The sequence below is a fragment of the Streptomyces sp. NPDC002133 genome (assembly GCF_040296405.1).
GTDB lineage: Bacteria > Actinomycetota > Actinomycetes > Streptomycetales > Streptomycetaceae > Streptomyces.
The window spans coordinates 1-56870 of sequence record NZ_JBEOXF010000020.1 but is presented as its reverse complement, the minus strand read 5'-3'; the positions used below and the strand labels follow the sequence as shown (position 1 = coordinate 56870).

Here is a 56870-nt window from a genome sequence, read left to right as displayed (position 1 = left end):
GATGCCCACGCAGGCGTCCAGCTGGTTCACCGACTTTTCCGCGGCCCTCGCGCAGAACGGCCTGCCGCAGGTCTTCAGCCCGTTCGCCAACGAGCCCATCACCGAGGTCCGCGCCCCCGACCCGGCGCTCGTCAACAGCCCGGTCACGGCCCGCGTCCAGCGCTCCATCGTCAAGGTCGTCGGCACGGCCCCGAGCTGCAACAAGGTCCTCGAAGGCACCGGCTTCGTCTTCGCCGAGCGCCGCGTCATGACCAACGCGCACGTCGTCGGCGGAGTCGATGAGCCGACCGTCCAGATAGGCGGTGAGGGTCGGCGGTACGACGCGACGGTCGTCCTCTACGACTGGCAGCGTGACATCGCGGTCCTGGACGTCCCGGACCTCGACGCGCCGCCACTGCGCTTCACCGACGGCGACGCCCGCACGGGCGACAGCGCGATCGTCGCGGGCTTCCCGGAGAACGGCTCGTACGACGTACGCTCCGCACGCGTCCGCGGCCGTATCGACGCCAACGGCCCCGACATCTACCGCCGCGGCGAGGTGCGCCGCGATGTCTACTCGCTGTTCGCGACGGTCCGCCAGGGCAACTCGGGCGGACCGCTGCTCACCCCTGACGGCGATGTGTACGGAGTGATCTTCGCCCGTTCGCTCGACGACGCCAACACCGGCTATGCGCTGACGGCCGATGAGATCCGCGACGACATCACGTTCGGCGCCACCGCCAACCAGCAGGTCGACAGCCAGGGCTGCGCGTTGTGACGCGGTAGGTACGCCGTGAGGCGGCGGGTGTGCCGCCTCCGTCGAGGCCCGTCAGCCGCGCGTATGGCGCAGCCGGGCCGAGACCCAGCGCGCCCTGCGGCGGAGGATACGGGGAATGCCGAGCCGGGGATCGTGGCCCTGTGCCTGCGGGCCGCCCCTCTCGTGGCTGATCGGCGCGGAGGCCGAGCGGGAGTTGCGTGCTGTGTCACCGTAGTCGTGCGTCCAGCCCATACCCCGACGTGTGCCCGTGCCCCAAGGTCGGTAACCGCATCGAGGCCCGCCAATTGGCCTATGCGTCGGGCAATGCCCGTTCGCAGAACGGACGTTCTGCGCCTTCCCGGGGTAACGCCCCGGCCCCGGCAGGCCGGGCGGACCGGGGTCAGCGGTCCGGTTCGGGGTCCTTGAGCCGGTTGACGAGTTCCGTGGAGAACGCCACCGGATCCTCCTCATGGGGGTTGTGTTTTCCGGGGGCGGCCCCCGGACCCCAGGCAGTCGGTTCGGGGTTCGGGTGGCGTGGGGTCGGCCGGCGGTCCGGGGTCAGCGGTCCGGTTCGGGGTCCTTGAGCCAGTTGACGAGTTCCGTGGAGAACGCCACCGGATCCTCCTCATGGGGGAAGTGGCCGAGTCCGTCGAAGAGGCGCCAGCGGTACGGCGCTTCGACGTATTCGCCCGAGCCCGCCGCGCTGCGCGTGCGCATCGCCGGGTCGAGCGAGCCGTGCAGATGCAGCGTCGGCACCCGCACCGGGCGTTTCATACGGCGGTTGAACTGGATGCCGTCCGGGCGGGCCATCGACCGCACCATCCACCGGTACGGCTCGATCGAGCAGTGCGCGGTCGACGGAATGCACATCGCGCGCCGATACACCTCGACCGCGTCGTCCTCGGGCGGCCGCGGACCGGACCAGTCCCGGATGAGCCTGCCCACCAGCGCCGCGTCGCCCGCGACGAGCTGACGCTCCGGCAGCCATGGTCGCTGGAAGCTCCAGATGTACGAACCGGCGCGGCTCTGCGCGTAGTCACTGAGCATCGAAGAGCGCCATCGGCGCGGATGCGGCATCGAGGAGACGGCGAGTCGGCGCACCAGCTTGGGCCGCATCACGGCCGCCGTCCACGCGAGGTACCCGCCCAGGTCATGGCCGACGAGCGCCGCGTCCGGCTCGCCGAGCGACCGGACGACGCCGGTGATGTCGAGCGCGAGGTTCGCGGGGTCGTAACCCCGGGGCGTACGGTCGCTGCCGCCCACACCCCGCAGATCCATCGCCACAGCCCGGAACCCTGCGTCGGCCAGCGCGGTCAGCTGATGCCGCCACGTCCACCAGAACTGTGGAAAGCCATGCAGCAGCAACACCAGCGGCCCGTCGCCGAGCTCTGCGATATGGAAGCGCGCACCATTGGCCGCCACGTCGCGGTGGGTCCAGGGACCATCAATGCGTACGGGGCTGCCATTACCGGCGCCGATGCCATGGCCGTTTCCGCTGGCGCCGGGGCGCGAATCAGGGGCCGTCATACAGACGAGCGTGCCACAGCTGTGGACGAGTCCTGGCCCTGACGGGGATGCGGCTTGACGTTCTGCAGCACGGCCGCGGTCTGCTTCGCCGACGCGATGGACTTCTCCGGCGGCTTGACCTTCTTGAACTTGGCGGCGGAGAGCAGCGCCGCGAGCCCCGCCAGCAGCAGGAACGCCACGCCGACGATCAGGAACGACCAAGCGAGCCCGAGCCCCAGGTTGTGGATCCCGTACGCCGCGGCGAAGCTCAGCACCGGCAGCGAGAACAGCGCGAGGACACCCGCGACCCCGCCGGCCACGCCGCCCGTCACACCACGCTTGACGTCCTGCCGGATCTCGGCCTTGGCCAGCGCAATCTCGTCGTGCACCAGGGCGGACATCTCCGCGGTCGCCGACGCGACCAGCTGGCCGATGCTCCGGTCGGGGCCGGCCAGCCGGACCGGTCCGACCGTGTCGCCTACGGCTTCGACGGCACCGGTGGCGTACGCCGGGCTCTTGCCGGGGTCGCTCATCGCTGACTCCCTCATCTCTGCTTCGGATCAGAAGTCAGATCATGCCGGACTGTCGCCGTCGCTGCGCGACGCACCCGCGAGTTCCGCCTTGCGTCGGTGCTCCGCGGCCTTCGCCTCGTAGATCGCGGCCATCCGAAGGTGGTATTCCGGTTTGTCCTGCTCGTAGATGTCGGGGATGCCGTCGAGGTCCTCGTCGCGCTCCTCCTCCTCGCACAGCGCCTGGTACTTGCGTACGCGCAGCTTGAGCAGCACACAGGCGAACACGGCGGCGATGAGCGAGCCCATCAGGACTGCGGCCTTGACCTCGTCCATCAGGGCGACGTCCCCGGCGAAGGCCAGCTCGCCGATGAGGAGGGAGACGGTGAAGCCGATCCCCGCGAGTGAGGCGACGGCGAACACGTCCGGCCAGGCCAGTTCGTCGTTGAGCTCGGCTCTGGTGAACCGCGCGGCGAGCCAGGTTCCGCCGAATATGCCGATCGTCTTTCCCACGACCAGACCGAGGACGACGCCCAGGGGCTCGGGCCTGCTGAACACGTCGTGCAGCAAGTCGCCGGAGACGCTCACCCCGGCGGAGAGGAGCGCGAACAGCGGCACGGCGAGCCCGGCCGAGATGGGCCGTACGAGGTGCTCGATGTGCTCACCGGGGGAGTGCTCCTCGCCCTTCTCGTGGTGGCAGCGCAGCATCAGGCCCATCGCGACACCGGCGATGGTGGCGTGGACGCCGCTGTTGTACATCAGGCCCCAGATGACGAGGGCCAGCGGGATGTAGACGTACCAGCCTCGGACGCTCTTGCGCAGCAGCAGCCAGAAGACGCCGAGGCCGACGACCGCCCCGCCGAGCGCGGCGAAGTTCAGGTCATCGGTGAAGAAGATGGCGATGATCAGGATCGCGAAGAGGTCGTCGACGACGGCCAGGGTGAGCAAGAAGGCCCGTAGCGCGGACGGCAGCGAGGTGCCGATCACTGCGAGGACGGCGAGCGCGAAGGCGATGTCGGTGGCGGTGGGCACCGCCCAGCCGCCCAGGGAGCCGCCGCCCGTGACGTTGACCAGGGTGTACACGAGCGCGGGGACGGCCATGCCGCAGATCGCGGCGATGACGGGGAGTGCCGCGGCCTTGGGGTCGCGCAGCTCGCCGGCGACCAGCTCACGCTTGAGCTCGATACCCGCGACGAAGAAGAAGATGGCGAGCAGCCCGTCGGCGGCCCAGTGCTGGAGGGAGAGGTCGAGGCCGAGCGCGGCCGGGCCTATGTGGAAGTCGCTCACGGCGTCGTAGCCGGCGCTCAGCGGTGTGTTCGCCCAGATGAGGGCCGTGACCGCGGCGGCCAGCAGCAGAACACCACCGACGGTCTCGGTGCGCAGCGCGTCCGCGACGAAGGTGCGCTCGGGGAGCGACAGGCGTCCGAGGAACTTGCGGGTCGGGGGAGTGGGCGCGGCCACGGCAGGGACCTCCGGTCGTGTGGGCAAGGCGAAGCGCATTGCCGACCAGACTTCCCGGCACACCTGAGATTTCTTGTCACGCTCTTGATGTGTTCCTTAGCTTACCTAAGAGCGCGAGATGCACCGGGATCCTTACTTTAAGTGCAAACGCGACAAGCAGGGCACCTCGGCGCTGCGCCGTGGATGCCCTGCTTGTCGTCGTGGCCGCAGAGGCCGGTCAGTCCTCCGAGGCCGCGGTCGGCAGCTTGGACTGGATGAGGTCCATCACCGAGGAGTCGGTGAGGGTGGTGACATCGCCGAGCTGACGGTTCTCCGCGACATCACGCAGCAGCCGGCGCATGATCTTGCCGGAACGCGTCTTCGGCAGCTCGGCCACCGGCAGGATCCGCTTGGGCTTGGCGATCGGGCCGAGCGTGGCGGCGACGTGATTGCGCAGATCCGCGACGAGTCCCTCGTCCTCCGTCGCCGTGCCGCGCAGGATCACGAACGCCACGATCGCCTGGCCTGTCGTCTCGTCCGCCGCGCCGACCACAGCCGCCTCGGCGACCTTCGGGTGGGAGACGAGCGCGGACTCGACCTCGGTCGTCGAGATGTTGTGCCCGGATACGAGCATGACGTCGTCGACGCGGCCCAGGAGCCAGATGTCGCCGTCGTCGTCCCTCTTGGCTCCGTCGCCCGCGAAGTACTTCCCCTCGAAGCGGGACCAGTAGGTGTCGATGAACCGCTGGTCGTCGCCCCAGATGGTGCGCAGCATCGACGGCCACGGCTCGGTCAGCACCAGATAGCCGCCGCCGCCGTTGGGGACCTCGTTCGCCTCGTCGTCGACGACGGTCGCGGAGATGCCGGGCAGCGGGCGCTGGGCGGAGCCCGGCTTGGTCTCGGTGACGCCCGGCAGCGGAGAGATCATCATCGCGCCGGTCTCGGTCTGCCACCAGGTGTCGACGATCGGGGTCCTCCCGGCGCCGATGTGCTCCCGGTACCAGATCCAGGCCTCGGGGTTGATCGGCTCACCGACCGAGCCGAGGATGCGCAGGCTGGAGAGGTCGAACTTGGCGGGGATGTCGTCTCCCCACTTCATGAACGTACGGATCGCCGTCGGCGCGGTGTAGAGGATCGTGACACCGTACTTCTGCACGATCTCCCAGAACCGGCCCTGGTGCGGGGTGTCGGGCGTGCCCTCGTACATCACCTGCGTCGCGCCGTTGGCCAGCGGGCCGTACGTGATGTACGAGTGGCCGGTCACCCAGCCGATGTCGGCGGTGCACCAGTAGACATCGGTCTCGGGCTTGAGGTCGAAGACGGCGTGGTGGGTGTAGGCCGCCTGGGTGAGGTAGCCGCCCGAGGTGTGCAGGATGCCCTTCGGCTTACCCGTCGTGCCCGACGTGTACAGGATGAAGAGCGGGTGCTCCGCGTCGAACGCCTCGGGCGTGTGCTCGGCCGACTGGCGCGAGACGATGTCGTCCCACCACACGTCCCGGCCCTCGGTCCATGCCACGTCCTGGCCGGTGCGGCGCACGACGAGCACGTGCGACACACGGTCCACGCGGCTGAGGGCCTCGTCGACCGCGGGCTTGAGCGCGGAGGGCTTGCCGCGTCGGTAGCCGCCGTCGGCGGTGATGACGAGCTTGGCGTCGGCGTCCTCGATGCGGGTGGCGATGGCGTCCGCGGAGAAGCCGCCGAAGACCACCGAGTGCGCGGCGCCGATGCGGGCGCAGGCGAGCATCGAGATCACGGCCTCGGGGATCATGGGCAGATACACGGCCACCCGGTCGCCCTTGGCGACGCCCAGCTCGGTCAGGGCGTTGGCCGCCTTGGAGACCTCGTCCTTGAGCTCGGCGTAGGTGAGGGCCCGGTGGTCGCCCGGCTCGCCCTCGAAGTGGATGGCGACGCGGTCGCCGTGGCCCGCTTCGACATGGCGGTCCACGCAGTTGTACGCCACGTTGATCCTGCCGTCGGCGAACCACTTGGCGAACGGCGGGTTCGACCAGTCGAGGGTCTCGGTCGGCTCGGTGGCCCAGGTGAGGCGCCGGGCCTGCTCGGCCCAGAAGCCAAGCCTGTCCGCCTCGGCCTGCTCGTACGCCTCGGCCGTGACGTTGGCGTTCGCGGCCAGCTCGGCCGGCGGCGCGAACCGCCGCTCTTCCTTGAGCAGGTTGGCCAGGCTTTCGTTGCTCACGACATCTCCCTTTCCCAGGGCGTCCTATGTGCCTATGTGTCCCAGGCCATAGCTCACCAGCCGGATGGCCGGGTGACAAGAGCCTTCCGGGAATTGGTTTAGACCTGTGCGGAGCGGGTGGCCCCTCGTCCCCGGGCGGTGGGGAGGAGGGGCCATACGTTCTCACGTATCCCGCGCCTGAACGGTTCATGACGCGCAGTGTGCCCGGCCGGGCACACTGCGCGCCGGGGTGGGCGCCCAACCTGGTGCCAGGACGGGTGGCTCGGAGCCGGGACGGGTGGCCCGGCGCGCGGAGCGGAGGGCTGCGGTGCCCGGTCAGGCGGGCGTGTCCTCCAGCGCCGGCGGTACGTCGGTGACCCGGTCGAAGACCTCGTCGATACGGTCCGTCTCCTCGCCGCCCGCCAGCAGATATGCCTGAGCCTCGCCGACGTGGAAGTACATCCCGTGCAGCTGCAGAGTGCCCTCGGCGAGCCGCCGCGCCACCGCCTTGTGCGCGCGCAGATGTTCCAACTGCTGGACCACATTCGTGAGGCACAGCTGCTCCACCGCATCGGCGGGCAGCCTTCCGGAGATCCGGGCCAAGGAGTGGTGCCGCGACGTCATCCGCTTCAGGCTGGGCCGGCCGTGGCGCAACCAGCGCCACAGCGGGGTCTGCGCGTCCGCGCCGTCCGGCTGGCCGGTCATCAGGGCCTGCATCGCCCCGCAGCCCGAGTGGCCGCATACGGTGATCGAATCCACCTGCAGGACGTCCACGGCGTACTGGATCGCGGCCGCGACCGAGTCGTCCCCGCTCTCCTCGCCGGGCAGTGGCACCAGATTGCCCACATTCCGCACGGTGAACAGATCTCCAGGACCGCTCGCCGTGATCATGCTCGTGACGAGGCGGGAGTCGGCACAGGTGAGGAAAAGCTGGGACGGGCGCTGGCCCTCGCGCGCCAGCCGCGCGAGCTCCTCCCGCACCAGCGGGGCCGTGTTGCGCTGGAAGGAACTGAGCCCGCTGGCCAGTTGGTGCTTGGGCGGCACCGGCCACCGTTCGGGCGCGGCCGCAGGGTGCTCTCCACAGTGGTGGTTCCGCCAGGGCGTCCAGGGCCGGCAGCAGGCATGCGACTCGGAGGCGGGCTCGGCGATCCGGCCTCCGGAGCGACCGGTGAACGCGACCGTCCCGCCATGCGCTTCATGGGCCGCCTGCCAGTCGTGCAGCGCCTCGAAGGCCGCGTGGTCCATGAAGGATCCGTCCAGCTCGACGACGGCGTCGGCGTCATGGGGCACTTTGCCCAGCACGCGGCTCAGCCGTGGCACGGCCAGAAACGTCAACTGGCCCCGCACCCTGACCCGGTGGATCCCTTTCTGCTCCTGCACGGTGATCCGGGTCCTGGTCAGCCGGTGCAGCGCGACCGCGACCGCCACCGCGATCCCGATGGCCACGCCCTCCAGCACTCCGGTGAACACGACGGCGGTCATGGTCGCCGCGTACACCAGCATTTCGCGGTTCCGCCGCACGCTGCGCAGATGCGTGATGTTGACCATCTGGATGCCGACGACCATCACCAGCGCCGCCAGGGTGGCCAGCGGGATCAGATCGAGGGCGGGGACCAGCAGCAGTGCCGCGACCGCGATCCACAGTCCGTGCAGCATCGTCGAGTTTCGGCTCACGGCGCCCGCCGCCACATTGGCGGAGCTGCGCACGGCAACACCGGTGACCGGCAGCCCGCCGAGCGCGCCCGACACGACGTTCGCCGCACCCTGGCCGGTCAGCTCTCGGTCGAGGTCGGCGCGCGGGGTGCGGACCGCGGGCTTCTTACGGCCCGAGATCAGCTTGTCGACGGCGACCGCGGACAAGAGGGACTCGACGCTGCCGACCAGCGTGATGGTGAGGACGGCAGCGGCGATACCCAGCGCCGGCCCTTCGGGCAGCTCGGGCAGGGCGTGGCTGCTCCAGGACGGAAGATCGACGCGAGGCAGCCTGAGCCCGGTGGCCACGGCCAGGGCGGTCGCGACGCCGACAGCCGCGAGCGCGGCCGGGACCTTCCGTACGGCCCGGCCGGTGCGCCCCGGGATACGTGGCCAGGCGAGCAGCACGGCGACGGTCAGGATGCTGACCGAGAGCGCGGCGGGATGGAGAACGGCCAACTGGCCGGGCAGGCCGAGGGCGTTGTCGACCGCGGAGCTCTGCGGGGTGCCGCCGAGGACGATGTGGAGTTGCGCGAGGGCGATCGTGACACCGATGCCGGCCAGCATGCCGTGCACGATCGCCGGACTGACCGCCAGGGCGGAGCGGGCCACCCGCAGCGCGGACAGCGCGAGCTGAGTGAGGCCGGCGAGGACGGTGATGGCGCACGTGGTGCGCCAGCCGTACTGCTGGATCAGGTCGGCCGTGACCACGGTGAGTCCGGCCGCGGGCCCACTGACCTGCAGCGGGGCCCCACCGAGCCGCCCGGCGACGACACCGCCGACGGCGGCCGCCACGAGGCCCGCCTGGAGGGGCGCGCCAGTGGCGAGCGCGATGCCGAGAGAGAGCGGCAGCGCGATCAGGAAGACACTGATCGAGGCGGACAGATCGGCGCCTGAGATCCGGAAACCCTTGCCGGGGCGCCTGGGGCGCCCGGAGTCGCGGGACCCGCGACCGGATCCGACGGGCCGGGGGCGGCCGGGCCGGCGATCCTCGGGACCGTGATCCTCGGACTGGTGGTCCTCAGGCCGTCGGTCCTCGGGCGGTTGGTCCTCGGGTGTCTGCCCGGTGTGCCCGGGTGTCTGGGGTGCCGTCCCGGGCGGACTGTGCGGGCGCTGGAGGTGGGTCGTGCCGATGTGGGCGGTGGTGGCCGAGGTGGGGGTGGCCGGCAGGGTGGCCGAACCGCGATCTTCGGGCTCGTCGCGGTTGTGGCCGTTCATACGAAAGGGGACGCAGGCGGACATGGTTCCCGTCTCCTCCGGGGCAGCGCGGTCGCGGAATGTGGGGGTCGCGGCCGTGGGTCACGGCGTACAGCGGCGGGATGGTCGAACCCGGAGCCTCGACCCGCCGCGCCTGGCTCGGCGGCGGCGCAATCTCAACTCTCGGTAAATGGATCGTAATGCAGAGTAAAGACTGCGGCATGATTTTCGGGGCAAATAGGGCAGCTGTTCACCCGTTTCGGTGATTAATCACTTCACCTCGGCTTGTCGCGATCCCTCCCCCTCGAACGGGTGCGAATTTGACGAACGCAGTCATATCCGCGGATAAGCAGACAATCGCTGCAAATGAGGGAAGAGGGTGGACGAATGCTGCCCGCCACGAGGAAGTTCGCTCTCGGCGTCGCCGCGGTGCTGGCCGTCGGCATCGCCAGTTGCTCCGGTGCCGACGGGTTCGGCCTGCCCGGGACGAAGGACGGAGCCGCCGCCCCCGTCAGGGTGATCCGCCTCATCGGCGACGGCTCGACCGCCTACACGGGAGCCCAGCCCGGAGTGCCCAGGCCGAAGCGTCTGGAGCCGGGGCAGAAACCACCGCAGTTCGTGGTGTTCTCCTGGGACGGCGCCAGTGAGGACAGCCAGGAGCTCTTCTCCCGTTTCCGTGCGGTGGGCAGGAAGTACGACGCGACGATGACCTACTTCCTCAGCGGTGTGTATCTGCTGCCCGAGGAGAAGGCCACGAAGTACGACCCGCCCCAGCACCCGCGAGGCCGCTCCGACATCGGCTTCAACAACACCCGGGGAATCAGGGACACCGTGCGAGAGCTGCGCGGTGCCTGGCTCGAGGGCAACGAGATCGGCACCCACTTCAACGGTCACTTCTGCGGCCCGGAGGCTGGCGTCGGCACCTGGTCGGTGGAGGAGTGGGAGAGCGAGATCAGCCAGGCCAAGTCCTTTGTGAAGCACTGGAAGACGAACGCCGGACTGAGGAAGGAAGAACCGCTGCCCTTCGACTACGAGAAGGAGCTCATCGGCGCCCGCACCCCCTGCCTGGAGGGGCGCGAGAACTTCATGAAGGCCGCGAGCGGGCTGGGCTTCCGCTACGACACCAGCGGCGTCGGCGACCAGGTCTGGCCCAGGAAGGAGCGTGGCCTCTGGGACCTTCCACTCCAGAGGATCCCCGTCCCGGGCCGCGCCTTCGAAGCGCTCGCCATGGACTACAACTTCATGGTCAATCAGTCGGGGACGAGCAAGGACGCGCCCCATATGCACAGGTACTGGGGGGACCAGATGCGCGACGGTCTGATCCAGGGCTTCGAGCGGGCGTACCAGGGCAATCGCGCACCGCTGATCATCGGCAACCACTTCGAGTCCTGGAACGGCGGCACGTACATGCGCGCCGTCGAGGAGGCCATCGGGGCCGTCTGTATGAAGCCCGAAGTCCGGTGCGTGTCCTTCCGGCAGCTCACCGACTGGCTCGACGCTCAGGACCCGCAGATTCTGGCGAAGTTGCGCACGCTCAAGGTCGGCCAGTCGCCGAAGCGGGGCTGGGAGGCCCTCACGACCCCCCAGCCTGCCAGGCCCGCCAAGCCCGAGAAGCCGGCCGGAGCCGCAGGGTCGGCCGAGTCCGACCGGTCGACCGCCTTCGCCGAGGCGGTCCTGGGCGGCGACGCCTTTTCGGGACCGGGGCTTGGGGTGCCGGGCCTGGTGTGGCCTCCTCAGAGCCTGACGGCTCCGGGTGGGGTGGCTCGCGGTGAGGTGTCCCTCGGCGGGGTGACTCGTGACCTTGTTGCTCCGCACCAACCCGGCGCGGTCGGGCCCGGCACCGTCGGGGCCGGCTCGGGCCGGCCCGGCTCGCTCAGGCCGGCTGCGGGGCGCTGACCTCCGCGGCCGGTTCCCCGAGTACGAAGGCGGGGTCGATCTGCGCGGCCAGGTCGACCCCCGTCTTCGCGTTGCCCCAGCTCTTCGCGTTCTTCAGATGGAAGTGCACCATCTGGTGCGTGTAGCGCTCCCAGTCGCGGCTGCCGTACGACGCGTCCGCCACGGTCTGCAGCGTCCGCAGCGCCGCGCGGTTGTGCTCCTCCAACTGCCCGAAGCGGGCCGGACGGCCCTTCTCCATCGCCCGCACCCAGTCCGAGTGCCCCACCGCGACGAGCAGATCCTCACCCACCTGCTCACGCAGGAAGTCCAGATCGTCCTGACCCTGCACCTTGTTGCCCACCACCTTGAGCGAGACGCCGAAGTCCCGGGCGTACTCCTTGTACTGCCGGTATACGGAGACGCCTTTCCGCGTCGGCTCCGCGACGAGAAACGTCATGTCGAATCGGGTGAACATCCCGGAGGCGAAGGAGTCCGAACCGGCCGTCATGTCGACAACGACGTACTCGTCCGGGCCGTCGACGAGATGATTGAGGCACAGCTCCACCGCCCCGACCTTGGAGTGGTAGCAGGCCACCCCGAGATCGTCCTCCGTGAACGGTCCGGTCGCCATCAGCCGGACCTCGCCGTCGTCCAGCCGGACGGTTCGCGCGCAGGCCGCGTAGACGGGGTTGTCCTCCCGTACCCGCAGCAGCCGTGAACCCTCGCCCGGGGGCGTGGTCTTGATCATCGCTGCGGCGGACGCGATCCGCGGATTGGTGCCGCGCAGATAGTCCTTGATGAGCGTGAGCTGCGCGCCCATCGCGGGCAGCGCCCTGGCCTCGTCGTCGTCGAGTCCGAGCGCTGCGGCCAGGTGCTGATTGATGTCGGCGTCCACCGCGACGACGTGGGCCTGCTGTGCCGCGAGGTGGCGGATGAAGAGCGAGGACAGCGTGGTCTTGCCGCTGCCGCCCTTCCCTACGAAAGCGATCTTCATGTTCACCTACGGTAGCCGCTCGCATGCGCAACGTGGTCGGAGTGCGTGAAGAAGACCACTCCAACGTGGGGTGGGCCCCCGGGGCGCGTAGCCTCGTTACCTATGAGTACGAACGCCTCTGACCCCCTTGCCGCACTGGGCGCTCTGCCCGGAGTCGCGGATGCCGTGGACTCCGTACGCAGAGCCGTGGACCGGGTCTACGGCCACCGGGTCATGCGACGCCGCAGCAACGAGGTCGCTTCCGAGGCGGCGCTGCGCGGAGCCCGCGCCTCCGCGGCGCTGTCGGGTGCCGACTGGGCGCTCGAAGAGGTGCGCCGGCGGAGCGACTTCGGCAGTGAGGCCGAGGCCCGTACCGTCGGCGCGGCCCTGAGGCTGACCGCCGAGTCCGGCCAGCTGCTGTCCATCTGGCGGCAGTCCCCGCTGCGGGTGCTGGCCCGGCTGCATCTCGTGGCCGCGGGCGGCGCGGCACCGGACGATACGGTCGGCCGTCCCCGGCTCGTCGGCGAGAAGGTGGACGAGCCGCTGATCGAGGCACCGCTGCCGGACGCGGACGAGATGGCGGGCCGGCTCGAAGGGCTCTCCGGGCTGATCATCGCGGGCAGTTCGGCTCCGGCGCTGGTGATGGCCTCGGTCGTGCACGGCGAGTTGCTCGCCCTGCGCCCGTTCTCCTCGTCCAACGGGCTGGTGGCCCGGGCCGCCGAACGCATCGTTCTGGTGGGCAGTGGGCTCGACCCCAAGTCGATCTGCCCGGCCGAGGTCGGCCACGCGGAACTCGGCCGCGAGGCGTACGTCACGGCCTTCGACGGCTACGTGTCGGGAACCCCGGAGGGGATGGCGGCCTGGATTGCGCACTGCGGCCGTGCGGTCGAACTCGGCGTGCGGGAGTCGACGGCGGTCTGCGAGGCATTGCAGCGGGGCGCGGCGTAGGGGTTCCGGACGAGCCGGGCCCGTACAGGCCGTACAAAGGGTTGCGGCGGTACCGGAATTGGTACCGCCGCTGGCATGTCCGCCCAGTTACCAAGCGTCCTCGATATGTTGCCCATCAGGTCGGGAAACTTTGCCCGTCACCTGGTGCGGCTGGCCCGTAATCGACGGGTCGACGTCGCGTGGGTGCTCGGCGTCCATACTTCGGTCCGTGGGCCTTTTCCTGCGTGATTGGTGATCCTCTCGGATGTCCCAGGTCTCGCGGGCCTTAAGTCCTTTGTACTCCAGCGGTCCGGTGAGCGGAACCCCTGGCTGCACTTCTTTACTTTTAACCTTAAATGCGGGCAAAGTTCGCACTGCGGCGCCGACTGGCGTACCAGACGAGCCCGGCGGTGGCGACTGCCGCGCCGACGGCGGCCACCGCGACCAGCCCAGGACGTGCAGGCATCGTGAACGCGGGGATCCGCTGCTTCAGCCGTACCGGACGGTTGAAGACGAGAATCGGCCAACCGCGTGACGCTGCCTCTCGGCGCAGCGCACGGTCCGGGTTGACCGCGTACGGATGGCCGACGGACTGGAGCATGGGGACGTCGGTGACGGAGTCGCTGTACGCGTAACAGCGCGACAGGTCGTAACCCTCGGACTTCGCGAGTCCTTTGATCGCCTCGGCCTTGGTCGGCCCGTAGGCGTAGTACTCGACCTCTCCCGTGTAGCAGCCGTCGTCGCCGACGACCATGCGGGTCGCGACGACACGATCGGCGCCGAGCAACTCGCCGATCGGTTCGACGACCTCCGCGCCGGAGGTGGAGACGATCACGACGTCGCGACCGGCCGCGTGGTGCTCCTCGATGAGAGACGCGGCCTCGTCGTAGATGATCGGGTCGATCAGTTCGTGGAGGGTCTCGGCGACGATCTCTTTGACCTGGCGAACGTTCCAGCCTTTGCAGAGGGCGGACAGGTACTGGCGCATCCGCTCCATCTGGTCGTGGTCCGCGCCGCCTGCGAGGAAGACGAACTGGGAGTACGCGGTTCGCAGTACGGCGCGGCGGTTGATCAGTCCTCCTTGGTAGAAGGACTTGCTGAAGGTCAGCGTGGACGACTTCGCAATGACCGTCTTGTCCAGGTCAAAGAAGGCTGCTGTGCGCGGCAAGGAGTGGTTTTCCACGACGCTGAGCATAGGGGCCCACCATTCGGCGTAAGCTGGGGCGCGTGGGTTTGCCTGAGAAGGCTCTCGGGTACACCATGGAAGTCACGGATCGTTCGCGACCGTGCTAACCCGGCCCGACTCCTCCCCCCCCGAGTCGGCCGTGGGGACGACCCCCGCTCTCCCCCCCGGCGGGGGTCGTCGCATGTCCGGACGCGTTTTCGTGCCTCGCGGTTGACCGCTTCCCTCTCCTTCAGGCCTCTGTGGCACTGTCCGTCGACGCTCCGGAGCCGTCACGCTGTGTAGTTGACGGGCTGCGCTCCGGAAGTCGTGCGGGAAGTCACCGGTATGGGCTACCGGGATATTCACAAGCCGCGAGTTGTCCACAGTTTTAGAGCAAGATCCACACGATTTTCGGGCGCACTGCACGGTGATTCCGTCCGCGAACTTCGCGGGCCGAAGGAATCACGGATCAGGGCCGGTGCGCCGGCCTCGTGGCGCCCACTGCGGCAGTGGGTGAGAGGGGGAGAAATCGTGGCGAGTTCCATCACATCTGATACGTCCGGTGCATCCGCAGCGTCCGGCGCGTCGGGAAGGTTCAGGGCACCCGGAGGGTTCGGATCGCCTGGTGAGCGTGGTGCGCCCGCGGCCGGTGCGTCCGGCGGACGGTCGGGCTTCGGCGGGCGGCCGGTCGCCGGTGAACGGCGGGGCGGGCCTCTCATCGTCACGGAGGACCTGGAGCTTCTCGACGATCTGCTGCGGCTGTGCGCCGCGGCGGGCGCCGATCCACAGGTCCACCATGCGGTGCCCGAGGAGAGAGCGAGCTGGGAGAGCCCGCCGTTGGTTCTGGTCGGGGACGACGCCGCCGCCCGCTGCCGAGGGGCGACCCGCAGACCCGGTGTGCTTCTCGTCGGGAAGGATCAGGACGATCCGCAGGTGTGGCGGCGGGCGGTGGAGATCGGCGCCGACTGCGTGCTGCGCTTGCCCGACGCCGAGAGCTGGCTCGTCGACCGGATCGCCGATGTGGCCGAAGGCGTCGGACGGCCGGCACTGACGGTCGGCGTGATCGGCGGCAGGGGCGGCGCGGGTGCGTCCACGCTGGCCGGTGCGCTCGCGGTGACGGCGGCGCGGGAGGGGCGGCGCACGATGCTCGTGGACGGCGACCCGCTGGGCGGCGGTCTCGATGTGCTTCTCGGAGGGGAGCAGGCCGAGGGCAGACGCTGGCCCGACTTCGCGGCGTCGAAGGGCCGGGTGGCGGGTGGTGCCCTGGAGGAGTCGCTGCCGTCGGTGCACGGGCTTCGGGTGCTGAGCTGGGACCGGGGTGATTCGGTGGTGGTTCCTCCGGAGTCCATGCGCTCGGTGCTGGCGGCGGCCCGCAGGCGTGGCGGAGTGGTCGTCGTGGATCTGCCCCGCCGCGTGGACGAAGGTGTCGCGGAGGCACTGGCCCAGCTGGATCTCGGGCTGCTGGTGGTGCCGGGCGAGCTGCGTGCGGTGGCCGCGGCGAGGCGTGTCGCGTCGACGGTGGGCATGGTGCTCGGCGACTTGCGTGTCGTGGTGCGCGGACCGTACGCATCGGGGCTGGACGAGCAGTGGGTGGCCGACGCGCTCGGGCTGCCGCTGGCGGGCGAACTGCCCGTGGACACAGGACTGTTCGCCGACCTGGACGAGGGTATTCCGCCCGGCGCGGGCGCCCGGGGTCCGCTGGCCCGGTTCTGTTCGGCCTTCTGGGAGCGGGCACTCGCGGGCGGTGAGCGCTCATGACCGCGACGCTCCTCGAAGCCGTACGGCAGCGGCTTGCCGAGAGCGGGGCCGAGCCGACCCCGGCCAGGGTGGCGGCGGCGCTGCGTGCGCAGGGCCGACTGCTCGGGGACGCGGAAGTGCTGGGCGCGGCAGAGGAGTTGCGCTGCGAGCTGGTGGGGACGGGGCCGTTGGAGCCGCTCCTCGCCGAGCCCGAGGTGACGGACGTCCTGGTGTCGGCGCCGGACCGGGTGTGGGTGGACCGGGGCGGTGGGCTCCAGCTCACCGATGTCACCTTCTCCGACGCGGCGGCGGTGCGCCGGCTGGCCCAGCGCCTCGCGGCGGTCGCTGGGCGACGGCTGGACGACGCCCGCCCCTGGGTGGACGCCAGGCTCCCGGACGGCACCCGCATGCATGCGGTGCTGCCGCCGGTCGCGATCGGCTCGACCTGCCTGTCGCTGCGGGTGGTGCGACCCCGGGCCTTCTCGCTGAGCGAGCTCGTAGCGGCCGGGACGGTTCCGCCGGGCGGGGACCGAGTGCTCGGGGCGCTGATCGAGGCCCGGGTCTCGTATCTGGTCAGCGGCGGCACCGGCTCGGGCAAGACGACCCTGCTGTCGACGCTGCTGGGGCTGGTCGGTGAGCACGAGCGGATCGTGCTGGCCGAGGACTCGGCGGAGCTGCGGCCCGACCATCCGCATGTGGTGCGCCTGGAGTCCCGCCCGGCGAACCAGGAGGGCGCGGGCCGGGTCACGCTGCGGGACCTGGTGCGCCAGGCCCTGCGGATGCGGCCCGACCGGCTGGTGGTGGGCGAGGTGCGCGGCGCCGAGGTCACTGATCTGCTGGCGGCGTTGAACACGGGCCATGACGGCGGCTGCGGCACCGTCCACGCCAATACGGCCACCGATGTGCCGGCCCGGCTGGAAGCCCTGGGCACGGCCGCCGGGCTCGACCGGGCCGCGCTGCACAGTCAGTTGGCGGCCGCCCTGTCGGTGGTGGTCCATCTCGTACGGGACCGGGACGGCCGGCGCCGGATCGCCGAGGTGCATGTGCTGGAGCGGGATACGGCGGGGCTCGTGGTGACCGTCCCGGCGCTGCGGTGGGGCGCGGCGGGCTTCGGGCGGGAGCGGGGCTGGGAGCGGCTGCGGTCGCTGATCGGGGGTGCGTGGTGACGACGCTGGCGATGTGTGCGGCGGTCTGCGCGGGCGTCGCGGCATGGACGACGGCCGGCGGGGATCAGGGGACGCGGCGGGCGAGGCTGGTCCTTGCGGGGGCGGGCGCCGCGGACCTGGCCCCCCGGTGGGACTGGGAGCGGCCGCTTCGGGTGGTACGGCGGCTGCGGCGGGAGTGGTTGTGCCTCCCGGTGGCGTTGGTGCTCGCTGTACTCGGGGCGTCCGTGCTGCCGCTGGTCGTCTGCGTGATCGCGGTGCCGCTCGTGGGGCGGCGGCTGCGGGCCGGGGAGCGGAGACGGGCGCAGGAGCGCAGGGCCGATGCGGTGATCGCGCTCTGCGGCGGGATCGCGGGCGAGCTGCGGGCGGGGCGCCAGCCCGGGCAGGCGCTGCTGACCGCGGGCCGGGCCACGGGGGCGCTCGGTGGGGCGGAGGCCGCGGTGCTCGCGGCCGCACGGTTCGGCGGTGATGTGGCTGCGGAGCTTCGGCGGGCGGCCCATGAACCGGGTGCGGAAGGGCTGGCCGGACTCGCGGCGTGCTGGCGGGTGTCGGTGGACGGCGGGGCGGGGCTGGCCTCCGGTCTTGACCGGCTGGAGGCCGCGCTCCGGTCGGATCGGGATCAACGGGAAGGTATGCGCTCCCAGTTGGCGGGGGCGTGGTCGACGGTCGTGGTTCTGGCACTGCTTCCGGTGGTCGGGCTGGGCCTGGGCTGGGCGCTGGGAGCCGATCCGCTGCGGGTGCTGCTGCACACCCCTGTTGGCGTGGGATGCCTTCTGGTGGGCGGCCTGCTGGAGGCAGCCGGGCTGTGCTGGGCGGCGCGGATCGTGCGGGCGGGGGAGCTGCCATGACCGGTGAGTTCGTCCATAGGCTGGGGGCGGTGATTCCGGCGGCGTCCGTCGTTGTCCTGCTGTGCTGCCTGGCCGCGGGATGGCGGCACGAGCGGTGGGTGCGCAGGCGGGTCGGAGCGCTGCTCGCGGTGAAGTACGGGCAGCAGCACAGGAAGTGGCTGCCGGAGTCCGATTCCGGGGCCTGGGTGCGTGAGTGGGCCCTCCCGGCGGCAGCGGTGATCACCGGCTGGATCCTCGCGGGCGGAGTGACGGGATGCCTGCTGGGCGCAGCGGGGGCGTATGGCCTCAGGAAGTGGCAGCAGGGCCGTGCACGGGACAGGGATGCGGGCGTGGACGCCTCCCCGGAGCAACTGCCTCTCGCTGCAGATCTGCTGGCCGCGTGTGTCTCGGCAGGAGCCGGGCCACATGAGGCGGCGGAGGCGGTCGGGGAGTCGCTGGGCGGCCCGGTTGGTGTGCGCCTGGCGAAGGTCGCGGCGGAACTGCGGCTCGGCAGTGAACCGGCGCAGGCGTGGGGGCGGTTCGGTGAGATACCGGGCGCGGCCGGGCTGGCCCGTTGTCTGGAGCGGGCCGGTTCCACGGGGGCGCCGGCGGCGGAGCCGGTCTCACGGCTGGCCGCAGGTCTCCGGGCGGAGCGGGCCAGGAGCGCCGCGGCGCGGGCCCAGCGAGCCCAGGTCCTGATCACGGCGCCGGTGGGGCTCTGCTTTCTGCCCGCGTTCCTGGCGATCGGAGTGGCCCCGGTGGTGATCGGCCTGGCGAGCGGGCTGCTGAAGGGCAACTGAAAAGACCGAAACGAAGATCGAACGACGGCCGTGACGACGACTGAAACGGCAACTTGGTGTCGAGTTCAGGGGGTTGAGATGAGTTTTGTGGCACGACTGAAGAGCCGGGCGACCCGTGCGGGGATGAGCGCGCGGACATGGCTGGGCAGGAGGCGAGCGCGTCACGACGCGGGGATGACCACGTCGGAGTACGCGATGGGAACGATCGCGGCATGCGCCTTTGCCGCGGTTCTCTACAAGGTGGTGACGAGCGGGACGGTGTCGACGGCGCTCGAGTCGGTCATCGGGAAGGCGCTCAGTGCCCAGTTCTGACACCGCGGCTCCGGTTCCGGTTCCGGTTCCGGACACATCGGTGTCGGCGGACCGGGGGTCGGTGACGGCGGAGGCGGCGGTGGCCGTTCCGGCACTGGTGGTGTTCACGATGGCGCTGGTCTGGGCGCTGATGGCGGCGTCCGCGCAGATCCAGTGCGTGGACGCCGCCAGGGCCGGGGCGCGGGCGGCCGCACGATCGGAGCCCGAGGCGGCCGCGCTCGCCGCCGCCCGATCGGCCGCCCCGAGCGGCGCTCAGGTCTCCCTGGGCCGGGAAGGCGACCTGTGGCGGGTCCGGGTGGAGGCCCCGACACCTGGTCCGGGAGCGCTGTCGTTGACCCTCACGGCGGAGGCGGCCGCGCTCGCCGAGGACACGGTGGGGAGCGGCGCGCCATGAGGAGAAGCCGCGACCGGGGCTCGGCGACCGTGTGGGTGGCCATGGCGGCCTGCGCGATGTGTGCGGTCTTCGCCGTGGTGCTCGCCATGGGCCAGGCGGTCGTCGCACGCCACCGCGCGGGCGCCGCAGCCGACCTGGCCGCGCTCGCCGCGGCGGACCGGGGTCTCGGCGGCGCGGGGACGGCGTGCGATGCGGCGGCGCGGGTGGCCCGCGCTCAGGGGACGGACCTGGTGCGATGCGCGGTGACCGGCGAGATCGCCGATGTGACGGTCGGCGCCGTCCTCGGCCCGTACCGCCCGGAGGTCAGATCCCGGGCCGGTCCTCCGGATGGCCCAATGCCCCCTCAGCAGATTCGGGGAGTGCGCCCTCAGCTGCCTCCGGGGCCGATGGGGAGACCCCAGGGGCAGTGGCACCCGGGGCCGGAGCGCCCGGGGCGGGGGCCGGAGCCTCCCTGAGGAGGACCGTCAGCAGGCGGACGGCGGCGCGTTTGTGCAGCGGGTCGTTGCCGTTGCCGCATTTGGGGGACTGGATGCAGGACGGGCAGCCCGCTTCGCACTCGCAGGAGGCGATGGCCTCGCGGGTCGCGGTCAGCCACTCACGGGCGGTGTGGAAGGCCCGCTCGGCGAAGCCCGCGCCGCCCGGGTGGCCGTCGTAGACGAAGACGGTGGGCAGCAGGGTGTCCGGGTGCAGCGGGACGGAGACCCCGCCGATGTCCCAGCGGTCGCAGGTGGCGAAGAGCGGCAGCATCCCGATGGAGGCGTGCTCGGCGGCGTGCAGGGCACCGCCCAGCTGCTCCGGGTTCACCCGTGCGGTCTCCAGCTGGTCCTCGGTCACCGTCCACCACACGGCCCGGGTCCGCAGGGTGCGCGGCGGCAGATCGAGCTTGGTCTCGCCGAGCACCTCGCCGGTGATGAGCTTGCGGCGGAGGAAGGAGACGACCTGGTTGGTGACCTCGACGGACCCGTAGCAGAGCCGGCCGGCGCCCCATGGGATCTCGGTTTCGGTGTCCAGGATGGAGATGGAGGTGATGTCGCGGGCGGTGGTGGAATACGGCGGGTTGGCCTCCTCGACCAGGGCCACCGAATCCTCGAGATCCAGCTTCTTCACCAGATAGGTGCGGCCCTGGTGGAGGTGGACGGCCCCGTCGTGGACGGCCGCGTGCGAGGCGGGCTCGTCGACCGTGCCGAGCAGTCGGCCGGTCGCGGCCTCGACGATCTGCACCGGCCGGCCGCCCTCTCCCCGGATGTCGGTGAGGTCGGCGGCCCGCTCGCGGCGCGTCCAGTACCAGCCTGCGGAACGCCTGCGCAGCAGTCCGGCGCTCTCCAGCTGGGGCAGCAGCTCCGGCACGGCAGGGCCGAAGAGGGTGAGGTCGTCCTCCGACAGGGGAATTTCCGCGGCGGCGGCACACAGGTGCGGAGCGAGGACGTACGGGTTGTCGGGGTCGAGGACGGTGGACTCGACCGGCTGCTGGAAGAGCGCCTCGGGGTGGTGGACGAGGAACGTGTCCAGCGGGTCGTCGCGTGCGACCAGGACGGCGAGGGCGCCCTGCCCGGACCGCCCGGCCCGGCCTGCCTGCTGCCACAGCGAAGCCCTGGTGCCGGGATAGCCGGCGATCACGACCGCGTCCAGACCGGAGACGTCCACCCCCAGCTCCAGGGCCGTGGTGGCGGCCAGGCCGAGCAGCTCGCCGGAGTGCAGGGCCTGCTCCAGGGCACGGCGCTCTTCCGGCAGGTAGCCGCCCCGGTAGGCGGCGACCCTGCGGGCCAGCGAGCGGTCGACCTCGGCCAGACGTTCCTGGGCGATGACGGAGATCAGTTCGGCTCCGCGCCGGGAGCGTACGAACGCCACCGTGCGGACGCCCTGGACGGTCAGATCGGTGAGGATGTCGGCGGTCTCGGCCGTGGCGGTGCGGCGCACCGGGGCGCCCTTCTCGCCGTGCAGCTCGGTGAGCGGCGGCTCCCAGAGAGCGAAGACGAGCTCGCCGCGCGGCGAGGCGTCGTCGGAGACCTCAGTGACGGGCAGGCCGGTGAGGCGGCGGGCGGCGACGGCGGGTTCCGCGGCGGTGGCGGAGGCGAGAAGGAAGACGGGGTTCGCGCCGTAGCGGGCGCATACGCGCCGGAGGCGGCGCAGGACCTGGGCGACATGAGAGCCGAAGACTCCCCGGTAGGTGTGGCACTCGTCGATGACCACATAGCGCAGGGTGCGCAGGAAGGAGGACCAGCGCGGGTGCGAGGGAAGTATTCCGCGGTGGAGCATGTCCGGATTCGTGAGCACGTAGTTCGCGTACTGGCGGACCCATTCCCGCTCCTCGACGGGCGTGTCGCCGTCGTACACGGCCGGTCGCACACGGTTGCCCAGCGGAGCCGCGAGGTGCTTCACGGCGCGGCGCTGGTCCGCGGCGAGCGCCTTGGTCGGGGCGAGGTAGAGGGCCGTGGTGCCGCGTCCGTTGGCGGCCTCGGCGCCGTCGAGCAGCGTGCTGAGCACCGGCGCGAGATAGGCCAGCGACTTGCCGGAGGCCGTGCCCGTGGCGATCACGACGGATTCGCCGTCCAGGGCATGCTCTGCGGCGGCTGCCTGGTGGGCCCAGGGGTGCTCGATGCCCGCCTTCTGGATGGCGTTGATCACCTCCGCGCGGATGCGGTGGGGCCAGACTGCATGGCGGCCCGGCCTCGGGGGCAAGTGCTCCGTATGAGTGATGCGCGCAGCCCGGCCCGCCCCTGCGGTGAGCCGGTCGAGGACCGTGCCGGGGGAGGGGCGGGTTTCCCCGCTCTCGGGCGGTCGTCTGGGACGGTGATTCATGGCCATCGGCACCGAGTGTGTCACTGGGCTGACGGACAATGGTCCCAAGGCGTCGTGCATGGCTGCTGGTAAGTGATTGAATGCCATCGCGGCTGGCGATCCGTCCCTGGCTCCGTCGGGGAGACCCGAGGGGCGACCGCTCGATAGCAAGGTGCTGGAGGATCCGTGGACCTGTCCCTGTCGACTCGCAATGTGTCCGGCCCTGGTGGCGACCGCACGGTCGTCGAGGTCGGTGGCGAGATTGATGTGTATACCGCGCCCAAGCTGCGCGAGCAGTTGGTCGAGTTGGTGAACGACGGCAGCTACCACCTGGTCGTCGACATGGAGGGTGTGGACTTCCTCGACTCGACTGGCCTCGGCGTGCTGGTGGGCGGTCTCAAGCGTGTGCGTGCGCACGAAGGCTCGCTGCGCCTGGTCTGCAACCAGGAGCGCATTCTCAAGATTTTTCGGATCACCGGTCTGACGAAGGTGTTCCCCATCCACACGACGGTCGACGAGGCCGTCGCGGCGACCGACTGAGTCGGCCGGAAGGCCCCGGCAGGGCCTCCGGACCGTTCTGTAGGGTCCGGAGACCTCCGGGGTGATCCGGAGAGTTCTTGAGGAAGGGCAGGGGTTCCGGGCGTGAATGCCCGGGCCCGGGAGATGCACGCTCGCACGCTCGCTCGTATGTCCGAGGGGGACCGCATGGCCACCGTTGAACTGCGCTTCAGCGCCCAGCCTGAGCACGTCAGGACGGCCCGTCTGGTGGCCGCCGCAGTGGCGCGCCGGGCAGGGGTCGACGAGGCCGTACTGGACGAGGTCAGACTCGCCGTCGGTGAGGCCTGCAGCCGGGCGGTCGGGCTGCACCGCAGCATCGGCATCACCGCCCCCGTGCGTGTCGTGCTCACCGAGGAGGAGAAGACCTTCTCGATCGAGGTCGGTGACGAGGTGCCCGCTCCGGGAGCTTCGTCGGCCGGCGGCTCACAGGCGTCCGGCACCGGCACGGGTTCCGGCTCCGCAGAGACGTCCGAGGACACGGACGGTGACGTCGGTGAGGACCAGATGGGGCTCGCGGTGATCAGCGGGCTCGTCGACGACGTCGAAGTCATCTCGGGCGAGGGCGGCGGCGTGATCCGGATGAGCTGGCCCAAGAATCCGGCCACGGTCGTACCGTGACCGCTTGACCGGCGGTGCGCGTCGCGCTGACGAAGATGCGTTCGCTCATCCACCCGACAGGCCCTGCTGAGCAGGGCCTTTTTTCATTTCCCCGGATGACGGGCCAGGCGTCAATGCTTTTGACCCATTACCGCTTTCGGGGTGAATCTTGGGGCGCGATCTATTGCTGAGGAGCGAGTGAAGGTCAATTCCATTTGTCGCGCCCTGTTTTGATCAGGTTCTGCTCCCTACAATCCGTCCACATCTTGAGCGCTGAACGTCAAGGAGGACGAATGGCGGGGCTCTTCAACCCACATCTGACCGACCACCCCACTTCACTCGCGGCCGCGGTACTCACCGACGACAACCGGATGATCGTGATTGTCATCGCGGCTGTCGCACTCGCGGCGCTGATCGTCGCCCAGTTGCTGGTACGCCAGGTCCTGGCGGCCGGTGAAGGCACCGATTCCATGAAGAAGATCGCGGCAGCCGTGCAGGAAGGCGCGAATGCCTACCTGGCACGGCAGTTGCGCACACTCGGCGTCTTCGCCGTCGTCGTGTTCTTCTTGTTGATGTTGTTGCCGGCCGACGACTGGTCCCAGCGCGCCGGACGTTCGGCGTTCTTCCTGGTGGGTGCGCTCTTCTCGGCGGCCACCGGATACATCGGCATGCGTCTTGCCGTACGGGCGAATGTGCGTGTGGCAGCTGCCGCGCGTGAGGCGACTCCGGCGGAGGGCGAGCCGGCAAAGGATCTGACGGCCGTCGCGCACAAGGCCATGAAGATCGCTTTCCGGACGGGCGGCGTGGTCGGCATGTTCACGGTGGGCCTCGGCCTGCTCGGTGCCTCCTGCGTGGTCCTCGTCTACGCCGCAGATGCCCCCAAGGTCCTGGAGGGCTTCGGTCTCGGCGCCGCGCTCATCGCCATGTTCATGCGTGTCGGCGGCGGCATCTTCACCAAGGCCGCCGACGTCGGCGCCGACCTCGTCGGCAAGGTCGAGCAGGGCATCCCGGAGGACGACCCGCGCAACGCCGCCACCATCGCCGACAACGTCGGTGACAATGTGGGCGACTGCGCGGGCATGGCCGCCGACCTGTTCGAGTCGTACGCCGTCACGCTCGTGGCCGCGCTCATCCTCGGCAAGGCCGCCTTCGGAGACCTGGGCCTGGCCTTCCCGCTGATCGTCCCGGCGATCGGCGTGGTCACCGCGATGATCGGTATCTTCGCGGTCGCCCCGCGGCGCGCCGACCGCAGCGGGATGAGCGCCATCAACCGCGGCTTCTTCATCTCCGCGGTGATCTCGCTGGCCCTGGTGGCCGCGGCGGTTTACGTGTACCTGCCGTCGTCGTACGCGGAGCTGGACGGCGTCACGGAGGCCGCGATCCTGGCCCACGAGGGCGACCCTCGCATCCTCGCACTCGTGGCCGTCGCCATCGGCATCGTGCTGGCCGCCCTGATCCAGCAGCTGACCGGGTACTTCACCGAGACGACCCGCCGCCCCGTCCGCGACATCGGCAAGTCCTCGCTGACCGGTCCGGCCACCGTCGTACTCGCCGGTATCTCCGTCGGGCTGGAGTCGGCCGTCTACACGGCGCTGTTGATCGGCCTCGGTGTGTACGGGGCGTTCCTGCTCGGCGGTACGTCGATCATGCTCGCGCTGTTCGCGGTGGCGCTGGCCGGCACCGGCCTGCTGACCACCGTCGGCGTCATCGTCGCCATGGACACCTTCGGCCCGGTCTCCGACAACGCCCAGGGCATCGCCGAGATGTCCGGCGACGTCACGGGCGCGGGCGCGCAGGTTCTCACCGACCTCGACGCCGTCGGCAACACCACCAAGGCGATCACCAAGGGCATCGCCATCGCCACTGCCGTTCTCGCCGCGGCCGCGCTCTTCGGCTCGTACCGCGACGCGATCGCCACCGCCGTAGCAGACGTGGGGGCCAAGGCCGCGGAGATGAACCTCAGTCTGGACATCTCCCAGCCCAACAACCTGGTGGGCCTGGTCCTTGGCGCCGCGGTCGTCTTCCTCTTCTCCGGGCTGGCGATCAACGCGGTGTCCCGGTCGGCCGGTTCTGTCGTCTACGAGGTGCGGCGGCAGTTCCGCGAGCACCCCGGGATCATGGACTACACCGAAAAGCCGGAGTACGGACGCGTCGTCGACATCTGCACCAAGGACGCGCTGCGTGAACTGGCCACGCCCGGTCTCCTCGCCGTGCTGGCCCCGATCGCCGTCGGCTTCACCTTCGGCGTCGGCGCGCTGGGCTCGTACCTCGCGGGTGCCATCGCCACCGGCACCCTCATGGCCGTCTTCCTCGCCAACTCCGGCGGCGCGTGGGACAACGCCAAGAAGCTCGTCGAGGACGGCCACCACGGAGGCAAGGGCAGCGAGGCGCACGCCGCGACGGTCATCGGCGACACGGTCGGCGACCCGTTCAAGGACACCGCGGGCCCCGCGATCAACCCGCTGCTGAAGGTGATGAACCTCGTTGCCCTGCTGATCGCGCCCGCGGTCGTGCAGTTCAGCTACGGGGACGACGCCAACCCGGCCGTACGGGCTGTGATCGCGACGCTCGCGATCCTGGTCATCGTCGGCGCCGTGTTTGTGTCGAAGCGGCGTTCCGTCGCCGTGGGTGACGAAGGCAACGCCGCGGAGCGTACGTCGAAGTCACCGGACCCGGCGGTCGTTTCGTAGGAACACGTCACGCCCGAGCGAAAACACCTGCTCAAGACGCGGGCGGGCAGCGCGGATTGATGCGCTGCCCGCCCGTTCGCGTGCCCGGTGCCGCCGCGGTGAGGGCTCGTGGTGAGAGCCTTATCTCTCTTGGTGCAAATGGCTGCAATGACCTACATACCGGACGCCTGTCATGCAATTGTCGTCCACTTGGCGTGTATGTTCCGGGGCCGAGAGCCTTGGAAGGGACCGATCCGGTGAAGGTGAACAAGAAGCTTGCGGCCGCGCTGTCCGGCGGCGCTGTGCTGGTACTCGCGCTGTCGGGCTGCACCAGTGACGACGGCGACGACAAGGTGAATGCCTGGGCCAAGACGGTCTGCGACCAGGCGCAGCCGCAGATCCAGAAGCGGGCCGACGCCCAGCAGACGATTATCTCGACTGCCGCCGACGGCAAGCCCGCGGACATCCAGGCCGCCGACTCGAAGGCCTTCCAGGACATCGCCGATGCCAACAAGGCGCTGGCCGCGGCGGTGCAGAAGGCCGGCACGCCTCCGGTCGACAACGGCGCGAAGCTGCAGCAGGACGCCGTCAAGGAGCTCAACGCCACGTCCGCGGCATACGTCGAGCTGAAGAAGCAGATCGACGCGCTCAGCCCGAAGGACCAGCAGAAGTTCGCCGACGGTCTGCAGGAGGTCGCGGACGGTCTGGCAAAGATCGAGAAGATGGACCAGGACGCGCTGGCCAAACTGCAGTCCGGCGAGCTGGGCCAAGCGATGGCCAAGGAGCCCGGCTGCCAGAAGGTGAAGCCGTCGGGAACGGCGACCGCGAACCCGGGCTCGGACGCCTCCAAGTCGGCAGCCTCGCCGTCGAACGCCACGGGGCCCTCCAAGTCCGCCGGTTCGTCGAAGTCCTCCGGCGAATAGTCGCCGGTCGCCCGCCGTCCACGACTCACGTTCACGGTCGCCCGGGCCCGTACCCGGCCCGGGCGACCCCGTATCGGTGCGGCTGACCCGGCACCCGGCTCCTGCCCCCGCATCCGCGCGGCAGGAGCCGCCGCCGTATCCGACGGGTGAGAATGGGGCAGTGAGTACGACCAGCCCTGCCGCAGGCCTTCCCGCCCCCGACCGGTCCGCCCGGCTCCGCGACGCCATGCTCGCTGCCGAGTTCACCGCCGACGGGCTGCTCGAGCTGCTCGGCGCGCCCGCCTACGCCGCGCTCGCCCGCAGCGAGACCGTGCCCGCGCTGCGGGCCACCCGGGGGGACTCCCCGCTGGAGACGCTCGTACGGCTGTTCCTCCTCCAGCAGACGGTGTCGTACGAGCGCGCTCGCACGGCCCTGCCGCTCGACGAGGCGCTCGCCGACGGCTGGGTGGCCAAGGACGGCGACGGCGTACGTGCGACGGTGGACGTCCGGCCGTACGGCGGGCCCGAGGGCCAGGACTGGTTCATCGTCTCCGACCTGGGTTGCGCGGTCGGCGGTGCCGGCGGGGCGAGCGGTCGCGAGGAGGGCGTGGTGCTCGGCGTCGGCGGCGCGTCCACCACTCTCGCCGGCATCACCGTCCGCGGGCCGGTGTCCTCCGCCCTCGACGTCGGCACGGGTTCCGGGATCCAGGCCCTGCACGCCGCCCAGCACGCGACCCGCGTCACGGCGACCGACCTGAACCCCCGGGCGCTGGCGTTCACCCGCCTCACGCTTGCGCTGTCGGGGGCGCCCGAGGCGGAGCTGAGGGAGGGCTCGCTGTTCGCGCCGGTCGAGTCGGAGACGTACGACCTGATCGTGTCCAATCCCCCCTTCGTCATCTCTCCCGGTGCCCGGCTGACGTACCGGGACGGCGGGATGGGCGGGGACGATCTGTGCCGCACGCTCGTTCAGCAGTCGGGGGAGCGGCTCGGCGCCGGGGGGTTCGCGCAGTTCCTCGCCAACTGGCAGCACGTGGATGGGGAGGAGTGGCAGGAGCGGGTGCGCTCCTGGGTGCCGCGCGGCTGTGACGCCTGGATCGTGCAGCGCGAGGTGCAGGACGTGACGCAGTATGCCGAGCTGTGGCTCCGGGACAGCGGTGACCACCGCACCGCCCCCGAGGAGTATGCGGCGCGGTACGACGCGTGGCTGGACGAGTTCGAGGCGCGCGGGACCAAGGCGGTCGGCTTCGGCTGGATCACGCTCCGGAAGTCCGGGGCGGAGCAGCCGTCGATCGTCGTGGAGGAGTGGCCGCACCCTGTCGAGCAGCCCCTCGGCGAGGCCGTACGGGCCCACTTCGAGCGCCAGGACTATCTGCGCACGCACGACGACGCAGCGCTGCTCGCCGATGCCTTCGTGCTCGCCCCGGAGGTCGTGCAGGAGCAGGTCGGCCTGCCCGGCGCGGAGGACCCCGAGCACGTCGTGCTGCGGCAGAACCGCGGTATGCGCCGGGCCACGAAGGTCGACCACGTCGGCGCGGGCTTCGCCGGGGTGTGCGACGGCACGCTCAGCGCCGGGAGGATCCTCGACGCGATCGCCCAGCTCGTCGGGGAGGATCCGGTGCTGCTGCGCGACCGTACGCCGCAGGCGATCAGGCTCCTCGTGGAGGAGGGCTTCCTGGTGCCGGCGTCGGCACCGGCTCGCGGGTAGCCGGTGCGCGGTTCCTCCGGGCTGGGGGCAGGCCCTGGTCAAGGGTTCCCGTGTGAATCCGGCCATTGTTCGCACGGCGGTGCACTGTGGTGCACGACACGAAAACCGGAGGAAGCTCCTCCGAATCTCTTCGGTTGCGAGGGTTCCGGACGCGGTGCGAGCGGTGCCGCCCGGGTGAACCCTCGTCGCGTTCACCCGGAATTCGCGTGGGTGACGTCCGGAGGTGTCAGCCTCGGCCCCTGGGGGCATCCCGGGACCAGGCCGAGGCATGGGAGACGCGCATGGAGAGCGGGCCGGCGATCTTCGCGGGAACGGCATTCGCCCTGTTCGGAGCCGCACTGCTGGTGTGGACGGGGGCACGCGTCCTGCATCGCGCACCGGTCGCCCACGGAGCCAATCCCGCCGCCGCGGCCACGCTCACCGCGATCTTCGGCACCGTTTTCCTCGTCGTCGGCGTCTGGTGTTTCGGCCGCGTCTGAGGAGTATGGAAGGAGCATCGGAGTAGCGCCCCAGCCGTCGCCCGCGTCGCATACCGGCCGCACTCCGACCGGCACGCCCTGAGGTCGGCGTGGGAGTCCGGGCGGCAGGAATGCCTGGAGTCGGGTTACCGTTCGAGTGGCCGTTGCGGGCTTTTGCCGTTTGACACGGGGGCGGGTTGTACCGTCACACTCCGCAGCGACAGCAGTGGCAGTGCGGCCCGTACGCCGTACGCCGTGCGCATATGTGCCCACGAGCGTCGACCGGAGAGAAGAGCGAAGTTGTCCCCGACCAGCGAGACCGCACAGGGCGGCCGCCGACTCGTCATCGTCGAGTCGCCTGCCAAGGCGAAGACGATCAAGGGCTACCTCGGCCCCGGCTATGTCGTCGAGGCGAGTGTCGGGCACATCCGCGACCTCCCGAACGGGGCCGCCGAGGTCCCCGAGAAGTACACCGGCGAGGTCCGGCGCCTCGGTGTGGATGTCGAGCGCGACTTCCAGCCGATCTATGTCGTCAACGCCGACAAGAAGGCACAGGTCAGGAAGCTCAAGGAGCAGTTGGCCGAATCCGACGAGCTCTACCTCGCCACCGATGAGGACCGCGAGGGCGAGGCCATCGCCTGGCACCTGCTGGAGGTCCTCAAGCCCAAGGTCCCGGTCAAGCGGATGGTCTTCCACGAGATCACCAAGGCCGCGATCCAGGAGGCTGTCGCCAACCCGCGCGAGCTGAACAAGCGCATGGTCGACGCCCAGGAGACCCGCCGCATCCTCGACCGTCTCTACGGCTACGAGGTCTCGCCGGTCCTCTGGAAGAAGGTCATGCCGCGGCTGTCCGCCGGTCGCGTGCAGTCCGTGGCCACCCGCCTCGTCGTCGAGCGCGAGCGCGAGCGCATCGCCTTCCGCTCCGCCGAATACTGGGACCTGACCGGTACGTTCTCCACCGGCCGTCCCGGTGACGCGTCCGACCCCGCCGCCTTCACCGCCCGCCTGACCACGGTCGACGGGCAGCGCGTCGCGCAGGGCCGCGACTTCGGCCCGGACGGACGGCTCAAGTCCGGCCAGGTGCTCCACCTCGACGAGGCGAACGCGTTCGCCCTCAAGGCGGCCCTCGAGAACGCGTCGTTCTCGGTCCGCTCGGTCGAGTCGAAGCCGTACCGCCGCTCGCCCTACGCCCCGTTCCGTACGACGACCCTCCAGCAGGAGGCCTCGCGCAAGCTCGGCTTCGGGGCGAAGGCCACGATGCAGGTCGCGCAGAAGCTGTACGAGAACGGCTTCATCACCTACATGCGTACGGACTCGACCACCCTGTCCGAGACCGCCGTCGCGGCGGCCCGGGCGCAGGTCACGCAGCTGTACGGCGCCGACTACCTGCCGGAGAAGCCGCGCACTTACGCCGGAAAGGTCAAGAACGCGCAGGAGGCGCACGAGGCGATCCGCCCTTCGGGCGACCGTTTCCGCACGCCGGCCGAGACCGGGCTGACCGGCGACCAGTTCCGACTGTACGAGCTGATCTGGAAGCGGACCGTCGCCTCCCAGATGAAGGACGCGGTCGGCAACTCCGTCACCGTCAAGATCGGTGGCGTCGGCTCCGACGGCCGGGACGCCGAGTTCTCCGCGTCCGGCAAGACGATCACCTTCCACGGCTTCATGAAGGCGTACGTCGAGGGCGCGGACGACCCGAACGCCGAGCTGGACGACCGTGAGCGTCGCCTCCCGCAGGTCACCGAGGGGGACAGGCTCGCCGCCGAGGAGATCACGGCGGACGGCCACGCGACCAAGCCGCCGGCCCGCTACACCGAGGCGACGCTGGTCAAGGAGCTGGAAGAGCGCGAGATCGGCCGCCCGTCGACGTACGCGTCGATCATCGGCACCATCCTCGACCGGGGCTATGTCTTCAAGAAGGGCACCGCCCTCGTCCCCTCGTTCCTCTCCTTCGCCGTGGTCAACCTGCTGGAGAAGCACTTCGGCCGGCTCGTCGACTACGGCTTCACGGCCAAGATGGAGGACGACCTCGACCGCATCGCGCGGGGCGAGGCCCAGGCGGTGCCGTGGCTGAAGCGTTTCTACTTCGGTGAGGGCACGGGCGAAGGTGGTGCGGCGGAGGCCGGGAACGGCGACGGCGACCACCTCGGCGGCCTCAAGGAGCTCGTCACCGACCTCGGTGCGATCGACGCCCGCGAGATCTCGTCCTTCCCCGTCGGCAACGACATCGTGCTACGCGTCGGCCGCTACGGCCCGTACGTCGAGCGCGGCGAGAAGGACGCGGAAGGCCACCAGCGCGCCGACGTCCCCGCCGACCTCGCGCCCGACGAGCTGACCGTCGAGCTCGCGGAGGAGCTGCTGGCCAAGCCGAGCGGTGACTTCGAGCTGGGCACGGACCCGGAGACGGGCCACGAGATCGTCGCGAAGGACGGCCGCTACGGCCCGTACGTGACCGAGATCCTGCCGGAGGGCACGCCGAAGACCGGCAAGAACGCCGTGAAGCCGCGGACCGCTTCGCTCTTCAAGTCGATGTCCCTCGACACGGTGACCCTGGCGGACGCGCTCAAGCTGATGTCGCTGCCGCGCGTCGTCGGCAAGGACGCCGAAGGTGTCGAGATCACCGCGCAGAACGGCCGCTACGGTCCGTACCTGAAGAAGGGCACGGACTCGCGCTCGCTGGAGAGCGAGGACCAGCTCTTCGCCATCACGCTCGACGAGGCTCTGGCGATCTACGCCCAGCCGAAGCAGCGCGGGCGGGCAGCCGCCAAGCCGCCGCTGAAGGAGCTCGGCACGGACCCGGTGAGCGAGCGTCCGGTCGTGGTGAAGGACGGGCGCTTCGGTCCGTACGTCACCGACGGCGAGACGAACGCGACCCTGCGGACCGACGACAGCGTCGAGACGATCACGCCGGAGCGCGGCTACGAGTTGCTCGCCGAGAAGCGCGCCAAGGGTCCGGCGAAGAAGGCCGCCAAGAAGGCTCCCGCCAAGAAGACGGCAGCCAAGAAGACAGCCGCGAAGAAGACAGTCGCGAAGAAGACGACGGCAGCCAAGAAGACCGCCGCGAAGAAGACGACGGCCAAGACAGCCGCGACGGCGGCCGCGAAGAAGACGGCGACGCCGGACGAGTAGCGGGACGCCGGACGCACGAGAGAACCACATAAGAGAAGGAGGAGGGGGTCGCCGGCTCGGCGGCTCCCCTCTCCTCTCCTCCCCTCTCCTCGTTCTCGCCGCCCATTTGTTCGGGCTCGGCCTCCGGGGAGCAACCTGCTCCGGATAGGCTGGGCGGATGACGCGAGCCGAGCAGCCAACGGCCCCGAGCCCCACCTCACCCCCCGACGGCCTCGCCGCGGACTCACGCGAGCGCGCCGTACGGTCACTGCTGCGCGTCCCCGCGCTGCGGCGCCTTTGGGAGGCACAGCTCGTCGGCGGCATCGGTGATGCCCTCGCCCTGCTGGTGCTGGTTCTGCTGGCACTTCAGGCTGCGGTCACCGAGGGGGCCTTCGGCGGCGGGTACCGGGGCGCGGCATTCGCCGTCGCGGCCGTGTTCGGCGCGCGGGTCCTCGCCACGCTGCTCTTCGGAGCCGTACTCCTCGGTCCCCTCACCGCACTGACCGCGCCCAGCGGGCCTCTCGACCGCCGCTGGACGATGATCGGCGCGGACGGTGTCCGTATGGCGCTGCTCGTCATCGCGCCGCTGTGGTTCGACTGGACCCCTGACACCGCGCTGGGGTACCTCCTGGCCACCGTCTTCGTCGCCGGTGTCGCCGAGCGGTTCTGGACGGTCGCCCGCGAGAGTGCCGCGCCCGCGCTGCTGCCGGCGCCGCCCCTGGAGGGCGCTGCGGTACGTCCACTTCCGGATCACCAGGACGCGCTGCGCAGGCTCTCCCTCCGTACGGCCTTCGCGGCCGTTCCCGCGGGGGCCGCCGCCCTGCTCGTCGCCACTCTGATCGGCAATCTGCTCGGCTCCGGCATCGAGTGGTTCTCGCTGCACCAGGCTGCCCTCGGCTCGTATGTCGCGGCGGGACTCTTCGCCGCGTCGCTGTCCGTCCTGGCCGCCGTCGAGCTGCCGGACGCGCAGACTCCGCGGCCCCGCTCCCCGCTGGAGGGCCTGCGCCGCCCGTCCACGGGCAGCGGCCTCGACAAGGGGCGCACGGGTGCGGTGCCGCTGCTGGTCCTGGCCTGCGCAGCAATCGCCGGAGCCATTGCCTCCGCCGCGGCCGTCGCCGTGCTGCACGCCCGTGACCTGGGCGGCGGCCCGGCCGCCTTCGCGCTGCTCGTGCTCGCGCTGACCGGCGGCACGGGGGTGGGCATCCGCGGCGCCAAGGCCGTGCTGCCCGCCCTGTCGCGCCGCAGGCTCCTCGCCCTCGCCATCGCCGTCGCCGGGATCGCGCTGCTGGCGCTCGGACTCGTGCCGGACACGGCGACCGTGCTGTTCATCGCGGTCGTCGCGGGTGTCGCGGCCGGTGTCGCCGCGCACACCGGGCATGCGCTGATCGACCTGGAGACCGAGGAGTTCCGCCGGCCGCGGATCACCGAGCATCTGCAGGCCGTCGTCCGCGTCGCGATCGCTCTCGGTGCGATCGCCGCCCCGCTGCTCGCCGCCGCCATCGGCCCGCACCGCCTCGCCAACGGCGACTTCGTCTTCGCGCACGGCGGCGCCGCCTTCACCCTGATGCTGGTCGGCGCGCTGCTGCTGCCCGTCTCGGTGATCGTCCTCGCCAAGACGGACGACCGCTCGGGCGTGCCGCTCCGCCGTGATCTGGCCGACGCGGTGCGCCGCGGCGCGGACCCGGCGCAGGCCCCCTCGGCGACCGGGTTCTTCATCGCCGTCGAGGGCGGTGACGGGTCCGGCAAGTCCACGCAGGTGGGGGCGCTTGCGGAGTGGATCAGGGCCAAGGGCCACGAGGTCGTCGTCACGCGCGAGCCGGGTGCCACGCCTGTCGGCAAGCGGCTCCGGTCGATCCTGCTCGACGTCTCGTCGGCCGGCCTGTCCCACCGCGCGGAGGCGCTGCTGTACGCCGCCGACCGCGCCGAGCACGTCGACACGGTCGTACGCCCGGCGCTGGAACGCGGTGCGATCGTCATCTCCGACCGCTATATCGACTCGTCGGTCGCGTACCAGGGTGCGGGGCGTGACCTGTCGCCGACGGAGATCGCCCGTATCTCGCGATGGGCGACGGACGGGCTCGTTCCGCATCTGACGGTGCTGCTGGACGTCTCCCCGGAGACCGCGCGCGAGCGCTTCACGGAGGCGCCGGACCGGCTGGAGTCGGAGCCCGCGGAGTTCCATCAGCGGGTACGTGCCGGATTCCTGACGCTGGCCGCGGCCGACCCCACCCGCTATCTGGTGGTGGACGCCGGCCAGGAGCCCGAGGCCGTGACCACGGTCGTACGCCACCGGCTCGACCAGATGCTTCCGCTCTCCGGGGCCGAGGTGAAGGCTCAGGAGGAGGCGCGGAAGGCCGCCGAGGAGGCGGCCCGCCGCAGGGCCGAGGAGGAGGCCGCGCGGAAGGCGGAGGAGGAGCGCCTGGAGCGCGAGCGCCAGGAGCAGCTCGCCAAGCTGCGTGCCGAGGAGGAGGAGCGCAAGCACCGCGAGCTCGAGGAGACGCGGCAGCGCGAGGCCGAACGGCAGGCGGAGGAGGCCCGGCAGCGCGCCGAGGAGGCGCGTCGGCTGGCCGAGGAGGAGCGCCGTCGGCGCGAGGCCGAGGAGAAGATCCGCCGCGAGGAGGAGGAACGCCGTCGCCGTCAGGCCGAGGAAGAGGCTCGGCTGAGGGCGGAGGCAGAGGAGCGGCGCCGCGAGAAGCAGCGCAAGGCGGAGGAAGCCCTGCTCCGGGCCGAGGAGGCGCGGAGGGCGGCGGAGGCGGCGGCAGCCGCGGCCGCCGTGCCGGGTGCGGGCGCGCCGGGGGCGAACGATGTGACGCAGACCGTGGAGACGCCGCGCCCGCGCATCGAGATGACGAAGCAGGACGACGAGACGACGGTCCTGCCGCAGGTCCCGGACGCAGCGGAGACCGCGGTGCTTCCTCCGGTACGGGACGAGAGGGCCGGGACCGCGGCCGACGAGACGGCGGTGCTTCCTCCGGTACGCCCGGACGCGGTACATCCGGATGCGGCGCGTCCGGACGCCGGAGGCCCCGCGGGCCGTGTGCCTCCGGGCATCTTCCGGGACGAGCGGCCCACGGGCCCGGACGATCGCACACGCGAGCTCCCGCAGATGGACGAGGAGGGCCGCCCGCGGCGCCGCTCGGACTGGGCGGAGGAGACCCCGCTGGACGACCTGCCTACCCTGGCGGACGAGCTTCTGGGCCCGCATGACGACGACGAGGACGGCCGCTCGCACGGGAACAGGCGCTAGCGGGCGGCGAAGGGCGTAGGCCGCGCCGGCGCGACCGGCGCGTCAGCCGCGTGCACCGAGGCTGCTCCGGAGTTGTCCACAGGGGACGGGCGCTGTCGGACCACTGCCCCACAATGGGAACCCGGGGCAACACCTCGTACGACGACGTCGGAAGGCGGTGACGGCTGCATGGCCGTGTGGGACGACCTGGTCGGGCAGGAGCGTGTCCAGGAGCAGCTCGCCGCCGCTGCCCGGGACGCCGACGTGCTGGTCACGGCGGTGTCGGCGGGCGAGCGGCCGCCCGAGGCGTCCAAGATGACGCACGCCTGGCTGTTCACGGGCCCGCCCGGCTCGGGACGTTCCACCGCCGCGCGGGCGTTCGCCGCCGCCCTGCAGTGCACGAGCCCGGACCGGGCCCTGGGCGGCGCCCCGGGCTGCGGATTCTGCGACGGCTGCCACACCAGCCTGGTCGGCACGCACGCGGACGTCGAGGTGGTCCGCACCGACCTGCTCTCGATCGGTGTGAAGGAGACCCGCGACCTGGTCCGTCGCGCTCAGCTGTCCCCGGCGGTCGGCCGTTGGCAGGTCATCGTCCTGGAGGACGCCGACCGTCTCACCGAGGGCGCGGGCAATGTGCTGCTGAAGGCCGTCGAGGAGCCCGCCCCGCGCACGGTCTGGCTCCTGTGCGCGCCGTCCCTGGAGGACGTGCTCCCGACGATCCGCTCCCGCTGCCGCCACCTCACCCTCCGCACCCCGTCCGTCGCGTCCGTCGCGGACGTCCTGATGCGACGGGACGGCATCGAGCCCGAGGCGGCGACGGCCGCCGCGCGCGCCACCCAGGGCCATATCGGCCGGGCCCGCAGGCTGGCCACGGACGAGCGGGCCCGCGCCCGCCGTGCCGCCGTCCTCAAGGTCCCGCTTCGGGTGGAGGACATCGGTGGGTGTCTCAAGGCCGCGCAGGAGCTCGTCGACGCCGCCGCGGAGGACGCCAGGGAGGTGTCGGAAGAGATCGACGTCAAGGAGACCGAGGATCTCAAGGCCGCGCTGGGCGCGTCGGCGGGCGGCCGGATGCCCCGCGGTACGGCCGGGGTGATGAAGGAGCTCGAGGACCGTCAGAAGCGCCGTAAGACCCGCACCCAGCGGGACAGCCTGGACCTCGCGCTCACCGACCTGACCGGGTTCTACCGTGATGTGCTGGCGCTGCAGATGGGCTCCGGGGTCGCCCTGGCGAACGAGGACGTGCGCGACGCGCTCGACCGGGTCGCCCTGAGCTCCGGCCCGGAGCGGACCCTGCGGCGGATACAGGCGGTGCTGGCCTGCCGCGAGGCCCTGGACGCGAACGTGGCACCGCTGCTGGCGGTGGAGGCGATGACGATGGCGCTCCGCGCCGGCTGACCCCGGGACCGAGACCGGGCCAGGGACCGGGACCGAAACCGGGGCGGACACGAATTCCGGAAGCGCCCATACGGGTGCTAAGGGGCACGAAACCGCGCTCGGCGGCTAGGCTCCCAGAATGGACACCAGGCAACGCCTCCGGACCTCCGCCCTCGTGTGCGCCGCCGCCGTCGGGATGCTCATCTCGGGTTGCAGCAGTGGCAGTTCATTCTCGGAGGCGTCCGCGCCGTCCGGGTCCTCGGTCGCGTCCCCACCGGGCGCGGTGTCGACCGAGGAGCTGAAGACGTACTACGCACAGCGGCTGAGCTGGCGGGACTGCGGTGTGCCCGGCTTCCAATGCGCCACGCTCAGGGCCCCGCTGGACTACGCGAAGCCGGACGGCCGGTCGGTCGACCTGGCAGTCGCCCGGGTCAAGGCGACGGGGCCGGGTAAGCGCATCGGGTCGCTCCTGGTCAACCCCGGAGGGCCGGGCGGTTCGGCCGTCAGCTATCTCCAGGGGTACGCGGGCGTGGGCTACCCCGCCCCGGTCCGGGCACGGTACGACATGGTGGCCATCGATCCGCGCGGCGTCGCCCGCAGCGAGCCCGTCGAGTGCCTCGACGACAAGGACATGGACAGCTACACCCAGACCGACCAGACCCCTGACGACAAGCCCGAGGTCGCCAAGCTGAGCACGGCGTTCAAGGGCTTCGCGGCGGGCTGCAAGAGCCGCTCCGCCACGGTCCTGCCGCATGTCTCCACCGTCGACGCGGCCCGCGACATGGACATCCTGCGGGGCGTGCTGGGCGACGAGAAGCTGTCGTACGTCGGGGCTTCGTACGGCACGTTCCTGGGCGCGACGTACGCCGAGCTCTACCCCGACCGCGTCGGTCGGCTCGTTCTGGACGGGGCGATGGATCCCTCGCTCCCGGCCCGCCAGGTGAACCGCGATCAGACGGCGGGCTTCGAGACCGCCTTCAAGTCCTTCGCGGACGACTGTGTGCAGCGCGCGCTCTGCCCGCTCGGCACCACCTCCCCCGAGGACGCGGCGACTCGACTGAAGGACTTCTTCGCGAAGACGGACGCACAGCCGATCCCGACCGGCGAGAGCCGCCCCCTCACCGAGTCGCTGGCCACGACGGGGGTGATCGCCGCGATGTACGACGCGGGCGCCTGGCCGCAGCTTCGCGAAGCCCTGACCCAGGCGATGGCCGGCGACGGGTCCGGGCTGCTGGCGCTGTCCGACTCGTACTACGAGCGGGAGCCCGACGGGACGTACACGAACCTGATGTACGCCAACGCGGCCGTGAACTGCCTCGACGCGCCGCCCGCCTTCACGACCCCCAACGAGGTCGACGCGGCCGTCGCCGACTTCGAGAAGGCGTCCCCGGTCTTCGGCAGGGGCTTCGCCTGGGCCTCCCTGAACTGTGCCTACTGGCCCGCCCCGGCAACCGGTTCCCCGCACCGCATCGAGGCGAAGGGAGCCGCCCCGATCCTGGTCGTCGGCACGACCCGAGACCCGGCCACCCCGTACAAGTGGGCGCAGTCCCTGGCGGACCAGCTGTCCTCCGGGACGCTGCTCACGTACGAGGGCGACGGCCACACCGCATACGGCCGCGGCAGCGACTGCGTCGACACGGCGATCAACACCTACCTCCTGGAGGGCACGCCACCGCGGGCGAACAAGCGCTGCACATGACCAATGACCAATGGCCAATGACCAACGACCGGTGACCAACGACCGGTGACCAATGACCGCTGACTTGTGACCGGCGAACGTGACCGCCTGGCCCTGTGGCTCCGGCGGCCCCTGCCCGGCGCCCCCCTCCGCATCGCGCCCCGCCCTCCTCCGGCGGGGCGCACGGGTGATCGCCGGGCTGGTCAGGGGCACCCGGATTAACCCTGTAGACTTAGCGCCGCTGCTGATGCGAGCCTCCTCCTGCGGGAAGGGGTATATCCGCAGCTTGCCGCCTTAGCTCAGATGGCCAGAGCAACGCACTCGTAATGCGTAGGTCTCGGGTTCGAATCCCGAAGGCGGCTCACCTGAAACCCCAGGTCGGAAGCTTCTCCGACCTGGGGTTTTGTCGTTCAGCGGATGCGGCGACGGGAGCGGGCCGCGCGGGTGTCGGCGGTCTCAGTTCTGGTCTCAGTGGGGCCCTGGCCGGGACCGATGAAGCGCCTGCTGCGCTACGCCCGCTGGGATGCCGATGCTGTCGTCTTCAGCCAACCGGTCATCTCCATGGCCAGGCTGCTGCACTGGTTCAACTGGCGCAGACACGCCCAGGCAACAGCCCGCGGCAGCCACTACCGACGACGATCCAGCGACGAACCCACCGGATAGATCACGAAACCGCACTGGAGTACTAGGCGATGCGGCGTCCGCGCCCACGGCCTTCGTTCGGATCCCGGGGTGCCGTCCCGGCCACATGGGCAGGCGTCCGTAGCCTTGGGAGGTTGTGGTCGCCGAACTGCCTGTGTCAACCATGTCGGCGTACGCCCGAACTGCGTACGCCCACGGAAGGGGTCTCATCGGCGGGTGAGCCACCGGCCCACGCCGATCACCGCGGTGATCAGGACGGCCAGGACGGCCGCGATCGCGATGTTCGTACCGGTATCCATGATGCTGAACATGTGGGTCTCCTTTTCAGGGGGAACGTGTCGAGTTGGTCGTGCGGGTCAGGACTACCGAGGGTTTCCGGAGGACGATCCGGGGCGGTAGCTGAGCAGGTCTCCCGGCTGACACTGCAGGACTTCGCAGATCCGGGTGAGGGTGGTGAACCGGATCGCCTTGGCGCGTCCGTTCTTGAGCACGGACAGGTTGACGTTGGTCACGCCGACGCGGCCGGCGAGTTCGATGAGGGTCATGCCGCGCTCGCTGAGGAGCTTGTCGAGGTGCACCTCGATGTCATGGCCCTCGTGGTCGTCGGCGGCGGCCATCAGACGACCCCTTCAAGTTCCTCGCGCATGGACGTGCCTGCGCGGGTGATCCGTGCGAAGGTCAGCAGGCCGAGACCGGTCAGCACGGCCAGGTACGGGGGTGTCCACATGCTCAGCCAGGTCCCGGCCGAGAAGTCCGCGTTCTTGGACAGTGCCGCCAGCAGAGCTGCTCTGGCGTTGGCCTCGGCGACCTCGACGACCAGGCTCCCGACGAGCAGCCACCAACCGAGCACGCACACCTCCGTCACTTGGCGTCGGAGTACCGCTCCACCACCGCCGTCGTGAACGGAAACCGCACCGGAGTCTCCCCGAACGCGATCCGCCCGGCCAGATCACCGGCCGCGTGGATCGCTTCGGCGACCGCCGCCGCCTCCTCCGCCGGGCAGTGCACGATCACCTCGTCGTGCTGGAAGAAGACCAGCTCCGCCCGCATGCCGGCCGTCTCCCTGCGGAGCGCGGCGAGCATCAGCAGCGCCCAGTCCGCCGCGCTGCCCTGCACCACGAAGTTACGGGTGAAACGGCCGCGGGCCCGTGCGTTCGTCGACGCGTATCCGGGGACGAACTCACCCTGTACGGAGTCCTCGTCCGCACCGCCCCCCTGGGGGATGCCCGCTTCGTCGTCCTCGCCCGCGCCGGCTGCCGGAGGGCTTGTGCGGCCCAGCCAGGTGCGGACGAGGCGGCCCTCCTCGCCCGCGCGGGCCGCGTCGTCGACGTACGCCACGGCGAGCGGGAAGCGGCGGCGCAGCGCCGCGAGGTTCTTGAGGCCGTCGCCGCTGGTCTGGCCGTAGATCGCGCCGAGCAGGGCGAGCTTGGCGTGGGCGCGGTCGCCCGAGAACGCCCGGTCGGACAGCCGGGTGTACAGATCGTCCGCGTGGCCCGCGACCTCCATCAGGCCCGGGTCGCGGGAGATCGCGGCGAGGACGCGCGGCTCCATCTGGTCGGCGTCAGCGACGACGAGCCGCCAGCCGGCGTCGGCGACGACCGCCCGCCGGATCACCTTGGGGATCTGGAGAGCCCCGCCTCCATTGGTGGTCCACCGCCCGGAGACCGTGCCGCCGGGCAGATACTCGGGCCTGAAGCGCCCCTCCCTGACCCAGTCCTGAAGCCAGGACCAGCCATGGGCCGTCCAGATCCGGTACAGCTTCTTGTACGCGATCAGGGGCTCCACGGCCGGGTGGTCGATCTCCTCCAGCTCCCAGCGCCGGGTGGACCTCACCTTGATTCCGGCCTGCGCGAAGGCCTTCACCACGTCGGCGGGCAGATCGGGCCGCACCCGGCGCCCGAATGCCGCGGACACCTCCTCCGCCAGCTCGGCCAGGCGGCGCGGCTCACCCCCGCCCGCGTACCGCTCGCCCAGCAGCTCGTGCAGCACCTCCCGGTGCACGTCCGCCCGCCAGGGCAGGCCCGCCCGGTTCATCTCGGCGGCCACCAGCAGGCCCGCCGACTCGGCCGCAGTCAGCAGCCGCATCCGGCCGGGGTGCTCGGTGGCCCGGTGTCGTCGCTGCTGCTCTGCGTAGACCTTCAGCAGTCCCTCGAAGGGGACGGTCACCGGCTGGGGCTCGAAGAGTGAGGACTGCGATCCCGGTTCGGCGGCGCGCTGCGGGGGATCGGGCGGTACGGGCGCGTTGCGCAGCCGGGCCCATGCGGCCGCAGCGGACCGGGGCTCGCCGAGGCGGCCCTCGTGTGCGAGCAGGAGCGACTCGGCGTCCTCCATGTCGTAGCAGCGCTCGACCTGGACCCCGGCGGCGAGCAGACGCGGGTAGACCTCGGCGGTGGAACGCCACACCCACCGGCCGGCCCTTGTCACCTCGGGCCGCGCCCGCACCGCCTCGACGAGATCCGGCTCCCTCCGGACCTCGCCCACGGGCAGCCCGTCCGGGCCGAGGGGGACGAGCAGTGCCCCGTCACCCTCGGCCGGGGCCAGGGCCCAGCGCTCGGTCATGGGTGCGAGTCTGGCACCGGCCACTGACAATGCCCGCCCTGGTCCGCCCCGTGTGTGGGGCGGCGGGACCTCCGGCTGCGGTCCCCACCTGGTGGAGCCGCACGACCTGGTCCTCCCTCAAGCGCCGGACAGGCCGGGAATGCACCGGTTCCGTTCCGGTGGCCCGGTTGCCCTCACGGCAGCGTCCTCACCACCCGGGCCGGATTTCCCACCGCCAGTACCCCCGCCGGCAGATCCTTGGTGACCACGGCCCCCGCCCCGACCACGGTGTTCTCGCCGATGGTCACCCCTGGGCAGACGATGACACCGCCGCCCAGCCACACGTTGTCGCCGATGGTGATCGGCTCACCCTTCTCCCAGCCCTCCATCCGCCGCTGCGCGTCCATTTCATGGCTGGGGGTGAGCAGTTGGACATTCGGTCCGATCTGGACGTGCGCGCCGATCGTGATGGGCGCGGTGTCCAGGAAGACCGCGCCGAAGTTGATGAACGTGCCCTCGCCGATCCGGATGTAGCGGCCGAAGTCGCACTGGAACGGCGGCCGGATGCGGACGTCCGCGCCGACCGAGCCGAGGAGTTCGGCCAGGATCGTGGCCCGGTCGGCGGGCGCGGCGCCGCCGTTGGCGTTGTACGCCGCGCAGAGGACGAAGCGTCGCTCCGAGTCGGCGGCGAGCTCGGGGTCGTCGGGCAGATACCAGTCACCGGCCAGCATGCGCTGTTTGTTGTCGCCCACGACAGCCACCGTACGTGCCGTGCCGCGCCGTGACGAGGACACGTTCCTGACGTCCCGTCACTCGCCGTCGGCCGCCCGGCCGCCGTTCCTCGTGACGGCGACCCTCGCGTACAACCACCGCCGTCGGCCTGTCCGACCGAGCGCGGGAGACACCCCGCCGACCCCCGCCACCACCGCGATCAGCGCGCACGCCCCGGCCGATGCCCCGAGGACCGCCCACGGGACGTCCACCGTGACCGGGGCCGACAGGGTGGCCAGCGCCGCGGCCAGTCCCGTCAGGTTCACCGCGGTCACGGCTCCGCCGAGCAGCACGCCGATCGCCACGGCCAGCAGGGACTCGCCCGCGACGACCCGTACGACCTGGCCGCGTGTCGCACCGGCGAGCGTCAGCGAGCGGAGTTCGGCGGACCGTACCGAGCCCGCCATGAGCAGGGTGTTGGCGAGCGCGATCGCCGTGTACACGAGCGCGATGCCCAGCACCACGACCAGTCCGAGGCGGGTTCGGGGGCTCGTACGGGGGTGGGTTGCCGCTGCCCACGCGTCCGCCGTGCGCACCTCTCCGCCGGTGGCACGCAGCGCCGTGGCGACAGCGGCCCGGTGCGCACCGGCCGCCAGCCGTACGTCGATACGGTCGAGGCGGGCCGCCGGCGCGTTCGCGGCGGTGACGTACGCACCGTTGTTGCCGGTCCCGGCCGCCAGGACCGCCGCGATCCGCAGCGAGGCCGGCCGCCCGTCGCCGAGCCGGACGTCGACGTTCTCGCCGACCCGGTGCTCGGCCCACTCCTCGTTGACGACGATGGACCGGTCGTCCAGGTCCCGCAGGTCTCCCGCGACGACCGGCAGCCGCGCGACGGTCGCCAGAGCCGCCGGGTCGGTGACCGCACGGGCCTCGGACCTGATCAGGGCGGTGCGGTCCTCCCGTACGAAGACGGCGGTCGTCGCCGAGCCCGAGACGACCGTCCCCGGCATCCGCCCCGGATGCCTCAGCGCCTCCCCGGTGACCACGAGATCGGCGGACGTCTGCTCGCGCGCCTCCGCACCTTTCGCGGCCGTCACGGTCGCCGCCGACCCCATCAGCGAGCCCGCCAGCGCCACCGTCACCAGTACGGGTGCCGCGACGGCGGCGGTACGGCGCAATGCGGCCGCCGCGTTGGCGCCGACCAGCAGCCCGGTGGCCCCGGGCAGGCGCAGGAGCCGGGCCAACGGCCGTACGAGCAGCGGGGACAGGGCGGCCACGGCCGAGATCAGGACCATCGGCTGTGTCGTGTACGTCTTGCGCTTGAGCAGATCGGCCGGGTCGGTCGCGAGAGTCCAGCAGAGCAGGCCTGCACCGGTCAGCAGCAGTGCGCCGCCCAGCAGCAGACGCCCGAACGGCATCGCACCGCTGTCGGCGTCGGCCTCGCGCAGCGCCTCCGCCGGGCCGGTCCGGCCGGCCCGGCGCGAGGCCGCCCACACCCCGGCGAACGCCACCGTCAGGCCCGTCCAGAACGCGGCGTGGTACGGCCAGGTGTGGTCGGCGATCGCGAACCACTCCGGCGCGATCCCGCCGTCGGCCAGCAGTCGGGCGAGCCGCGGCGCCCCCCACGCGCCCAGCGCGCACCCGGCCGCCGAGGCGACCACTCCGACGGCCGCGGCCTCGGTGAGCAGCAGCCGACGCAGCTGGCCGGGTGTCGCGCCCGCCGTGCGCAGCAGCCCGAACTCGCGCCGGCGCAGCGCGACCGCGAAGGCGAAGGTCGACGCGACGACGAAGACGGAGACGAAGGCCGTGACGCCGCCGGCGGTTCCGAGGAGGGAGTTCACGGTCATCAGCGCCTCTGCGTCCCGCTCGGGGTCCGGATCCGCACGACGGCGGTCGTCGCCGGTCAGGACCTGGGCACGGTCGCTGACGACGCGTCGTACGGCGGCGGGGTCGGCGGTCACTCCGACGGCGTTCGGGTGGTCGTCCGTGGCGACGGGACCGAGCGCCTGCAGGGCGCGCAGAAGTTCGATATCCACAGGCTGTGGATGAGCGAGCTTCGTTGACATCTCGGCGGTGCCGGGCCCGCGCTCGACCTCCACGGTCAGCGTGTCCCGGCCCATGACGACGACGGGAGCCTCCGCGAACCGCTCCGGTGGCCTGACCGGCGCGTCGAACGTCGACGCCAGTCCGAGCCCCATGGCGGCGAGCAGCCCGACCCCCAGCGCGAGTGCGACAGAGCTCCCGAGGAGCGTGGCCCAGCGTGTGCGCAGGGCGGCGAAGGCGACGGTCAGCACAGCGCACCTCCGGTCACGGCGGCGCCGTTGTCGCCGCAGCCCTCCAGATGGGTCATCGCCGCCGCGACCTGCCCCGCCGAAGGCGACGTCAGCTCGCCCACCACACGCCCGTCGACCAGGAACACGACCCGGTCCGCGTACGACGCCGCGACCGGGTCGTGGGTGACCATGACCAGGGTCCAGCCCTCCCGGTCCACCAGCTCCCGAAGCATCACCAGTACTGCCCGCCCGGTGGTGGTGTCGAGCGCGCCGGTCGGCTCGTCCCCGAAGAGCACCGCGGGCCGTGTGATCAGTGCCCGCGCGAGCGCGATGCGCTGCTGCTGGCCGCCGGACAGTTCGGAGGGCCTGTGCCGGGCGCGGTCGGCGAGGCCGACGGCCGAGAGCGCCTCGCGCACCTGTGCACGGGACGGGCGGCGGCCCGCGAGCCGCAGCGGCAGGGCGACGTTCTGCGCGGCGGTCAGCGACGGGATGAGGTTGAAGGCCTGGAAGACGAACCCGATCCGGTCCCGCCGCAGCAGCGTCAGCCGGCGCTCGCTCAGCCCGGTGAGCGTGGTCCCGCCCACCTGGACGGTCCCGGAGGTCGGCCGGTCGAGCCCGGCCGCGCACTGCAGCAGCGTCGACTTGCCGGAGCCGGAGGGGCCCATCACGGCGGTGAAGGTGCCGGAGGGGATGTCGAGGTCGACACCGTCGAGGGCGACGACGTCACGGTGCACGCGGCGCAGGCCGGTGAGCCGCACGGCGGCTGTTGCGGTCGTTGTCATGACGTCCAGGCTTCCGTCGCGAAGCCGCACGATCACGACCACTGGCGGGCGTCCTGGAGGTATGCCTGGCTCTACCCCCGCCCCAGGCCCTGCCCCTGCCGTTGCCCTTGCCCTTGCCCCGGTCCCCGGTCCTGCCCCGCCCCGGATTCCGCTCCGACCGCTCCCGCCCCTGGCTCCCGGAACCGCAGGCCACGCTCGCTGTAGGCTCCGTCGACGTGAACGTGGTGGAGCGGGCGCTCGGCGGTGCGCTGTACGCCGACGACGACGAGGCGCTCGACACCGGCGCGTCGCTGCTGGCGGCCGACCCGGCCGTCGACGCGGAACTGACCCGGCGCGGCGAGGAGTTCGTCCGCCGGGCCTGGGAGCGGGGCTGGCAGCCCGCCGACGTCGTACGGGTCGTCCGGCGCGACCTCGACGAGATGCACGTGCGGCTTGCGGCCGGGCTGATCGCGAGCGAGACGCGGCGTTACGGGAAGGACCTGCCGCCGAGGTGGGCCGCGCAGCTGAGCGAACTGCCGAGCGCCTACGAGAGCCGGGCCGGTGACCGGTTCTCGTACGCGACGGCGGTGCTGGAGCTGTACCGGCTGCTCGTACGGCTGCCCACGATCGAGCCGGTGGGCCCGGTGCCCGGCTCACCCGTCCATCTGGCGCCTGCGACGGGGGACGAGCCGCGCATGCTGACCCGGATCCGTGCGCTCCTGGCCAAGGCGGAGGCCACCGGATTCCCGGAGGAGGCGGAGGCGCTCACCGCGAAGGCGCAGGAGCTGATGGCGCGGCACAGCATCGACGAGGCGCTGCTCGCCGCGCGCGGCCACCGCGCTGACGTGCCCGGCGCCTGCCGTATCGGGGTGGACGCGCCGTACGAGACGGCCAAGGCGATCCTCCTCGATGCCGTCGCCTCTGCGAACCGGTGCCGCGCGGTGTGGAACAGCGCCCTCGGCTTCTCCACGGTGGTCGGCTTCGAGCCCGACCTCGAAGCCGTCGAGCTGCTCTACACCTCCCTGCTGGTCCAGGGCACGACCGCGCTGACCCGTGCGGAAGCCGCGCAGCGCGCGGGTGGCCGCAAACGCACCAAGACCTTCCGCCAGTCCTTCTTCCTGGCCTACGCCGACCGCCTCGGCACCCGCCTCACCAGGGCGGCTTCGCATGCGGCGGACGAGGCCGGCGCAGGCGAACCCGGTGTGCGCGGTGAACTCCTGCCGGTCCTTGCCGCCCGCGACGTCGCGGTCACGGCCCACACGGACCGCCTCTTCCCGGCGACGGTGAAGACCCGGGTCCGTGGTGCGACCGACGCGGCGGGCTGGCAGCACGGCAGGACGGCCGCCGACACGGCGCACATGCCTCCTCGGGACGGCCGCGGCGAACTGCCCGGTCCGTAGGGCGGTTCCGCCGCCGGACCGCGGCGGATCCGAGCGGCGGTCCCGGAGGGCGGCTGCGTGGTGGAGGGCCGGTCAGGACTGCGGGAGGGGCGTCGGCAGTTCGGTGGGCAGGCCGGACGGGAAGACCGACGGGGCACTGCCCGGTTCCGTCTTCGTCAGAGAGTCCTTCGCGCCGGTGGACCAGGACACCACCAGGGTCGTGCCGTCGTTGGAGTCGACCGTCCCGGAGGTCCGTTCGGTGTCCCCGTCCGTGCACTTCAGGGACAGCGTCACCGTTGCGTCGTCCTCGACCCCGCCGTTGCAGACGTGCTGACCGGCGACGAGCGTGGCGTGGCTGTCCTTGACCGAGAGAGCGATGACCTTGCTGTCGCTCAGTCCGGCCCAGGTGCCTTCGAGGTCCGTGGGCCCGGCATCTCCGGAACCGGAGCCGCCGCCCGGGCCGCCGCCGGTCGCCCCGCTCGGCGTCGCAGTCGCCGGTGCGTCGCCGCGGTCCTTGTCCGGGCCGTCGGCGCTGCCGCAGCCGGTCAGCACCAGGGCCGCGGCGAGACCCGCCGCGGCAACTCCCCTACCTACGAGCTTGTGCACGGTCCCGTCTCCTCGTCGCGTTCAAGACCGCGCCAAGCTACCAGTCCGCTACCAGGAGGACTTGGTCACTCCGGGCAGGTACCCCGCGTGTGCCTGCCGGCGCAGCCGCACCCGCGACAGGCCGAACTTCCCCACGTATCCGCGGGGCCTGCCGTCCACGCTGTCCCGGTTGCGGACCCGTGTCGCGCTCGCGTCGCGCGGCTGACGTCGCAATTCGGCCCGGGCCGCGGCCCGTTCCGCCTCGGGCGTGCCGGGCCTGCGGATGATCTCCTTCAGCTCCGCACGCCGCGCCGCGTACCGCTCCACGACCTCCTTGCGCCGCTCATTGCGTGCGATCTTGCTCTTCTTCCCCATCAGACCTTCACCCCTCGGGCACGGATCCGGGCGATCGCGGCCTCGATCCCGATGCGGTCCACCGTCTTGATCGCCTTCGTGCTGAGCGTGAGCCGCACGTAACGGCCCTCGCTCGGCAAGCCGGTCAAGTCCCGCCCGAACCTCCTGGACCAGGCGGGTGTCACGTACATCGACCACAAGGACACGGACCTGATGCGGAAGTTCGTCTCCGACCGGGGCAAGATCCGCAGCCGCCGGGTCACCTGGCTCTCGGGCCGGCAGCGGCGTCAGCTGGGCCGGGTGATCAAGAACGCGCGCGAGATGGCGCTGCTGCCGTACGCGTCGCGCTGACGTTCGTGCTTCGGGCGGTCCGGCGGTCGCCCCGGAGGACGGGCCACGATAGGTAGGGGTTTCCCTACGCTTGACGTGTAGGGAAACCCCTACCTATCGTGGTGCGCATGAACATCACCCACGCCTCGTTCGTCACCCTCCCCGTCTCCGACCAGGACCGTGCCCTCGCCTTCTACCGCGACGTGCTCGGTTTCGAGGTCACCGCCGACGTCCAGATGCCGCCAGGTCGCTGGCTCCAGGTGGCGCCCAAGGGTGCGCAGACCGTCTTCACGCTCTCCGGGCCCGGGATGGGTGGCTTCACGCCGGGATCCGCCCGGGGGATCATGTTGGTCACGAGCGATGTCGAGGCCGACTGTGCGAAACTCGCCGCGGCCGGGGTCGCGGTGGACGGGCCCGACGACCTCCCCTGGGGGCGGATGGCCGGCTTCACCGACCCCGACGGCAACGGTCTGATGCTGCTGACGGAGAAGGAAGGCATGTAAGTCCCCATGGTCACCACCGGTGAACGCGAGGACCGGCTCTTCGCCGCGCTCGCGAACACCACCCGCCGCGAAGTGCTCCGCCTGCTGCGCGAGGGCGGCCCCCAGCCCGTCCAGGCCATCGCCGACCACTTCGACATGCGCAGGCCGAGCCTCTCGGAGCACCTCAAGGTGCTGCGGGAGGCCGGTCTCGTGTCCGAGGAGCGGTCCGGCCGGCAGCGTATCTACCGCCTCGAAGCGGCTCCGCTCGCCGACGTACAGGACTGGCTCCATCCGTACGAGCGGTTCTGGCGCGAGCGGCTCACGGGCCTCGGCGAACTGCTGGACCGTATGCCTGACGATGAGTCATGAGTTCCGCACGTGACGACGACGACCTCACCACCGTCCGGGTCGACCAGTACCTCGCCCATCCGCCCGCCAAGGTGTGGCGTGCGCTGACCGAGCCCGAGCTCATCGCCCAGTGGCTGATGCCCGGCGACTTCCGACTGGAAGTGGGGCACCGCCACACGATGACCTCCGTGCCCCGCCCGGGCACCGGCTTCTCGGGGACCGTCGAGGCCGAGGTCAAGGCCTTCGAGCGGGAGCGGATGCTCCGTGTCCGCTGGGCCGACGCCGACCCCGGCTCCAGCGTGAACTGGACAATTACGTGGACGCTGGAGCCGGAAGGGCGCGGAACGCGTCTCTTTCTCGTGCACGAGGGATTCGATCCGGACGACCCCGCCCAGCGAATGGCCCACAAGATCATGGGCGGCGGCTGGCGCTCGCATGTGATGCGGGCGCTGGCGGCCACGCTGGACCGGCTGTGACCGCGGTTCGGCCGGGACTGTAATCAAAGGACCACCCCGCGTGCACGTGCATTTGCTCGCGCATCCGCACGTGAAACACAGCTATGATCCGAGACAGTTGACACCTGCACCTTGTAACTCGGGGAGCGTCCTGTGCACGACGTGTACAACGGCATGGCGGCGACAGAGCTTCACGGGGTCGTCTGGCAGAAGAGCAGGCACAGCAACTCCCAGGGCTCATGCGTGGAGTTCGCGAAACTGCCTGGCGGGAACGTTGCGGTGCGTAATTCGCGCTACCCGGACGGGCCCGCACTGGTGTATACGCCGGCCGAGATCGAGGCGCTGCTGCTCGGCGTCAAGGACGGGGAATTCGATCATCTGGCAGGCGGCTGACTCCCCGGACCCCAAGGGCGGTGAGTCAGCCGTACTCGGTCGTTCAGTCGTTCAGTCGTTCATGTCGTTCGGCTCGCTCGACCGGCAGCCGGAACAGCGCCCACACCACTTTCCCCGTCAGCGGCCCGGCCAGCGGATGCCATCCCCAGCTGTCGCTGAAGGAATCGACGAGAAACAGCCCCCGGCCGCATTCGGCGGAGTCCTCCGCCTCGCTCGCCACCGGGCTCTCCTGGCTCGGATCACGCACCGCGCACACCAGTCGCCCCGTCCAGCGCATCAAGTGCAGCCGCACGGGAGGCTCCTGATCGCGCTCGCGCGGGGTGTCCGCCGGCAGGGCGTGGCGCAGCGCGTTGGTGACGAGTTCGGAGACGACGAGTGCGACATCGTCGAAGCGGTCGTCCAGTTCCCACTGGGTCAGCGTTCTGCTCGTGAACTTCCGGGCGCCACGAACGGCTTCGTAACGGGCGGGCAGGGCGCAGGATGCCGAGCTGGAGACGGCCGCGGGATCGATAGGCGGAAGCCCCTGCCGTAACGGCTCGAGCATGGTCGATCCATTCGTCCCCATGCGAGGCACTCCCGGGAATCGCGGCTGTGGCGCTACAACACGAACGAGTACGCAGGTGCGCGGGGTCCATGGTTCCGAATGAGGTGGGCAGATGCAAGGGCAGATGCACGTGCACGCGCCCGTCCTGTCCTGCCCCGTGCCGGTTCACTCTCTTTTCTTCCTCGAGCTTCTTTCACCCCCTTCCCATAGGCTTCCTATTTCCGTAATCGTTTGAGTACGGGGTGAAGCGTTTTGGTGGCAGAATCCGGGGCTCGGGGTTCGGGGGTGCTCCGCGACATGCAAGAGATGGGGAGGGTTGGAGACGTGACCGCAGTGGAGTCGAGCGGAAGTGTGGTGCGGCGCATCCTGCTGGGCTCACAGCTGAGGCGGCTCCGGGAGTCCCGCGGTATCACCCGTGAGGCGGCCGGTTACTCGATCCGCGCATCCGAATCCAAGATCAGCCGTATGGAGTTGGGAAGGGTGAGCTTCAAGGCCAGGGACGTCGAGGACCTCCTCACGCTCTACGGGGTCACCGACGAGGCCGAGCGCGACGCCCTGCTCGGCCTTGCCCGGGAGGCCAATGTGGCCGGCTGGTGGCACAGCTACGGCGATGTGCTGCCCGGCTGGTTCCAGACGTACATCGGCCTCGAGGGTGCCGCCTCGCTCATCCGGATCTACGAAGTCCAGTTCGTCCATGGCCTGCTGCAGACCGAGGCGTACGCGCACGCGGTCGTCTCCCGGGGCATGCCCGGCGCGCCGCGTGCCGAGATCGACCGCCGGGTCGCGCTGCGACTGGAGCGCCAGAAGGTGCTCGTGTCCGAGCGGGCGCCGCGCTTCCATGCCGTACTGGACGAGGCGGCGCTGCGCCGGCCGTACGGCGACCGGCCGGTGATGCAGGGTCAGCTGAGGCATCTCATCGAGATCTCCGAGCAGCCGAACATCACGCTGCAGGTGATGCCGTTCAGTTTCGGCGGCCACGCGGGTGAGTCCGGGGCGTTCACGATGCTGAGTTTCCCCGAGTCGGACCTCTCGGACATCGTGTATCTGGAGCAACTGACCAGCGCGCTGTACCTCGACAAGCGCGAAGAGGTCGCCCTGTACGAGCGGGTGATGGAGCGGCTGCAGAGCGACTCACCGGGTCCCGCGGAGAGCCGTGACCTGCTCCGTGGTCTACTCCAACTGAGCTGAGAACGACAGTACGATGACATGCCATCAGGGGTCTGCACCGTTTGCGCCTGCAGTAAGGGATCGTATGTCCTTCTTCACCGACCTGGCCCATCAGTACATCGACGGCGAGTGGCGGACCGGCAGTGGTTCGTGGGACATCATCGACTTCAATCCGTACAACGGTGAGAAGCTCGCCGCCATCACCGTGGCCACGGTCGCCGAGGTCGACCAGGCGTACCGCGCGGCGGAGCGGGCGCAGCGCTCCTGGGCCCGCACGAACCCCTACACTCGCAGGCTCGTCTTCGAGCGCGCTCTGCGCATCGTCGACGAGCGCGAGGACGAGATCGTCGAGGCGATCATCGAGGAGCTCGGCGGCACCCGCCTGAAGGCCGCGTACGAGCTCCATCTCGCCAAGGAGTTCCTGCGCGAGGCGATACAGCTGGCGGTCCGCCCCGAGGGCCGGATACTTCCCTCGCCGGTGGACGGCAAGGAGAACCGCGTCTACCGGCTGCCCGTCGGCGTCATAGGCGTGATCAGCCCGTACAACTTCCCCCTCCTGGTGACCCTCAAGTCGGTCGCACCCGCGCTGGCGCTCGGCAACGCGGTCGTCATCAAGCCCAACCAGAACACCCCGGTGGTCGGCGGCGGGCTGATCGCCAAGATCTTCGAGGACGCGGGCCTGCCGCCCGGTCTGCTCAACGTCCTCGTCACGGACATCGCCGAGATCGGTGACGCGCTCATCGAGCACCCGGTCCCGAAGGTGATCTCGTTCGCCGGCTCGGACCGCGTGGGCCGCCACGTCGGAGCGGTCGCGGGAAGCAACTTCAAGCGGTCGATCCTGGAACTGAGCGGCAACAGCGCGCTGGTCGTCCTCGACGACGCCGATGTCGACTACGCCGTGGACGCCGCGGTCTTCAGCCGCTTCGTGTACCAGGGCCAGGTCTGCATGGCCGCCAACCGGATACTTGTGGACCGGTCCGTGGAGGCGGAGTTCACCGAGAAGTTCACCGCGAAGGTGGCGGCGCTGCGCACCGGCGACCCACGGGACCCCGAGACCCAGATCGGTCCCGTCATCAACAACTTCCAGGCAGAGGCCCTGTCCGGGCTGGTGGACCAGGCGGTGGCGGACGGGGCCAAGGCGCTCGTCCGCGGGCGTACGCAGGGCAATCTCGTCGAGCCGACGGTGCTGGCGGGCCTGCCGGAGGACTCGCCGCTGCTGCGGCAGGAGATCTTCGGCCCGGTGGCGCTGCTCGCGTCCTTCGACGCCGAGGAGGAGGCCGTACGGATCGCCAACGACAGCCCGTACGGACTGAGCGGCGCGGTGCACACGAGCGACGTGGAGCGCGGTGTGCGGTTCGCACAGCGCATCGAGACCGGCATGTTCCACGTCAACGACTCGACGATCCAGGACGAGCCGCTGATCCCCTTCGGCGGCGAGAAGATGTCCGGGCTCGGGCGGCTCGGCGGGGACGCGACGGTGGAGGCGTTCACCACGCATAAGTGGATCTCGGTGCAGCACGGCCGGACGAGGTTTCCGTTCTAGGTTTCCCGGGTTTTCCCGCCCGGCTGCTGCTTGAGGACAGAAGCTGACCGCAAGGGTTCGTAGCGTGTGAGGTGTCAGGACGGCACTTCATCCGGAAGGCGGACATCATGGTCACTCACGTTCCCGCGGAGGCCCAGGGCGACGAGCGCGGCGCGCTGCTCGCCTTCGTCGAGGCGCAGCGCGGCGCGGTCCGCAGGTCGGTCCTCGGGCTGACCGAGGAGCAGGCGGCGAGCCGCCCCAGCGCCAGTGAGCTGTCGCTCTCGGGGTTGCTGAAACACGTCGCCGAGACCGAGCTGAACTGGCTGCGGCTGGCGCAGCAGCGGCCGAACGAGCGGGCGCGGACCGAGGCGACCTGGGGCGACAGCTTCCGTCTCGTCGACGACGAGACGATCCCGGGGACGCTCGCCTTCTGGGAGAGCGTGGCGAAGGAGACCGAGGACTTCATCCGCTCGGTGCCGAGCCTCGACGACACGTTCCCGCTGCCGGAGGCGCCCTGGTTCCCCGAGGAGGGCCGGGTGTCCATGCGGTGGCTGATGCTGCACCTGGTCGAGGAGATCGGCCGGCACGCGGGCCACGCGGACATCGTCCGCGAGTCCCTCGACGGCCGGAACGCGTTCGAGCTGGTCGCGCTGGAGCGGGGCGAGGTGTGGGGCGGCTGACTGAGTCCGCGCGCCCGGGGGAAGAGCCGCCGCTCCGCTCGACGTGTGCCCGCCGCGCCGCTGCCACACGCTTGAGGCATGACCAACGACGCCAACGATGCCAACGACGTCCACGCGGCGGCAGGGAGCCCGATCGTCGTGCTCGCGGTCGTGCCGGCCGATCCGCCCTACCGGTTGGTGGAGATCAACGGGGTCATGGCCGGAACCGCCCGCGACATGCTCGATGTGATCAAGCTCGCCTACCAGGCGGGGATGACCCACGTCGACCTCGACGACCCCTCGGTCGTGAGGTGGGTCGGCGGCGGCAAGTACAAGTGGCTTCCCTGATCAAGGGCTCCCCGTACCGCGCGTACCCTAGTCAAAGTTGAATAGGAGGGTACGCGGATGTCAGCGATCAGGTTGCTGGTCCTCGGAGCCGTACGGCAGCACGGGCGGGCCCATGGCTACCAGGTCCGCAACGACCTCGAGTACTGGGGCGCGCACGAGTGGTCCAACGCCAAGCCCGGGTCGATCTACCACGCGCTCAAGCAGATGGCGAAGCAGGGCCTGCTGCACGCCCACGAGATCGCGCCGTCGACGGCCGGCGGTCCGCCGCGTACCGAGTACGAGCTCACGGGGCAAGGCACCGCGGAGTACTTCGCGCTGCTGCGTGAGTCCCTGACCTCGTACGACCAGAAGATGGACGTACTCTCGGCGGGAATCGGCTTCATCGTGGACCTGGAGCGGCGTGAGGCCGTGGAGCTGCTTCAGGAGCGGGTGCGCCGCATCGAGGAGTGGCGTGCGTCGGTCACCGAGTACTACACCCCCGAGGAAGGCCCCGAGTCGCTCGGCCACATCGGCGAGATCATGAACCTGTGGGTCCACTCGGCGGATGCCGGTGCGGCCTGGACGCGCGGTCTGATCGCGCGGATCGAGGGCGGGGCGTACACCTTCGCGGGCGAGGGGGAGCCCTTCGTCGGGGTGCTCGCGGAGGGACAGGAGAACCCGTACGCGACAGGCGTCCCTCATGAGGGGGATCGCTCCTAATCAAGTTTGACCAGTTGTGCTTGATGGCCTACCTTCAACGCCAGTAGTCAAGTTTGACTAATATCCCCTTGGAGGGAGACGGATGACCGACGCGATCGTCGTCGAGGGAGTGGGCAAGCGGTATGGCGGCAAACGGGCCCTGGACGGTCTCGACCTGGCTGTCGGGCGAGGCACGGTCCACGGGGTGCTCGGGCCGAACGGAGCGGGCAAGACCACGGCCGTAAGGATCATGGCGACCCTGCTGCGCCATGACACCGGCGTGGTGCGGGTGGCGGGCCACGACGTACGGACGGACGCCGCCGCGGTGCGTCGCCGTATCGGGCTGCTCGGGCAGCATGCCGCCGTGGACGAGGAGCTCGGCGGCCGGCAGAACCTGGAGATGTTCGGGCGGCTCCATCACCTGGGCGCCCGGCGGGCCGGGGAGCGGGCCGACGAGCTGCTGGAGCGGTTCGGGCTCGCGGACACGGGCCGCAAGGCGGTCCAGCAGTACAGCGGCGGCATGCGGCGCCGGCTCGACCTGGCCGCGTCGCTGATCACCGAGCCCGACGTGCTGTTCCTGGACGAACCCACGACGGGGCTCGACCCGCGCGGCCGGGCGGAGGTGTGGGAGTCGGTGCGCTCGCTGGTGGGTGGCGGTACGACCGTCCTGCTGACCACGCAGTACCTGGAGGAGGCCGACCAGCTGGCCGACCGGATCTCCGTGATCGACCAGGGCCGGGTCGTCGCGGACGGCACGGCCGACCAGCTCAAGGCGAAGCTCGGCGGCGACCGGATCGACGTCGTCGTACGGGATGCGGCGGACCTGCAGCGCGCAGCCGTGCTGCTGCCCGGCGACCCGGTCGTGGACGCGGACCGGCGGCTGCTGAGCGCGCCGGTGAGCGACCGGATGGCCGCGCTGACCGAGACCGTACGCGCACTGGAGGCGGCCGGGATCGAGGCGGAGGACATCGCACTGCGCCGCCCCACGCTCGACGAAGTCTTCCTGCACCTCACGAAGGAGGTGGCCGCGTGAGTACATACGTACTGACCGACTCGTGGACCATGACCCGGCGCGAACTCGCCCACTGGGCGCGCCGGCCCGTGGAGGTCGTCATCGGGCTGCTCTTCCCGGTGATGCTGCTGTTGATGTTCGGCTATCTGATCGGCGGCGGACGGGGCGTCGACGGGCCGTACATCGGCTTTTTGGTGCCCGGCATGCTGGCGCTGAGCATGGCCTTCGGCCTCGAGGCGACGATGACGGCCGTCACCCAGGACCTCAACAAGGGGGTCATCGACCGCTTCCGGTCACTGCCGATGGCGGACTCCGCGGTGCTCGTCGGCCGCAGCGTCGCGGATGTGCTCCAGTCTGCGCTCGGCCTGGTGGTGATGATCGGGGTCGGGTACGCGATCGGCTGGCGCTGGCACGGCGGATTCGGGGCGTTCCTGGGGGCGTTGGGGCTGCTGCTCCTGCTGCGCTTCGCGATGCTGTGGGTCGGCATCCATCTGGCGATGGTGGCGGGCAGGCCGCAACTGGTGCAGGCGGTCCAGATCCTGGTCTGGCCGGTCGGTTTTCTCTCCAACGCCTTCGCGACGCCCGAATCGATGCCGGGCTGGCTGGGCGCGACGGTCGAGTGGAACCCGCTGTCGGCGACGGCCACGGCGGTACGGGAGCTGTCCGGCATCCCGGCCGGCAGCGCCTCGTGGGCGGCGGAGCACGCGCAGATGCTGGCCCTGGCGTGGCCGTCGGTGCTGGTCGCGGTGTTCTTCCCGCTGGCAGTGCGCCGCTTCGTACGGCTGAGCCACTGAGGAGGCGTGGACGCCGGTTCCCCGCGACTCCTTCCGTCTCGCTCGCCGGACTCGCTCGTCCGACGGTGCCGGCACCACGGCACGTCCCCGGTTCGTCGGGGCCGCTTCCGGCAACCAGAGTGCTCACCTGCTGGCGGCTACAGCACCGAGTCCTACCGACCCGGCAGTTCCCATCAGGCCGCCCCCAGCTTCAACCGCCCTGCTGCGACCGGACGATGGTGGTGGTCATTCACTTCCACACGAACAACAAGCGCCTCACGGTGCACGCTCCGGCCGCCATAAAAGGCAGGGTACGAACGTCCAGGTCCTCGCCGAGCCGCTCGGAAGCCTGCTGCGGGCCTGACCCGCGCTCTTGAAGTTTGGGGAACCACAACTGCAACTACCGTTAAGTTTAGCACGGCACACGCATTTCGCAC

The 56870-nt window shown here is 70.8% G+C and carries 51 protein-coding genes, 1 tRNA gene and 2 pseudogenes (1 of these 54 running past the window's edge); 35 read left to right on the top strand and 19 right to left on the bottom strand.

Annotated elements, in window-relative coordinates; translation table 11 throughout:
- Positions 1-757, top strand: partial view of a MarP family serine protease gene (locus tag ABT078_RS20505; protein WP_351229646.1) — the 3' portion only. Its footprint begins 443 nt before the window's first position; 757 of the gene's 1200 nt are visible here — the last part of the coding sequence; its start codon lies beyond the left edge, outside the window; the stop codon is at positions 755-757.
- A gap of 51 nt (positions 758-808) precedes the next feature.
- Here the strand turns inward: ABT078_RS20505 and ABT078_RS20500 are convergent, their stop codons facing one another.
- The 6 genes from ABT078_RS20500 to ABT078_RS20475 form a co-directional block, all read right to left on the bottom strand.
- The gene (locus ABT078_RS20500; protein ID WP_351229644.1) at positions 809-988 is read right to left on the bottom strand and encodes a hypothetical protein; all 180 of its coding nucleotides are present in this window, start codon (positions 986-988) and stop codon (positions 809-811) included.
- Positions 989-1294: 306 nt separating this feature from the next.
- Positions 1295-2263: an alpha/beta fold hydrolase gene (locus ABT078_RS20495; RefSeq protein ID WP_351229642.1), complete on the bottom strand. Its 969-nt coding sequence runs from the start codon at positions 2261-2263 to the stop codon at positions 1295-1297.
- Positions 2260-2775 carry a phage holin family protein gene (locus tag ABT078_RS20490; protein ID WP_351229640.1) on the bottom strand — a complete coding sequence of 172 codons (516 nt, stop codon included), beginning with the start codon at positions 2773-2775 and terminating at the stop codon, positions 2260-2262. The genes ABT078_RS20495 and ABT078_RS20490 overlap by 4 nt, the downstream gene beginning before the upstream one ends.
- Before the next feature lie 39 nt (positions 2776-2814).
- Positions 2815-4212, bottom strand: coding sequence for a Na+/H+ antiporter NhaA (gene nhaA / locus ABT078_RS20485; RefSeq protein WP_351229638.1), 1398 nt, complete (start codon positions 4210-4212; stop codon positions 2815-2817).
- A gap of 217 nt (positions 4213-4429) precedes the next feature.
- On the bottom strand, positions 4430-6385 hold the full coding sequence (acs, locus tag ABT078_RS20480) for an acetate--CoA ligase (RefSeq protein ID WP_351229636.1): 1956 nt from the start codon (positions 6383-6385) through the stop codon (positions 4430-4432).
- Between the two features lie 315 nt (positions 6386-6700).
- Entirely contained in the window at positions 6701-9298 is a 2598-nt protein-coding gene (locus ABT078_RS20475; RefSeq protein WP_351229634.1) for a SulP family inorganic anion transporter, read from the bottom strand.
- 342 nt (positions 9299-9640) lie between these two features.
- On the opposite strand from ABT078_RS20475, the gene ABT078_RS20470 reads away from it, so the two are divergent.
- Positions 9641-11149, top strand: coding sequence for a polysaccharide deacetylase family protein (locus tag ABT078_RS20470; protein WP_351229632.1), 1509 nt, complete (start codon positions 9641-9643; stop codon positions 11147-11149).
- On the opposite strand, the gene ABT078_RS20465 is transcribed toward ABT078_RS20470, so the two are convergent.
- Positions 11127-12122, bottom strand: a complete 996-nt coding sequence (locus ABT078_RS20465) for an ATP-binding protein (protein WP_351229630.1) — start codon at positions 12120-12122, stop codon at positions 11127-11129. The two genes, ABT078_RS20470 and ABT078_RS20465, sit on opposite strands and share 23 nt — an antisense overlap.
- A gap of 102 nt (positions 12123-12224) precedes the next feature.
- Between ABT078_RS20465 and ABT078_RS20460 the strand changes: the two genes are divergently transcribed.
- Positions 12225-13049: a Fic family protein gene (locus tag ABT078_RS20460; protein ID WP_351229628.1), complete on the top strand. Its 825-nt coding sequence runs from the start codon at positions 12225-12227 to the stop codon at positions 13047-13049.
- Between the two features lie 331 nt (positions 13050-13380).
- Here the strand turns inward: ABT078_RS20460 and ABT078_RS20455 are convergent, their stop codons facing one another.
- The gene (locus ABT078_RS20455) at positions 13381-14223 is read right to left on the bottom strand and encodes an HAD family hydrolase (RefSeq protein ID WP_351229626.1); all 843 of its coding nucleotides are present in this window, start codon (positions 14221-14223) and stop codon (positions 13381-13383) included.
- Positions 14224-14910: 687 nt separating this feature from the next.
- Here ABT078_RS20455 and ssd point away from each other — a divergent pair.
- From ssd to ABT078_RS20420, 7 genes and pseudogenes are all read left to right on the top strand, one after another.
- A complete protein-coding gene (gene ssd / locus ABT078_RS20450) occupies positions 14911-15951 on the top strand; it encodes a septum site-determining protein Ssd (RefSeq protein ID WP_351229752.1) in 1041 nt (346 codons plus the stop codon).
- Positions 15948-17096 carry a TadA family conjugal transfer-associated ATPase gene (locus tag ABT078_RS20445; protein ID WP_351229624.1) on the top strand — a complete coding sequence of 383 codons (1149 nt, stop codon included), beginning with the start codon at positions 15948-15950 and terminating at the stop codon, positions 17094-17096. Before ssd ends, ABT078_RS20445 begins: the two co-directional genes overlap by 4 nt.
- An 11-nt stretch (positions 17097-17107) precedes the next feature.
- Positions 17108-17941, top strand: a complete 834-nt coding sequence (locus ABT078_RS20440) for a type II secretion system F family protein (RefSeq protein ID WP_351229750.1) — start codon at positions 17108-17110, stop codon at positions 17939-17941.
- Positions 17938-18720: a type II secretion system F family protein gene (locus tag ABT078_RS20435; RefSeq protein WP_351229622.1), complete on the top strand. Its 783-nt coding sequence runs from the start codon at positions 17938-17940 to the stop codon at positions 18718-18720. The genes ABT078_RS20440 and ABT078_RS20435 overlap by 4 nt, the downstream gene beginning before the upstream one ends.
- A 78-nt stretch (positions 18721-18798) precedes the next feature.
- Positions 18799-19032, top strand: coding sequence for a DUF4244 domain-containing protein (locus tag ABT078_RS20430; protein WP_502981263.1), 234 nt, complete (start codon positions 18799-18801; stop codon positions 19030-19032).
- A 40-nt stretch (positions 19033-19072) separates the two neighbouring features.
- A complete protein-coding gene (locus tag ABT078_RS20425; protein ID WP_351229745.1) occupies positions 19073-19426 on the top strand; it encodes a TadE family type IV pilus minor pilin in 354 nt (117 codons plus the stop codon).
- Positions 19423-19689: pseudogene (locus ABT078_RS20420) on the top strand (Rv3654c family TadE-like protein); the annotation flags it as partial. The gene ABT078_RS20425 and the pseudogene ABT078_RS20420, both read left to right, overlap by 4 nt.
- A gap of 40 nt (positions 19690-19729) precedes the next feature.
- On the opposite strand, the gene ABT078_RS20415 reads toward ABT078_RS20420, so the two are convergent.
- Positions 19730-22312, bottom strand: coding sequence for a DEAD/DEAH box helicase (locus ABT078_RS20415; RefSeq protein ID WP_351229620.1), 2583 nt, complete (start codon positions 22310-22312; stop codon positions 19730-19732).
- A 78-nt stretch (positions 22313-22390) separates the two neighbouring features.
- On the opposite strand from ABT078_RS20415, the gene ABT078_RS20410 reads away from it, so the two are divergent.
- From ABT078_RS20410 to ABT078_RS20355, 12 genes are all read left to right on the top strand, one after another.
- A complete protein-coding gene (locus ABT078_RS20410; protein WP_003967428.1) occupies positions 22391-22744 on the top strand; it encodes an STAS domain-containing protein in 354 nt (117 codons plus the stop codon).
- Positions 22745-22909: 165 nt separating this feature from the next.
- A complete protein-coding gene (locus ABT078_RS20405) occupies positions 22910-23380 on the top strand; it encodes an ATP-binding protein (protein WP_351229743.1) in 471 nt (156 codons plus the stop codon).
- Between the two features lie 272 nt (positions 23381-23652).
- Positions 23653-26049 carry a sodium-translocating pyrophosphatase gene (locus ABT078_RS20400; RefSeq protein WP_351229618.1) on the top strand — a complete coding sequence of 799 codons (2397 nt, stop codon included), beginning with the start codon at positions 23653-23655 and terminating at the stop codon, positions 26047-26049.
- A 242-nt stretch (positions 26050-26291) separates the two neighbouring features.
- A complete protein-coding gene (locus ABT078_RS20395; protein WP_351229741.1) occupies positions 26292-26951 on the top strand; it encodes a small secreted protein in 660 nt (219 codons plus the stop codon).
- A gap of 160 nt (positions 26952-27111) precedes the next feature.
- On the top strand, positions 27112-28635 hold the full coding sequence (locus ABT078_RS20390; RefSeq protein ID WP_351229615.1) for a DUF7059 domain-containing protein: 1524 nt from the start codon (positions 27112-27114) through the stop codon (positions 28633-28635).
- A gap of 281 nt (positions 28636-28916) precedes the next feature.
- The gene (locus ABT078_RS20385; protein WP_351229613.1) at positions 28917-29114 is read left to right on the top strand and encodes a hypothetical protein; all 198 of its coding nucleotides are present in this window, start codon (positions 28917-28919) and stop codon (positions 29112-29114) included.
- 279 nt (positions 29115-29393) lie between these two features.
- Positions 29394-32222, top strand: a complete 2829-nt coding sequence (topA, locus tag ABT078_RS20380; RefSeq protein ID WP_351229611.1) for a type I DNA topoisomerase — start codon at positions 29394-29396, stop codon at positions 32220-32222.
- A 157-nt stretch (positions 32223-32379) separates the two neighbouring features.
- Positions 32380-35448 carry a dTMP kinase gene (gene tmk / locus ABT078_RS20375; RefSeq protein ID WP_351229609.1) on the top strand — a complete coding sequence of 1023 codons (3069 nt, stop codon included), beginning with the start codon at positions 32380-32382 and terminating at the stop codon, positions 35446-35448.
- A 168-nt stretch (positions 35449-35616) separates the two neighbouring features.
- Positions 35617-36822 (top strand): DNA polymerase III subunit delta', encoded by a 1206-nt coding sequence (locus tag ABT078_RS20370; RefSeq protein WP_351229607.1) that lies wholly within the window; start codon positions 35617-35619, stop codon positions 36820-36822.
- Positions 36823-36940: 118 nt separating this feature from the next.
- Entirely contained in the window at positions 36941-38500 is a 1560-nt protein-coding gene (locus ABT078_RS20365; protein WP_351229605.1) for an alpha/beta hydrolase, read from the top strand.
- A 267-nt stretch (positions 38501-38767) separates the two neighbouring features.
- Positions 38768-38841, top strand: a tRNA-Thr gene (locus ABT078_RS20360).
- 130 nt (positions 38842-38971) lie between these two features.
- Positions 38972-39142 (top strand): hypothetical protein, encoded by a 171-nt coding sequence (locus tag ABT078_RS20355; RefSeq protein ID WP_351229603.1) that lies wholly within the window; start codon positions 38972-38974, stop codon positions 39140-39142.
- Positions 39143-39483: 341 nt separating this feature from the next.
- Here ABT078_RS20355 and ABT078_RS20350 read toward each other — a convergent pair whose 3' ends face one another.
- The 6 genes from ABT078_RS20350 to ABT078_RS20325 form a co-directional block, all read right to left on the bottom strand.
- Entirely contained in the window at positions 39484-39738 is a 255-nt protein-coding gene (locus ABT078_RS20350; protein WP_351229601.1) for a helix-turn-helix domain-containing protein, read from the bottom strand.
- Positions 39738-39971, bottom strand: a complete 234-nt coding sequence (locus ABT078_RS20345) for a hypothetical protein (RefSeq protein WP_351229599.1) — start codon at positions 39969-39971, stop codon at positions 39738-39740. Before ABT078_RS20345 ends, ABT078_RS20350 begins: the two co-directional genes overlap by 1 nt.
- Before the next feature lie 11 nt (positions 39972-39982).
- On the bottom strand, positions 39983-41680 hold the full coding sequence (locus ABT078_RS20340) for a bifunctional 3'-5' exonuclease/DNA polymerase (protein ID WP_351229597.1): 1698 nt from the start codon (positions 41678-41680) through the stop codon (positions 39983-39985).
- 173 nt (positions 41681-41853) lie between these two features.
- Entirely contained in the window at positions 41854-42411 is a 558-nt protein-coding gene (locus ABT078_RS20335) for a sugar O-acetyltransferase (protein ID WP_351229595.1), read from the bottom strand.
- A gap of 57 nt (positions 42412-42468) precedes the next feature.
- On the bottom strand, positions 42469-44664 hold the full coding sequence (locus ABT078_RS20330) for an ABC transporter permease (RefSeq protein WP_351229593.1): 2196 nt from the start codon (positions 44662-44664) through the stop codon (positions 42469-42471).
- Positions 44658-45425 carry an ABC transporter ATP-binding protein gene (locus ABT078_RS20325; RefSeq protein WP_351229591.1) on the bottom strand — a complete coding sequence of 256 codons (768 nt, stop codon included), beginning with the start codon at positions 45423-45425 and terminating at the stop codon, positions 44658-44660. The genes ABT078_RS20330 and ABT078_RS20325 overlap by 7 nt, the downstream gene beginning before the upstream one ends.
- A 224-nt stretch (positions 45426-45649) precedes the next feature.
- Here ABT078_RS20325 and ABT078_RS20320 point away from each other — a divergent pair, with 224 nt between their 5' ends.
- Positions 45650-46804 (top strand): DUF2786 domain-containing protein, encoded by a 1155-nt coding sequence (locus ABT078_RS20320; RefSeq protein WP_351229739.1) that lies wholly within the window; start codon positions 45650-45652, stop codon positions 46802-46804.
- Positions 46805-46876: 72 nt separating this feature from the next.
- Here ABT078_RS20320 and ABT078_RS20315 read toward each other — a convergent pair whose 3' ends face one another.
- The 3 genes and pseudogenes from ABT078_RS20315 to ABT078_RS20305 all read right to left on the bottom strand — a co-directional run.
- Positions 46877-47389, bottom strand: coding sequence for a hypothetical protein (locus tag ABT078_RS20315; protein ID WP_351229589.1), 513 nt, complete (start codon positions 47387-47389; stop codon positions 46877-46879).
- A 48-nt stretch (positions 47390-47437) separates the two neighbouring features.
- Complete coding sequence (gene rpsN, locus ABT078_RS20310; RefSeq protein WP_351229587.1) at positions 47438-47743, bottom strand: 30S ribosomal protein S14; 306 nt, start codon at positions 47741-47743, stop codon at positions 47438-47440.
- Positions 47743-47862 (bottom strand): annotated as a pseudogene (locus tag ABT078_RS20305) (large ribosomal subunit protein bL28); the annotation flags it as partial. The gene rpsN and the pseudogene ABT078_RS20305, both read right to left, overlap by 1 nt.
- Before the next feature lie 25 nt (positions 47863-47887).
- On the opposite strand from ABT078_RS20305, the gene rpsR reads away from it, so the two are divergent.
- The 5 genes from rpsR (at position 47888) to ABT078_RS20280 (ending at position 49730) form a co-directional block, all read left to right on the top strand.
- The gene (gene rpsR / locus ABT078_RS20300; protein ID WP_351229737.1) at positions 47888-48073 is read left to right on the top strand and encodes a 30S ribosomal protein S18; all 186 of its coding nucleotides are present in this window, start codon (positions 47888-47890) and stop codon (positions 48071-48073) included.
- A 107-nt stretch (positions 48074-48180) separates the two neighbouring features.
- On the top strand, positions 48181-48555 hold the full coding sequence (locus tag ABT078_RS20295) for a VOC family protein (RefSeq protein ID WP_351229584.1): 375 nt from the start codon (positions 48181-48183) through the stop codon (positions 48553-48555).
- Positions 48556-48561: 6 nt separating this feature from the next.
- The gene (locus ABT078_RS20290) at positions 48562-48903 is read left to right on the top strand and encodes an ArsR/SmtB family transcription factor (protein WP_351229582.1); all 342 of its coding nucleotides are present in this window, start codon (positions 48562-48564) and stop codon (positions 48901-48903) included.
- A complete protein-coding gene (locus ABT078_RS20285; protein ID WP_351229580.1) occupies positions 48900-49358 on the top strand; it encodes an SRPBCC family protein in 459 nt (152 codons plus the stop codon). Before ABT078_RS20290 ends, ABT078_RS20285 begins: the two co-directional genes overlap by 4 nt.
- Positions 49359-49490: 132 nt before the next feature.
- On the top strand, positions 49491-49730 hold the full coding sequence (locus tag ABT078_RS20280; RefSeq protein WP_351229578.1) for a DUF397 domain-containing protein: 240 nt from the start codon (positions 49491-49493) through the stop codon (positions 49728-49730).
- A 43-nt stretch (positions 49731-49773) separates the two neighbouring features.
- Here ABT078_RS20280 and ABT078_RS20275 read toward each other — a convergent pair whose 3' ends face one another.
- On the bottom strand, positions 49774-50295 hold the full coding sequence (locus ABT078_RS20275) for an ATP-binding protein (protein WP_351229576.1): 522 nt from the start codon (positions 50293-50295) through the stop codon (positions 49774-49776).
- Positions 50296-50580: 285 nt separating this feature from the next.
- Here ABT078_RS20275 and ABT078_RS20270 point away from each other — a divergent pair, with 285 nt between their 5' ends.
- The 7 genes from ABT078_RS20270 (at position 50581) to ABT078_RS20240 (ending at position 56454) form a co-directional block, all read left to right on the top strand.
- Positions 50581-51462, top strand: a complete 882-nt coding sequence (locus tag ABT078_RS20270) for a Sco1979 family transcriptional regulator (RefSeq protein WP_351229574.1) — start codon at positions 50581-50583, stop codon at positions 51460-51462.
- Positions 51463-51526: 64 nt separating this feature from the next.
- Complete coding sequence (locus tag ABT078_RS20265) at positions 51527-52984, top strand: aldehyde dehydrogenase family protein (protein WP_351229572.1); 1458 nt, start codon at positions 51527-51529, stop codon at positions 52982-52984.
- A 107-nt stretch (positions 52985-53091) separates the two neighbouring features.
- Positions 53092-53643 (top strand): DinB family protein, encoded by a 552-nt coding sequence (locus ABT078_RS20260; protein WP_351229570.1) that lies wholly within the window; start codon positions 53092-53094, stop codon positions 53641-53643.
- A gap of 78 nt (positions 53644-53721) precedes the next feature.
- Complete coding sequence (locus ABT078_RS20255) at positions 53722-53970, top strand: hypothetical protein (RefSeq protein ID WP_351229568.1); 249 nt, start codon at positions 53722-53724, stop codon at positions 53968-53970.
- A 57-nt stretch (positions 53971-54027) separates the two neighbouring features.
- Positions 54028-54669 (top strand): PadR family transcriptional regulator, encoded by a 642-nt coding sequence (locus tag ABT078_RS20250; RefSeq protein ID WP_351229566.1) that lies wholly within the window; start codon positions 54028-54030, stop codon positions 54667-54669.
- Positions 54670-54751: 82 nt separating this feature from the next.
- The gene (locus ABT078_RS20245) at positions 54752-55681 is read left to right on the top strand and encodes an ATP-binding cassette domain-containing protein (RefSeq protein ID WP_351229564.1); all 930 of its coding nucleotides are present in this window, start codon (positions 54752-54754) and stop codon (positions 55679-55681) included.
- Positions 55682-55710: 29 nt separating this feature from the next.
- A complete protein-coding gene (locus ABT078_RS20240; RefSeq protein ID WP_351229735.1) occupies positions 55711-56454 on the top strand; it encodes an ABC transporter permease in 744 nt (247 codons plus the stop codon).
- Positions 56455-56870: the final 416 nt, after the last annotated feature.

Bases quoted from the DNA above. Each gene is read 5' to 3' on its own strand.
- ABT078_RS20265 (WP_351229572.1), top strand. From the start codon at position 51,527: ATGTCCTTCTTCACCGACCTGGCCCATCAGTACATCGACGGCGAGTGG.
- tmk (WP_351229609.1), top strand. From the start codon at position 32,380: ATGACGCGAGCCGAGCAGCCAACGGCCCCGAGCCCCACCTCACCCCCC.
- rpsN (WP_351229587.1), bottom strand. From the start codon at position 47,743: ATGGGGAAGAAGAGCAAGATCGCACGCAATGAGCGGCGCAAGGAGGTC.
- ABT078_RS20255 (WP_351229568.1), top strand. From the start codon at position 53,722: ATGACCAACGACGCCAACGATGCCAACGACGTCCACGCGGCGGCAGGG.
- ABT078_RS20495 (WP_351229642.1), bottom strand. From the start codon at position 2,263: ATGACGGCCCCTGATTCGCGCCCCGGCGCCAGCGGAAACGGCCATGGC.
- ABT078_RS20240 (WP_351229735.1), top strand. From the start codon at position 55,711: ATGACCCGGCGCGAACTCGCCCACTGGGCGCGCCGGCCCGTGGAGGTC.
- ABT078_RS20400 (WP_351229618.1), top strand. From the start codon at position 23,653: ATGGCGGGGCTCTTCAACCCACATCTGACCGACCACCCCACTTCACTC.
- ABT078_RS20405 (WP_351229743.1), top strand. From the start codon at position 22,910: ATGGCCACCGTTGAACTGCGCTTCAGCGCCCAGCCTGAGCACGTCAGG.
- ABT078_RS20355 (WP_351229603.1), top strand. From the start codon at position 38,972: ATGAAGCGCCTGCTGCGCTACGCCCGCTGGGATGCCGATGCTGTCGTC.
- ABT078_RS20340 (WP_351229597.1), bottom strand. From the start codon at position 41,680: ATGACCGAGCGCTGGGCCCTGGCCCCGGCCGAGGGTGACGGGGCACTG.
- ABT078_RS20295 (WP_351229584.1), top strand. From the start codon at position 48,181: ATGAACATCACCCACGCCTCGTTCGTCACCCTCCCCGTCTCCGACCAG.
- ABT078_RS20435 (WP_351229622.1), top strand. From the start codon at position 17,938: ATGACCGGTGAGTTCGTCCATAGGCTGGGGGCGGTGATTCCGGCGGCG.
- ABT078_RS20385 (WP_351229613.1), top strand. From the start codon at position 28,917: ATGGAGAGCGGGCCGGCGATCTTCGCGGGAACGGCATTCGCCCTGTTC.
- ABT078_RS20415 (WP_351229620.1), bottom strand. From the start codon at position 22,312: ATGGCATTCAATCACTTACCAGCAGCCATGCACGACGCCTTGGGACCA.
- ABT078_RS20350 (WP_351229601.1), bottom strand. From the start codon at position 39,738: ATGGCCGCCGCCGACGACCACGAGGGCCATGACATCGAGGTGCACCTC.
- ABT078_RS20475 (WP_351229634.1), bottom strand. From the start codon at position 9,298: ATGTCCGCCTGCGTCCCCTTTCGTATGAACGGCCACAACCGCGACGAG.
- ABT078_RS20245 (WP_351229564.1), top strand. From the start codon at position 54,752: ATGACCGACGCGATCGTCGTCGAGGGAGTGGGCAAGCGGTATGGCGGC.
- ABT078_RS20430 (WP_502981263.1), top strand. From the start codon at position 18,799: ATGAGTTTTGTGGCACGACTGAAGAGCCGGGCGACCCGTGCGGGGATG.
- ABT078_RS20260 (WP_351229570.1), top strand. From the start codon at position 53,092: ATGGTCACTCACGTTCCCGCGGAGGCCCAGGGCGACGAGCGCGGCGCG.
- ABT078_RS20455 (WP_351229626.1), bottom strand. From the start codon at position 14,223: ATGCTCAGCGTCGTGGAAAACCACTCCTTGCCGCGCACAGCAGCCTTC.
- ABT078_RS20465 (WP_351229630.1), bottom strand. From the start codon at position 12,122: ATGAAGATCGCTTTCGTAGGGAAGGGCGGCAGCGGCAAGACCACGCTG.
- ABT078_RS20270 (WP_351229574.1), top strand. From the start codon at position 50,581: ATGGGGAGGGTTGGAGACGTGACCGCAGTGGAGTCGAGCGGAAGTGTG.
- ABT078_RS20445 (WP_351229624.1), top strand. From the start codon at position 15,948: ATGACCGCGACGCTCCTCGAAGCCGTACGGCAGCGGCTTGCCGAGAGC.
- ABT078_RS20285 (WP_351229580.1), top strand. From the start codon at position 48,900: ATGAGTTCCGCACGTGACGACGACGACCTCACCACCGTCCGGGTCGAC.
- ABT078_RS20440 (WP_351229750.1), top strand. From the start codon at position 17,108: ATGTGTGCGGCGGTCTGCGCGGGCGTCGCGGCATGGACGACGGCCGGC.
- ABT078_RS20250 (WP_351229566.1), top strand. From the start codon at position 54,028: ATGTCAGCGATCAGGTTGCTGGTCCTCGGAGCCGTACGGCAGCACGGG.
- ABT078_RS20460 (WP_351229628.1), top strand. From the start codon at position 12,225: ATGAGTACGAACGCCTCTGACCCCCTTGCCGCACTGGGCGCTCTGCCC.
- ABT078_RS20290 (WP_351229582.1), top strand. From the start codon at position 48,562: ATGGTCACCACCGGTGAACGCGAGGACCGGCTCTTCGCCGCGCTCGCG.
- ABT078_RS20370 (WP_351229607.1), top strand. From the start codon at position 35,617: ATGGCCGTGTGGGACGACCTGGTCGGGCAGGAGCGTGTCCAGGAGCAG.
- ABT078_RS20275 (WP_351229576.1), bottom strand. From the start codon at position 50,295: ATGGGGACGAATGGATCGACCATGCTCGAGCCGTTACGGCAGGGGCTT.
- ABT078_RS20325 (WP_351229591.1), bottom strand. From the start codon at position 45,425: ATGACAACGACCGCAACAGCCGCCGTGCGGCTCACCGGCCTGCGCCGC.
- ABT078_RS20490 (WP_351229640.1), bottom strand. From the start codon at position 2,775: ATGAGCGACCCCGGCAAGAGCCCGGCGTACGCCACCGGTGCCGTCGAA.
- ABT078_RS20470 (WP_351229632.1), top strand. From the start codon at position 9,641: ATGCTGCCCGCCACGAGGAAGTTCGCTCTCGGCGTCGCCGCGGTGCTG.
- ABT078_RS20500 (WP_351229644.1), bottom strand. From the start codon at position 988: ATGGGCTGGACGCACGACTACGGTGACACAGCACGCAACTCCCGCTCG.
- ABT078_RS20365 (WP_351229605.1), top strand. From the start codon at position 36,941: ATGGACACCAGGCAACGCCTCCGGACCTCCGCCCTCGTGTGCGCCGCC.